Annotated in this window: 53 protein-coding genes, 4 tRNA genes and 1 pseudogene; 26 read left to right on the forward strand and 32 right to left on the reverse strand. The window is 68.0% G+C overall.

Annotation, left to right across the window (positions count from 1 at the left end; all coding sequences use genetic code 11):
* The 5 genes from Aph01nite_RS15660 to Aph01nite_RS15680 all read right to left on the reverse strand — a co-directional run.
* Nucleotides 1-1750: RICIN domain-containing protein (locus Aph01nite_RS15660; protein ID WP_204041614.1), on the reverse strand; the 1750-nt coding region annotated here is incomplete at its 3' end.
* 10 nt (nt 1751-1760) lie between these two features.
* Nucleotides 1761-3740, reverse strand: coding sequence for a beta-galactosidase (locus Aph01nite_RS15665; protein ID WP_204041615.1), 1980 nt, complete (start codon nt 3738-3740; stop codon nt 1761-1763).
* A 27-nt stretch (nt 3741-3767) separates the two neighbouring features.
* Nucleotides 3768-4631 (reverse strand): carbohydrate ABC transporter permease, encoded by an 864-nt coding sequence (locus Aph01nite_RS15670; protein WP_204041616.1) that lies wholly within the window; start codon nt 4629-4631, stop codon nt 3768-3770.
* Complete coding sequence (locus tag Aph01nite_RS15675; protein WP_204041617.1) at nt 4628-5539, reverse strand: carbohydrate ABC transporter permease; 912 nt, start codon at nt 5537-5539, stop codon at nt 4628-4630. The genes Aph01nite_RS15670 and Aph01nite_RS15675 overlap by 4 nt, the downstream gene beginning before the upstream one ends.
* Entirely contained in the window at nt 5536-6744 is a 1209-nt protein-coding gene (locus Aph01nite_RS15680) for an ABC transporter substrate-binding protein (protein WP_204041618.1), read from the reverse strand. Before Aph01nite_RS15680 ends, Aph01nite_RS15675 begins: the two co-directional genes overlap by 4 nt.
* A 249-nt stretch (nt 6745-6993) precedes the next feature.
* Between Aph01nite_RS15680 and Aph01nite_RS15685 the strand changes: the two genes are divergently transcribed.
* A complete protein-coding gene (locus tag Aph01nite_RS15685) occupies nt 6994-8013 on the forward strand; it encodes a LacI family DNA-binding transcriptional regulator (protein WP_204041619.1) in 1020 nt (339 codons plus the stop codon).
* Here the strand turns inward: Aph01nite_RS15685 and Aph01nite_RS15690 are convergent.
* The gene (locus tag Aph01nite_RS15690; protein WP_204041703.1) at nt 8010-8468 is read right to left on the reverse strand and encodes a MarR family winged helix-turn-helix transcriptional regulator; all 459 of its coding nucleotides are present in this window, start codon (nt 8466-8468) and stop codon (nt 8010-8012) included. The genes Aph01nite_RS15685 and Aph01nite_RS15690 overlap by 4 nt on opposite strands.
* Before the next feature lie 104 nt (nt 8469-8572).
* Here Aph01nite_RS15690 and Aph01nite_RS15695 point away from each other — a divergent pair, with 104 nt between their 5' ends.
* Together Aph01nite_RS15695 and Aph01nite_RS15700 are read left to right on the forward strand one after the other, a co-directional pair.
* The gene (locus Aph01nite_RS15695; RefSeq protein ID WP_204041620.1) at nt 8573-8761 is read left to right on the forward strand and encodes a hypothetical protein; all 189 of its coding nucleotides are present in this window, start codon (nt 8573-8575) and stop codon (nt 8759-8761) included.
* A 109-nt stretch (nt 8762-8870) separates the two neighbouring features.
* On the forward strand, nt 8871-10319 hold the full coding sequence (locus Aph01nite_RS15700; RefSeq protein WP_204041621.1) for an alkaline phosphatase PhoX: 1449 nt from the start codon (nt 8871-8873) through the stop codon (nt 10317-10319).
* 50 nt (nt 10320-10369) lie between these two features.
* Here the strand turns inward: Aph01nite_RS15700 and Aph01nite_RS15705 are convergent, their stop codons facing one another.
* Together Aph01nite_RS15705 and Aph01nite_RS15710 are read right to left on the reverse strand one after the other, a co-directional pair.
* Complete coding sequence (locus Aph01nite_RS15705) at nt 10370-11134, reverse strand: GNAT family N-acetyltransferase (RefSeq protein WP_204041622.1); 765 nt, start codon at nt 11132-11134, stop codon at nt 10370-10372.
* A 107-nt stretch (nt 11135-11241) separates the two neighbouring features.
* On the reverse strand, nt 11242-12147 hold the full coding sequence (locus Aph01nite_RS15710; protein ID WP_204041623.1) for an NmrA family NAD(P)-binding protein: 906 nt from the start codon (nt 12145-12147) through the stop codon (nt 11242-11244).
* A gap of 83 nt (nt 12148-12230) precedes the next feature.
* Here Aph01nite_RS15710 and Aph01nite_RS15715 point away from each other — a divergent pair, with 83 nt between their 5' ends.
* Entirely contained in the window at nt 12231-12845 is a 615-nt protein-coding gene (locus tag Aph01nite_RS15715) for a TetR/AcrR family transcriptional regulator (protein WP_204041624.1), read from the forward strand.
* Between the two features lie 127 nt (nt 12846-12972).
* Here the strand turns inward: Aph01nite_RS15715 and Aph01nite_RS15720 are convergent, their stop codons facing one another.
* Nucleotides 12973-13545, reverse strand: coding sequence for a TetR/AcrR family transcriptional regulator (locus tag Aph01nite_RS15720; RefSeq protein ID WP_239161724.1), 573 nt, complete (start codon nt 13543-13545; stop codon nt 12973-12975).
* Nucleotides 13546-13666: 121 nt separating this feature from the next.
* On the opposite strand from Aph01nite_RS15720, the gene Aph01nite_RS15725 reads away from it, so the two are divergent.
* Entirely contained in the window at nt 13667-14233 is a 567-nt protein-coding gene (locus Aph01nite_RS15725; RefSeq protein ID WP_204041626.1) for a hypothetical protein, read from the forward strand.
* A 59-nt stretch (nt 14234-14292) separates the two neighbouring features.
* Complete coding sequence (locus Aph01nite_RS15730) at nt 14293-15222, forward strand: class I SAM-dependent methyltransferase (protein ID WP_204041627.1); 930 nt, start codon at nt 14293-14295, stop codon at nt 15220-15222.
* A gap of 20 nt (nt 15223-15242) precedes the next feature.
* On the opposite strand, the gene pdxR is transcribed toward Aph01nite_RS15730, so the two are convergent.
* Entirely contained in the window at nt 15243-16649 is a 1407-nt protein-coding gene (gene pdxR / locus Aph01nite_RS15735; protein ID WP_204041628.1) for a MocR-like pyridoxine biosynthesis transcription factor PdxR, read from the reverse strand.
* Nucleotides 16650-16787: 138 nt separating this feature from the next.
* Here pdxR and Aph01nite_RS15740 point away from each other — a divergent pair, with 138 nt between their 5' ends.
* Together Aph01nite_RS15740 and Aph01nite_RS15745 are read left to right on the forward strand one after the other, a co-directional pair.
* Nucleotides 16788-17948: an MFS transporter gene (locus Aph01nite_RS15740; RefSeq protein WP_204041629.1), complete on the forward strand. Its 1161-nt coding sequence runs from the start codon at nt 16788-16790 to the stop codon at nt 17946-17948.
* 54 nt (nt 17949-18002) lie between these two features.
* Entirely contained in the window at nt 18003-18614 is a 612-nt protein-coding gene (locus tag Aph01nite_RS15745; protein ID WP_204041630.1) for a dihydrofolate reductase family protein, read from the forward strand.
* 47 nt (nt 18615-18661) lie between these two features.
* Here Aph01nite_RS15745 and Aph01nite_RS41430 read toward each other — a convergent pair whose 3' ends face one another.
* From Aph01nite_RS41430 to Aph01nite_RS15785, 9 genes are all read right to left on the reverse strand, one after another.
* Entirely contained in the window at nt 18662-18790 is a 129-nt protein-coding gene (locus Aph01nite_RS41430; protein WP_239161725.1) for a Rid family hydrolase, read from the reverse strand.
* 38 nt (nt 18791-18828) lie between these two features.
* On the reverse strand, nt 18829-20604 hold the full coding sequence (locus Aph01nite_RS15755) for an ATP-binding cassette domain-containing protein (RefSeq protein WP_204041631.1): 1776 nt from the start codon (nt 20602-20604) through the stop codon (nt 18829-18831).
* Nucleotides 20597-22306 (reverse strand): ABC transporter ATP-binding protein, encoded by a 1710-nt coding sequence (locus Aph01nite_RS15760; protein WP_204041632.1) that lies wholly within the window; start codon nt 22304-22306, stop codon nt 20597-20599. Before Aph01nite_RS15760 ends, Aph01nite_RS15755 begins: the two co-directional genes overlap by 8 nt.
* A gap of 74 nt (nt 22307-22380) precedes the next feature.
* On the reverse strand, nt 22381-22518 hold the full coding sequence (locus tag Aph01nite_RS15765; protein WP_204041633.1) for a hypothetical protein: 138 nt from the start codon (nt 22516-22518) through the stop codon (nt 22381-22383).
* 48 nt (nt 22519-22566) lie between these two features.
* Nucleotides 22567-22692 carry a hypothetical protein gene (locus Aph01nite_RS42135; protein ID WP_275419237.1) on the reverse strand — a complete coding sequence of 42 codons (126 nt, stop codon included), beginning with the start codon at nt 22690-22692 and terminating at the stop codon, nt 22567-22569.
* A 58-nt stretch (nt 22693-22750) separates the two neighbouring features.
* Nucleotides 22751-22891 carry a hypothetical protein gene (locus tag Aph01nite_RS15770; protein ID WP_204041634.1) on the reverse strand — a complete coding sequence of 47 codons (141 nt, stop codon included), beginning with the start codon at nt 22889-22891 and terminating at the stop codon, nt 22751-22753.
* A gap of 56 nt (nt 22892-22947) precedes the next feature.
* Nucleotides 22948-24687, reverse strand: coding sequence for an alpha/beta hydrolase family protein (locus Aph01nite_RS15775; protein ID WP_204041635.1), 1740 nt, complete (start codon nt 24685-24687; stop codon nt 22948-22950).
* Entirely contained in the window at nt 24684-27362 is a 2679-nt protein-coding gene (gene lanL / locus Aph01nite_RS15780) for a class IV lanthionine synthetase LanL (RefSeq protein ID WP_204041636.1), read from the reverse strand. Before lanL ends, Aph01nite_RS15775 begins: the two co-directional genes overlap by 4 nt.
* A gap of 110 nt (nt 27363-27472) precedes the next feature.
* A complete protein-coding gene (locus Aph01nite_RS15785) occupies nt 27473-30346 on the reverse strand; it encodes an AfsR/SARP family transcriptional regulator (protein ID WP_204041637.1) in 2874 nt (957 codons plus the stop codon).
* A 562-nt stretch (nt 30347-30908) separates the two neighbouring features.
* On the opposite strand from Aph01nite_RS15785, the pseudogene Aph01nite_RS15790 reads away from it, so the two are divergent.
* Nucleotides 30909-31016: pseudogene (locus Aph01nite_RS15790) on the forward strand (transposase); the annotation flags it as partial.
* Between the two features lie 193 nt (nt 31017-31209).
* On the opposite strand, the gene Aph01nite_RS15795 reads toward Aph01nite_RS15790, so the two are convergent.
* Nucleotides 31210-31282 (reverse strand) — tRNA-Arg (locus Aph01nite_RS15795).
* Nucleotides 31283-31829: 547 nt separating this feature from the next.
* Between Aph01nite_RS15795 and Aph01nite_RS15800 the strand changes: the two genes are divergently transcribed.
* Nucleotides 31830-32357, forward strand: coding sequence for a sensor histidine kinase (locus Aph01nite_RS15800; RefSeq protein WP_204041638.1), 528 nt, complete (start codon nt 31830-31832; stop codon nt 32355-32357).
* Here Aph01nite_RS15800 and Aph01nite_RS15805 read toward each other — a convergent pair.
* The gene (locus Aph01nite_RS15805; protein WP_239161726.1) at nt 32344-32883 is read right to left on the reverse strand and encodes a hypothetical protein; all 540 of its coding nucleotides are present in this window, start codon (nt 32881-32883) and stop codon (nt 32344-32346) included. The genes Aph01nite_RS15800 and Aph01nite_RS15805 overlap by 14 nt on opposite strands.
* Before the next feature lie 110 nt (nt 32884-32993).
* Here Aph01nite_RS15805 and Aph01nite_RS15810 point away from each other — a divergent pair, with 110 nt between their 5' ends.
* The gene (locus Aph01nite_RS15810) at nt 32994-34127 is read left to right on the forward strand and encodes a sensor histidine kinase (RefSeq protein WP_204041639.1); all 1134 of its coding nucleotides are present in this window, start codon (nt 32994-32996) and stop codon (nt 34125-34127) included.
* The gene (locus tag Aph01nite_RS15815; protein ID WP_204041640.1) at nt 34124-34741 is read left to right on the forward strand and encodes a response regulator; all 618 of its coding nucleotides are present in this window, start codon (nt 34124-34126) and stop codon (nt 34739-34741) included. The genes Aph01nite_RS15810 and Aph01nite_RS15815 overlap by 4 nt, the downstream gene beginning before the upstream one ends.
* A 386-nt stretch (nt 34742-35127) precedes the next feature.
* Here the strand turns inward: Aph01nite_RS15815 and Aph01nite_RS15820 are convergent, their stop codons facing one another.
* From Aph01nite_RS15820 to Aph01nite_RS15830, 3 genes are all read right to left on the reverse strand, one after another.
* Nucleotides 35128-35859 (reverse strand): DUF7873 family protein, encoded by a 732-nt coding sequence (locus Aph01nite_RS15820; protein ID WP_204041641.1) that lies wholly within the window; start codon nt 35857-35859, stop codon nt 35128-35130.
* Nucleotides 35860-36026: 167 nt separating this feature from the next.
* A tRNA-Tyr gene (locus tag Aph01nite_RS15825) sits at nt 36027-36105 on the reverse strand.
* Between the two features lie 13 nt (nt 36106-36118).
* A tRNA-Pro gene (locus Aph01nite_RS15830) sits at nt 36119-36194 on the reverse strand.
* Nucleotides 36195-36301: 107 nt separating this feature from the next.
* Between Aph01nite_RS15830 and Aph01nite_RS15835 the strand changes: the two genes are divergently transcribed.
* Both Aph01nite_RS15835 and Aph01nite_RS15840 read left to right on the forward strand, forming a co-directional pair.
* Nucleotides 36302-36757, forward strand: a complete 456-nt coding sequence (locus Aph01nite_RS15835; RefSeq protein ID WP_204041642.1) for a GNAT family N-acetyltransferase — start codon at nt 36302-36304, stop codon at nt 36755-36757.
* A 121-nt stretch (nt 36758-36878) separates the two neighbouring features.
* A complete protein-coding gene (locus tag Aph01nite_RS15840; RefSeq protein ID WP_204041706.1) occupies nt 36879-37886 on the forward strand; it encodes a zinc-dependent alcohol dehydrogenase family protein in 1008 nt (335 codons plus the stop codon).
* A gap of 405 nt (nt 37887-38291) precedes the next feature.
* On the opposite strand, the gene Aph01nite_RS15845 is transcribed toward Aph01nite_RS15840, so the two are convergent.
* The 3 genes from Aph01nite_RS15845 to Aph01nite_RS15855 form a co-directional block, all read right to left on the reverse strand.
* Nucleotides 38292-39392, reverse strand: coding sequence for a serine hydrolase domain-containing protein (locus Aph01nite_RS15845; RefSeq protein WP_204041643.1), 1101 nt, complete (start codon nt 39390-39392; stop codon nt 38292-38294).
* A gap of 851 nt (nt 39393-40243) precedes the next feature.
* Nucleotides 40244-40333: transfer RNA gene (locus Aph01nite_RS15850), tRNA-Ser, on the reverse strand.
* 311 nt (nt 40334-40644) lie between these two features.
* Complete coding sequence (locus Aph01nite_RS15855; RefSeq protein ID WP_204041644.1) at nt 40645-41208, reverse strand: YceI family protein; 564 nt, start codon at nt 41206-41208, stop codon at nt 40645-40647.
* Between the two features lie 99 nt (nt 41209-41307).
* Here Aph01nite_RS15855 and Aph01nite_RS15860 point away from each other — a divergent pair, with 99 nt between their 5' ends.
* Nucleotides 41308-41796, forward strand: coding sequence for a MarR family winged helix-turn-helix transcriptional regulator (locus Aph01nite_RS15860; protein WP_204041645.1), 489 nt, complete (start codon nt 41308-41310; stop codon nt 41794-41796).
* Here Aph01nite_RS15860 and Aph01nite_RS15865 read toward each other — a convergent pair.
* A complete protein-coding gene (locus Aph01nite_RS15865; RefSeq protein WP_204041646.1) occupies nt 41765-42265 on the reverse strand; it encodes a SigE family RNA polymerase sigma factor in 501 nt (166 codons plus the stop codon). The genes Aph01nite_RS15860 and Aph01nite_RS15865 overlap by 32 nt on opposite strands.
* 263 nt (nt 42266-42528) lie before the next feature.
* On the opposite strand from Aph01nite_RS15865, the gene Aph01nite_RS15870 reads away from it, so the two are divergent.
* Both Aph01nite_RS15870 and Aph01nite_RS15875 read left to right on the forward strand, forming a co-directional pair.
* Complete coding sequence (locus Aph01nite_RS15870) at nt 42529-43458, forward strand: hypothetical protein (RefSeq protein WP_204041707.1); 930 nt, start codon at nt 42529-42531, stop codon at nt 43456-43458.
* A gap of 34 nt (nt 43459-43492) precedes the next feature.
* Nucleotides 43493-44305 (forward strand): MauE/DoxX family redox-associated membrane protein, encoded by an 813-nt coding sequence (locus Aph01nite_RS15875; protein ID WP_239161727.1) that lies wholly within the window; start codon nt 43493-43495, stop codon nt 44303-44305.
* Nucleotides 44306-44404: 99 nt separating this feature from the next.
* Here the strand turns inward: Aph01nite_RS15875 and Aph01nite_RS15880 are convergent, their stop codons facing one another.
* Nucleotides 44405-45586 carry an ATP-binding protein gene (locus tag Aph01nite_RS15880; RefSeq protein ID WP_204041647.1) on the reverse strand — a complete coding sequence of 394 codons (1182 nt, stop codon included), beginning with the start codon at nt 45584-45586 and terminating at the stop codon, nt 44405-44407.
* A gap of 516 nt (nt 45587-46102) precedes the next feature.
* On the opposite strand from Aph01nite_RS15880, the gene Aph01nite_RS15885 reads away from it, so the two are divergent.
* The gene (locus Aph01nite_RS15885) at nt 46103-46834 is read left to right on the forward strand and encodes a M15 family metallopeptidase (RefSeq protein ID WP_204041648.1); all 732 of its coding nucleotides are present in this window, start codon (nt 46103-46105) and stop codon (nt 46832-46834) included.
* Nucleotides 46835-46959: 125 nt separating this feature from the next.
* Complete coding sequence (locus tag Aph01nite_RS15890) at nt 46960-47136, forward strand: hypothetical protein (RefSeq protein ID WP_204041649.1); 177 nt, start codon at nt 46960-46962, stop codon at nt 47134-47136.
* A 70-nt stretch (nt 47137-47206) separates the two neighbouring features.
* Here Aph01nite_RS15890 and Aph01nite_RS15895 read toward each other — a convergent pair whose 3' ends face one another.
* Nucleotides 47207-47569 (reverse strand): DUF732 domain-containing protein, encoded by a 363-nt coding sequence (locus Aph01nite_RS15895; protein WP_204041650.1) that lies wholly within the window; start codon nt 47567-47569, stop codon nt 47207-47209.
* Nucleotides 47570-47863: 294 nt separating this feature from the next.
* Here Aph01nite_RS15895 and Aph01nite_RS15900 point away from each other — a divergent pair, with 294 nt between their 5' ends.
* The 4 genes from Aph01nite_RS15900 to Aph01nite_RS15915 are packed head-to-tail and all read left to right on the forward strand — an operon-like array spanning nt 47864 to nt 50779.
* A complete protein-coding gene (locus Aph01nite_RS15900; protein WP_204041651.1) occupies nt 47864-48109 on the forward strand; it encodes a hypothetical protein in 246 nt (81 codons plus the stop codon).
* A gap of 14 nt (nt 48110-48123) precedes the next feature.
* Nucleotides 48124-48993, forward strand: a complete 870-nt coding sequence (locus tag Aph01nite_RS15905) for an NUDIX hydrolase (RefSeq protein ID WP_204041652.1) — start codon at nt 48124-48126, stop codon at nt 48991-48993.
* Nucleotides 48994-49037: 44 nt separating this feature from the next.
* A complete protein-coding gene (locus Aph01nite_RS15910) occupies nt 49038-50060 on the forward strand; it encodes a permease (protein ID WP_204041653.1) in 1023 nt (340 codons plus the stop codon).
* A complete protein-coding gene (locus tag Aph01nite_RS15915; RefSeq protein ID WP_204041654.1) occupies nt 50057-50779 on the forward strand; it encodes a TIGR03943 family putative permease subunit in 723 nt (240 codons plus the stop codon). Before Aph01nite_RS15910 ends, Aph01nite_RS15915 begins: the two co-directional genes overlap by 4 nt.
* A 64-nt stretch (nt 50780-50843) precedes the next feature.
* On the opposite strand, the gene Aph01nite_RS15920 is transcribed toward Aph01nite_RS15915, so the two are convergent.
* Entirely contained in the window at nt 50844-51500 is a 657-nt protein-coding gene (locus Aph01nite_RS15920; RefSeq protein ID WP_204041655.1) for a CHAP domain-containing protein, read from the reverse strand.
* Between the two features lie 522 nt (nt 51501-52022).
* On the opposite strand from Aph01nite_RS15920, the gene Aph01nite_RS15925 reads away from it, so the two are divergent.
* Nucleotides 52023-52349: a hypothetical protein gene (locus Aph01nite_RS15925; RefSeq protein WP_204041656.1), complete on the forward strand. Its 327-nt coding sequence runs from the start codon at nt 52023-52025 to the stop codon at nt 52347-52349.
* A 7-nt stretch (nt 52350-52356) separates the two neighbouring features.
* Here Aph01nite_RS15925 and Aph01nite_RS15930 read toward each other — a convergent pair whose 3' ends face one another.
* Nucleotides 52357-52611, reverse strand: a complete 255-nt coding sequence (locus Aph01nite_RS15930; protein ID WP_204041657.1) for a hypothetical protein — start codon at nt 52609-52611, stop codon at nt 52357-52359.
* Nucleotides 52612-52667: 56 nt separating this feature from the next.
* Between Aph01nite_RS15930 and Aph01nite_RS15935 the strand changes: the two genes are divergently transcribed.
* Entirely contained in the window at nt 52668-53399 is a 732-nt protein-coding gene (locus Aph01nite_RS15935; RefSeq protein WP_204041658.1) for a MerR family transcriptional regulator, read from the forward strand.
* A gap of 263 nt (nt 53400-53662) precedes the next feature.
* The gene (locus tag Aph01nite_RS15940; RefSeq protein ID WP_204041659.1) at nt 53663-55060 is read left to right on the forward strand and encodes a sensor histidine kinase; all 1398 of its coding nucleotides are present in this window, start codon (nt 53663-53665) and stop codon (nt 55058-55060) included.
* Nucleotides 55061-55134 lie beyond the last annotated feature (74 nt).

A 55134-nucleotide genomic window follows, 5' to 3' on the forward strand; every position in this document is an offset into this window, starting at 1 on the left:
TGTACACCCAGGTCTGGATCTTGACACCGTCACCTGTCGCGCCGGCACCGCCGCTGACATCCCACACCTGAGCAGGCGCGTTACGCCCGACCACCTGGTAGAAACCGTCGCTCGTCGGCCGGAACTGCCACTGCTGGTTGTTCTGCGCCGAACCGCACGTCCACTGCTGCACCGCAGTCCCATTGCCGGTCCCCCAGCCCGCAGCGTCCACACACTTGCCGCTGTTGACATTGACCACCTGATACCAGGCACCCGTGTCGATCGGCCCACCCGGCGAAGGCGAAGGCGAAGGCGATGGGTCGGTGCCGCCCGCGCCCCACGTGAAGGTGGCCGCCGCTCCGGCGGGCAGTGTGTACGTGATCGACTGACCCTTCCAGCGCACCTTGAACGCCTTGCTGCCGGACCCGGCGTTCAGGGTCACCAGGGCGACCGATCCGTCGGGATTCTTGAACGCGACCGATTCCAGGTCGTTCGCGTACGAACTGGAGTCGATGCGCCTGGCCCCGGAGCGTACGAACTTGCTGGCGTGGCCCAGGACGTAGTACTCGACGTTGTACGTCACGTTGCCGTTGTTCTGGTCGACGGTGACGACGCCACGGCAGTTGGTGCAGCCGCCGTTGGTGGGACCGCTGTTCTGGTCCAGCGCCATGTTCCACAGGGTGACGCCCTTGGCCCAGTTGCGGGTCGCGCCGATGATCAGGTTCTGCAGGTTCCACTTGAGGTTGCCGCCGAATTCGGTCGCCCAGCCGCCGCCGGAGCACTCGGTGAACCAGATGTCCTTGTCGGGGTGGGCGTTGTGGATGGTGTTCTGCGCGCTGACGTCACCGGCGTAGCAGTGCAGGCCCGAGCCGGCGATGTACCGCTTGGCGTCCGCGTCGTTCAGCACGCTGATCGGGTAGCCGGGCTCGTCCCAGTTGTGGTCCCAGACGATGATCTTGCTGCCGGTTCCGGCGGCGGCGAGCTTGGGACCCAGCTGGTTCTTGACGACCGCCGCCTGCTCGGCCGGTTCCATGCGCATGGAGGCGTAGCCGGACGTCTCGTGGTGCGGCTCGTTCTGCAGGGTCAGGGCGTAGATCGGCAGGCCCTCGGCGGCGTACGCCTGGGTGTACCGGACCATGTAGTCGGCCCACACGGCGTGCCGGTCGGCGCGCAGGGAGCCGCCGAACAGCGAGTTGTTGGTCTTCATCCAGGCCGGAGGGCTCCACGGCGTACCCATGATCTTGAGTTCCGGGTTGATGCCCTTGGCCTGCCTGAGGACCGGGATGATGTAGCCGCGATCGTGGTCGATGCTGAATCCGCCCAGGTCGCAGCAGGTGTCGTCGTAGGTGTAGTCGGCGCCGTTGACCGCGAAGTCGCTGGTGCCCATGGGCTGGCGGAGCATGCTCAGGCCGATCCCGGACGTACGGCTGAAGAGATTGTTCATGAGCTGGTCGCGCTGGCCGGCGCTGAGCCGGTTCCACACCAGCCAGGCGGAGGAGTCGGTGAAGGAGGCGCCGAATCCGTCCATGGTCTGGTACGTATTGGCGTCGGAGACGTCGATCGTGGTGGCGTTCCCGCTGTCGGCGCCGAAGGTCAGCCCCGGCTGCTGCTGCAGGAGCTTGCCGGCGTCGGCGGTGGTGACCCACACGTTGACCGCGGTCGCCGCCTGCGCCGGAACTCCGGTGACGGCGATCGTCGTGCTCGTCGCCGCGACGACGGTGGCCAGCCATAAGGCGTGCCACCGCCTGCCGCGTTGGGCGGGTTTTCTCATCGTGATCCTTTCATGGGGTGGTCTCCTCTTGGGTGGTACGACCGCCGACGCGGAGCAGGTCGGCGGGCTGGGAGGCGGCGGCGCCCGTGCCGTCCACCCGGCAGGCGGCGGCGACGGCTGAGCCCAGGTGCCCGTTGATCCCGGTGACCAGGAAGTCGCCGAGTTCACCGGCTGCGAGGCGGAGGATCGCCGCGCCCCCGGCGGCGATGGTCAGCTCCACGCGCTGGGTACGCCCGCGATGCTCGATCTCGACGACGACGTGCGGGCCGGAGTCGGACTGGGCCAGGACGGTCAGGTAATGGACGTCGGCCGAGGGGTGTGAGCGCAGGTAGGCGTCGGCGATGCCCTCGACGACGCGGACCGCCCGCGGGACCTCGCGGTCCGGCTGCCCGGTGTCGCGCAGCGCCTCGGCGAGCATCGTGCAGGGCTGGTGATGTTCGTCCAGAAGGGGGACCAGGCCCTCAAGGTCGACACGCCCGCCCGCGCGCAGGTGGGCGGCGAGTTTGTGCTGCACGTGCCGGTGCATGAACGCGCCGCCGTGCAGCGCGACCTGGTCGTGGCCGCTCAGGTCGGCGTGCTCCAGGTCCACGATCCGGTAGTCCCAGCCCTCGGCGCGCGACCGTTCGTGGAAGGCCAGCAGGGGCCGTCCGCACTGTTCGGCGGCCTGCGGGTCCCAGGCCGCGACGGCCGCGTACGGGGTGTACAACCCCCAGGTCGCGGCGGTGACAGGCACGCATTCCTGGAACTCCCGCCCGTGCAGGGTGAAAAACTCGGCGAGCATCCGTACGGTGGCGGCCTTGGCGGTGACGCGGCCGTCCTCGTCGATGGGGGCGCAGTCGGGGTACGGGCTGGAGTGCACGACGTCCAGTGCGGGGGTCCAGTCGCCGGTGCCGACGGCGGTGTAGACGTTGAATCCGGTGGCGCCCGCGGCCAGGGCGAGCAGGGTCTGGTGGAAGCTGGTCGCGGCCGAGGCGTACGCCTCGTCGTACAGCTTGGAGAAGCCCCAGTTCTCCTCCATGTTGGGGCCGGGCGCCCGCTTGGCGGCCACGACGTAACGGGCGTGCGCGCCCCGGTCGGCGGAGACGACGCCCATCCAGTTGGTGAAGCCGTACTCCATGCCGGTCCACTGCTCCGGGCGGACGCGGGCCAGCCAGGCGTCCATCGCGCCGTCCTCCCCGGCGGGCGGGTTGAGGTTCAGCAGCACCGGCACGGGCGAGCCGAACGCGTCGGCCCAGTCCCGCAGCACGTGGTGCAGGTAGTCGGCGTGGAAACGCCCCCAGTCGGCGCAGGCCGCGGGCGTGCCCGGACTGCCCGCCCGTGGCGGATCGATCTCCGTCCAGAACCTGACGGAAGTGCCGTGATGGCGGTTGTACGCGTCCAGGTCGCCGTAGTGCCGGGCCAGGCCGTTCCGGAAGAACGCCAGTCCCGACGGACTGTAGTCGTAGTCGTCCAGGGGCCGGGACCCGTTGGTGAACAGCCCTTCGTTCCCGATCTGCACGGCCACGACGGGCCCGTTGGGCGCCAGCAACTCGGCGGTCAGCAGTTCGCGTCCGGCCGCCCGCAACCACTCCCGGGCGAGTACGGAGAATCGGGGACACAGCGGGGCGGGCAGCGGCCACGGTTCGGCACGTCCGTCCCGGTCCAGCCGCGACCCCGACCACCGGACGGTACGGCCGGCCGAGTCGAGCTGGGGCTCGATCGACGCGTCCTCCAGCGGACTGACCCAGTCGGGCAGGCCACCGTAGTTGGTCTCCGCGTGGATGAAAGGGCCCGGCTTCACGATGACGTCCAACCCCAGACGTCCACAGAGCCGTACGAAATCTGTGGCCGCTGACAAGTCGGGTTCACGGTCGGCGGCGGGCTGGTGGAACCGCCACGGCACATAGGTGGTGATCACCCTGATCCCGGTCGCGGCGACCAGTGTCCGCAGCCGGTCGGCCCACACCTCGGGGGTGTCGCGAAAGTAGGGGTATTCGGCGGTGATAAGCACGAGAACTCTCCCGGAGTCAGTCGAAGATCACTTCAGGCCGGTGAACTGGATGCCGTCGAGAATGCGCCGCTGGAAGATCAGGAAGACCGCGACGACCGGCATGACGGCGACCACGGCGCCGGCCATGACCAGGTGCGGCTGGGCCACGCGTCCCGAGGCCAAAGCCTGGAGCGCCAGCGGCAGTGTGTACTTCTCCTGGTCGGTCAGGATGACCAGCGGCCACAGGAAGTCGTTCCAGTGGAAGATGAACGCGGTGATCGTCACCACGGCCAGCGCCGGTTTGGCCAGGGGCAGGGCGAGCTTGCGGAAGATGAGCCACCAGCCGGCGCCGTCGATCTTCGCCGCCTCCTCCAGCTCCTGGGGCAGGGTGAGGAAGAACTGCCGGAACAGGAAGATGTCGAACGCCGACACCAGGCTCGGCACGATGAGGCCGCTGAGGCTGTCGCCCATGCCCAGCTCCTGGGTGAGGAAGACCTTGGGCACCAGCAGCGCGACACCGGGCAGCATGATCGTCGCCAGGATCATCGCGAAGACGCGGTCTCGGCCGGGAAAGCGGATCCGCGCGAAGGCGTACCCCGCCATCGCCGCCAGCAGCACCTTGGCCGGAACGAGCACCACGACGACCAGGACGCTGTTGACGAACGCGCGGGTGAATCCGTCAATGTCGAACACGGCCAGGTAGTTGTCGAACGTGCCGGCCCAGGCCCCCGTCTCGCTCGACAGCGGCAGGAGCTGCGGCGTCGGGGTGAACACGTCCTGCGGCTGTTTGAAGGACGTGGCGATCATCCACACGAAGGGAGCCATCGCCACCAGGGCTCCGGCGACCAGGACGAGGGTGGCGAAGGCGCGCATGACGGCCGGCGGCCGGGCGGCGGCACGGTGCCTGGTCACGCGGGCTCCCTGCGGAGGAGCCGGAACTGCAGGGCGGTGACCATGATCGTCACGGCGAAGAGCAGGAAGGACATGGCGCTGGCGGCTCCCATCTCGCCGTCGCGGAAGCCCGTCACGTACAGCTGGAGGACGTAGGTCAGCCCGGCCGACTCCGGCCCGCCGATGTCACGCCCGAACAGCACGTACACCAGGCCGAAGACCTGCAACGCGCCGATCACCCCGGTGATCACCAGGTAGAAGGTGGTGGGCCGCAGCAGCGGAATGGTGATGCGGAGCAGCTGGTCCCTGCGGCGTGCTCCGTCGACCTCGGCGGCTTCGTACAGATTGCGGGGAATGCCTTTCAGTCCCGCCAGAAAGATGATCATCGCGGTGCCGGACTGCCAGGCGGCGATCAGGGCCAGGGCGGGCACGACCATGGCCGGCTCTCCCAGCCAGTCGGGGCCCTCGGCGCCGAAAACGCCGAGCAGCCCGTTGATGAGACCGAACTGCGGGTCGTACAGCCACTTCCAGATGGCCGCCACCGCCGCCTCGGCAGTGATCATCGGCAGGTAGAACGCGAGCCGGAACACCCCCTGCCCCCGCCGTACGGCGTCGATGAGGTACGCCTGCACGAAGCCCGTCAGCAGCGAGGCCGGCACCGCCAGCAGCGCGTAGTACGCGGTGACCCGGACCGCCACCAGGAAGTCCGGATACAGGTCGCGGTCGAACAGTACGGCACGGTAGTTGTCCAGCCCCGCCCACGTCGGCGCCGAGGTCATGTCCCACTGGGAGAAGCTGAGCAGCAGCGCGCCCACCGCGGGCGCGGCCATGAACACCAGGGTGTGCGCGACGGCGGGGGTGATGAACAGCCAGCCCGCGACCGCCTCGGAGCGGGCGCCCGACCGGACGCCCGCTCGCCGAGTCTTCACCATCCGAGGGCCTTGGCCGCCCGGACGGCCGCGGTGTCCAGGGCCTCGGCCGGGCTCCTGCCGCCGTCGACGCCTTCCTCGATGGCCTTGGCGATGAACTCGTCGTTCACCTTGATCCATTCGGGCAGCGCGGGGCGCGAGCGGGCCGACTGGAGCTGGTCGATGACGATCTTCATGTCCTGATCGCCGGCCAGCGTCGACTTGGCCGCCGCCGCCCTGTTGACCGGGAAGTTGCCGGTGATGTCGGCGAACTCGGCGTTGTGGTCGGCGCTGGACAGGAACTTCAGCCATTTCCACGCGCCGTCGGGGTTGTCGGCCGTGCTGAAGACGACGCCGTTCTCGCCGCCGATGGTGCTGGCGTCCTCCAGCTTCTTGGGCAGTAACGCGGTGCCGAACTTCAGCTGCGGGAACTGCTCGCGAATGCCCAGCACGTCCCACGGCCCGGAGAACGTCATCGCCGCCAGGCCCTTCTGGAACGCCTGGTCGGTGTTGGTGATCTTGCGGGGCGAGCTGGCCAGCAGCGTACGCCACAGCCCGAGCGCCTCCTGCCCCTGCGGGCTGTTGAACGTGACCTTCCTGGCGTTCTCGTCGACCATGGTGCCGCCCGCCGACGCGACGAACGCCGGGAAGATCCACGCGCCGAAGCCGTCGCCCTTGGGCAGCGCGACACCGGCCACCTTCGGGTTCTCCCGGTGGACCCGCTCGGACTCGGCGACGAGCTGGTCCCACGTCGCCGGTGGGGTCTGCACGTAGTCCTTGTTGTAGAACAGCACGACGGTGGTCTGCTGGAGCGGGACGCCGTACAGCGTGCCGGAGACCCTGTTGGTCTCCAGCGCGCCCTCGTAGTAGGCGCTCTCGTCGATCGTCCGGGCCGGGACCGCGGCGATCTGGCGACCGCCGGCGAAGCGCGCCATCTGCGGCTGGTCGAGATAGCCGGCGTCGGGTCCGTTGCCCCCGTTCAGCGCGGTCGCGATCTTCGTGTTGTAGTCGTCCTTCGGGATCTCGGTGAGCTTGATCTTGAGGCCGGGGTTGGCGGTCTCGAAGTCCTTGGCGAGTCGCTTGACCTTGTCGGCCTGCTGCGGGGTCGGCTGGTAGTACCAGAAGTCCACCGTGGCGGCCTGGCTCGTGGCGGAACCTCCGGTGTCGCCGCAGGAGACGGCGACCAGGGCGAGAACGGACAGGGCGAGGGCGGGCGTCACTTTCATGTTCGATCCTTGTTCGCAGCTTAGTTTTTGACACGTACTAACTGCCGAGAAAGATCCCTGAGGGGGAACGGGCAAGCGACCTCGTCACCCCTGGCGTGATCTGTAAATCTATGAAACAATTATGTAAAACTATGACGAGATCAGAACTACGCCGTCTCGTGGGGTGTGTCAAGGCTTCCGGAAACATTGCTGTAATGGCTGGAATACAGGAAGCTGACGGGAGATTTCTGAAACAAATGGATGTAACAAATGTCTAGGCGACGGTCCACAGGGGTCACCATCAGGGCGATCGCCGCCGAGGCGGGCGTCTCCATCGCCACCGTGTCGCGAGTCCTGAACGGCCACGTCTACGTCGCCGACGAGACACGGCGAATCGTCCAGCGTGCCGTGGAACGGCTGGGAGCGAAGCCCTCCGCGCCCTCCCGGAGCGTGCAGGGCGCGGTGTACGTCCGCTGCCCGTACGTGCTGACCGACTACTTCGGCACCATCGTCTCGTCGGTGGCCGAGACCCTGGACCTGCACGGACGGCGCCTGATCCTCAGCGCTGGCGACGCCGCCCTGCGGGTGGACGCGCTGCCCGGATTGCCCGACGACCCCGAGATCGCCGGGGCCGTCCTCATCCTGCCCCCGGAGTCCGGAGAGCAGTTGCGCGCACTCCAGGCGCGCAACTTCCCCTTCGTCGTCGTCGACCCCCGGGTCTCGTCGGAGGACATCGCCTCCGTGTCGGCCTCGCACTTCGCCGGCGCCCGGAGCCTGACCGCCCATCTGATCGAACTGGGACACCGCCGCATCGGCGTCATCGGCGGCCCCCAGGAGTGGCTGGCCAGCGACTCACGCATCGTCGGCCACGCGGCGGCCCTGGCCACCGCGGGCCTGCTGCCCTCCCCGGAACTCCTGGTACGCAACGTCGAACCCGTCACCGACTGGGGGTACGACTCCGCCCTCCGCCTGCTCGATCTTCCGGACCCTCCCACGGCGATCGTCGCGTTCAACGACAAATCGGCGGTGGGCGCACTCCGGGCCGCGCACGAACGCGGACTGCGCGTCCCCGAGGATCTGTCGATCACCGGGTTCGACGACGTCTACCTCAGCCTCAGCACCCTGCCCATGCTGACGACCGTCCGCCAGCCGCTGGAGGAAATGGGCCGCATGGCGGTGACGCTCCTCATGCGCCTGCTGGACGGCCACACGATCGAATCGCTGCACGTGGAACTGGCCACCCACCTGATCGTCCGCGACTCCACCGGCCCGGCCCCCAACCGGACCTAGCTGTTCGTGACGAGGTGGGCCGCGTTGGCGGCGGCGATCACGCGGGTCAGCGCCTTGTGCAGGTCCTGGAGTTCCCCCAGGTCCATGCCCAGGCGTTCGACGATCGCCGCCGGGATCTTCTCCGCCTCCGCGCGGAGTTCGCGGCCGTGCTCGGTCAGGGTCACCGCCAGGGAGCGCTCATCCGTGGTGACCCTCCGGCGCTCGACGAGGCCAGCGGCCTCCAGGCGCTTGAGCAGCGGCGACAGCGTGGCGGGCTCCAGTTGCAGCAGGCCGCTGAGGTCCTTGACCGACAGCGGCGCGTGCTGCCACAGCGCCAGCATGACCAGGTACTGCGGATGGGTGAGCCCCATCGGCTCCAGCACCGGCCGGTAGAGCCCGATCACCGACCGGGAGGCGACGGCCAGGGCGAAGCAGACCTGGTTCTCCAGGGACAGCGGATCGGCGATGTCGCCCATGTCACTCACGTAAACCTCCTCCGGACTTACCTCTCCGAGTACACTAACAGTTAGTGTACTAATTATTAGTGTACGCGCGCTGAACACCACATTGAGGAAGGGTCATGGCCCGACAGAAGCGGAAGAGCCTGGAAGAGCGCATCGCTGACCGCCAGGCGCGACGCCCGCCCATGAAGGAGGACAAGTACTTCGAACACGGCCCCGCCAAGTGGCTCTTCATCGTGTTCATGGTGTTCGTCGTGGTGATCCACCTCGTCGGCCTCGTCATCGTCATGATGATGGAGCAAACCTGATTCTTCGCTCCGATATCGCCCTCCCATCACGTAAAAGACGCGTCGGCGTCGGTCCGTAGGGGTTGGTTGGCAAGGTCCCCGTAACCCTCATGGACAGGAGCCGACCTCCGTGTCTCCTTCTCGCCGTACCCTCCTCGCCGGCGGCGCCGCCGGCGTAGGCCTCGCCGTCGCCGGTGCCATCCCGTCGCTTGCCCAGTCCCACCCAGACCGACCCAAGCCGGTCGGCTCCGGCCACGTGCCCTTCCCGCCGCTCGTGGACGACCCCGACGGAATCCTGGCCCTGCCCGAGGGCTTCAGCTACACCGTGGTCACCCGGGCCGGCGTCACCAAGCTCGACGGCAACCAGGGGCTGACCCCGGCCGACCACGACGGCATGGCCGTCTACGACGCCGGTCGTGACCGTTACATCCTGATCCAGAACCACGAGATCGACCCGGGCGCCGAGTTCGGCGTACCGCACATCAAGGGCACGGTCTACGACCCCGGCGCCGTCAACGCCGGCGGCTGCACCGTGATCAAGACTGACCGCGCGGGCCGCAACCGCGGTGAGTTCGTCGCCCTCTCCGGCACCATCTCCAACTGCGCCGGCGGGCCCACCCCCTGGGGCACCTGGCTGACCTGCGAAGAGTCCGAGGACCGGGCCGGGGACGACTGGGAGGAGGACGGCCGGAAGGGCGTCTACCAGAAGGATCACGGCTACGTCTTCGAGGTCTGGGCCGACGGCAGCGCCGACCCGACCCCGATCAAGTGCCTCGGCCGGTACGCCCACGAGGCCCTGGCGGTCGACAAGGACCGCACCAAGATCTACCTCTCCGAGGACGCCGACGAGCCCAACGGCCTCTTCTACCGCTGGACCGCCCCCCGCGGCGTCAAGCTCGGCCCCGGCGTGCTCACCCGCCTCGCCCCGAACGCCGGCGTCCTCGCCGCGATGCAGATCATCATGGACGACGGCTCCGTGCTGCCGGACGTCGCCTACCTGACCTCCGCCCAGCTGGGCCGCCCCTTCCCCGTACGGTGGATCGAGGTGCCCGAGCGCGACGCGCAGACCAAGCCCGTCCGCGAGCAGTTCGCCGACGGCCAGGTCACCCGCGGACGCAAGTTCGAGGGCGTGTGGGGCACCGACGAGGGCGTGTACGTGGTCAACTCCTACGCGTGGGAGGAAGGCGAACTCCCCGCTGACGCGGCACCGCACGACGGCATGGTCTGGTTCTACAACTACCGCGCCCAGACCATCCAGCTGGTGACGTACTTCCCGCACCAGAAGGCGTCGGAGGAGGGTGAGCCGGTCAAGTACAACGACCTCACCTTCGACGGCCCCGACAACGTGACCGTCACCCCGTGGGGCAGCCTCGTCCTCGCCGAGGACGGCGCGGGCGCCTCCCACGTGCTCAGCTCGTTCCCGGGCGGCCCGACGTACGCGATCGCCCGCAACCAGCTCAACGACTCGGAGTTCTGCGGCCCGACCTTCACCGCCGACGGCAAGGTCCTCTTCGTCAACATGCAGGACCCCGGCCTGACGCTGGCCATCACAGGCCCGTGGGAGAAGTACCTCGGCTGACGATCCTGTGTGGGGTCAGGCGATCCGCCTGACCCCACCCCTTTTGCGGCTCACCCGATGTCGGGATTGGGAATGTAACGGTCTGGGTGAACCAGCCCACGACTCGCGTCGTCACCCATCAGCGTGTCCATATCCGCGATACGCCATCCCGCGGCCAGCAGAATGCCTACCAGCGGGTGCGTACCGGGGACCGCGATCCGGGCGTTGCGCGCCGGGGAGACGGCGAGCGCGCCGAGCACCGCGTTGGCACATTCCTGAGGGGTGTTTCCCCCGGCCGGGCCAACGGTGACCTCGTCATCGGTCCGACGGAGGGCGGCATAGCCACCGTCTGTCGCGTAGATCGCGACGCCTGGGAGGCCGGCGTACCAGGCGAGAGTGGCGTGCCGCGCCCCACCCGAGGCCTCCGCGTCCAGGGCCGTGATGTCGTCTGCTCCAGCGGGCCGCACCTCGCGCTTGGGCAGTCCCGCCGTGGGCCCTTTCAGATAGAGCAACGGAGTCCAGGGAAACAGACCGTGCCGCACGTAGAGGGCGACCGCGCGTGGATCGGACGAGGCGAACGTCATTCTCGGTTCGTCGTGGCCGAGCAGATCCGTGAGCAGGGCCCGGCCGACTCCGGAAGACTGACGCTCGGGCAAGACGAACAGATCGCCGAGGTGGGTGAGGGAACCGCGTCGCAGTGTGCCGCCGAAACCGAGCTCAGCTCCCGCGTCATCCGATGCGAGCAGAAGGCGGCCGAAGAATCGCTCAGCGTCGAGGAAGTCCGGCGTGCCGCACCACGTGGACAGCAGGCCGAACCTCGTCGCGATCTTCCTCACGGCGGGCATGTCATCGATCCTGGCGGCCCGTATCATCCGTCCTCCATCCGACGAACGTACCGTCCGCGGGCCGCGACAGTTCCCTCCGCGAGTGTGTTACGGTCCGCTCAGCTCCCCGCCGCCGAAAAGCTGAGCCTCTCCTCCACCACGAACTCGGCGAACGTGTACGGCCTGCGCCCACCCACCCGCTCGATGGTGTCCGGCCCGTTGAACTCCGCGTAGTCCGCCGTCCCGGTGCGGAAGGTGGCCCACAACTTGGACAGGTGCGCGACCGCGTGGTCGTTGACGCGTTCCCTGGCCGCCTCCGCCCAGAGCTCGTCGGACACGTCCTGGAACCTGACCTTCCGGCCGAGCCCGTCCGCCAGCGTCGCGACGATCTCGTTCACCGTCAGGACCTGCCCGATCACCGAGTACGAACTGCCCGCGGGCACGTGCTCGGCCGTGAGCACCCCGGCGGCCACCCGCGCCACGTCGGCCCCGGCGACCAGCGGGATCACGGTGTCGTCGTCGAAGGGCGCCATGAACACGCCCGAGGCGATCGTCGCGTTCGCCATGGCGCGGATGTTCTCGAAGAACACCGTGGCCCGCACGTGCGCGGCGCCGATCCCGGCCCACTCGAAGACCTGCTCGGACAGGTAGTTCTCGCGCAATCGCGGCGTCGGCGCGTCCGGCGTCGAGACCAGCATCACCATGTCGACGAGACGCGTGACCCCGGCGTCGCGAGCCGCCACGGCCATGTTGACGGTCGCGTCGAGCAGACCTTCCTGGACGGGATAGGCGAAATAGACGGTAGAAACACCGTCCACGGCCTTCCGGATGGACGGGAAGTCGTGGAAATCACCGACCACCACCTCCGCGCCGATGCTCCGCAGGTATTCCGCGCGCTCGTCGAGCGTACGGACCATGGCGCGGACCGGCACACCGCGCCCCCGCAGCAGCTCGGTCACCCGCCGCCCGGTCCTCCCCTGCGCGCCGCCCGCCGCGCCGGTCACGAGCACTGTTCCCTCTGCCATGATCTTCCTCCTTTGCCGTGGTACCGACCGGTACCACGCGATTGACGGTATGGTACTGCTTGGTACCAAGTCAAGGGGAAGCAGTGGCAGCGACACCGACACCCGCCGGGGAGAAGCCGGCTCGTCAGCGCATCCTCGAAGCGGCCTTCTCGGCCTTCATGGAAGGCGGCTACAGCGAGACCAGCACGCTCGAGATCGCCAAGCGCGCCCGGGTCTCGAAACGAGAGCTCTACGCCCTGGTCGGCAACAAGCAGGAAATGCTCGCGGCCTGCATCCGCGAACGGACCGAACGGGTACGCCCGCCCGCCGGCCTGCTCGAACCCCGCGACCGCGAGGCACTGGAAGACGCACTCGTCGCCTTCGGCACACAACTCCTGTCCGGGATGACGGACGCCGCGGTCATCGCCGTCCACCGGCTGGCGATCGCCGAAGCGGTACGCGCACCCGAGGTCGCCCGCGCGCTGGACTCCTCCGGACGCCAGACCAGCCGAGCCGTCCTGATCGCGATCATGGCCCAGGCCGTGGAACACGGGGTGCTCGACGGCTCCCCGCCGGAACTGGCCGAGCGGTTCGCCGGGCTGCTCTGGGGCGACCTGATGATCGGTCTACTACTCCGCGTCATCGGCCCTCCGGACCCTGACGAGATCACCCGGCGTGCCCGCAGCGCGGCGTCGGCCTTCCTGCGGGCCTCGCTCTGAGAACCCCGAACAGAATGAAGCCGAGCACGCTTGGCGCCGGTGCGGCGAGCAGCGTCACCTGCGTTGACGGTGCCGGATAACGGTGCGAGGCCGGCACCGCGGCTGGCTGTGCTACCGGGCAGCGAACTTATCTCCGGGTCGAGTGGCCGGCGCCGATGACGGCCTGGCTACTGCGGAGGAACGAGGCGGCGACGGTCGCCGGCCGGTCGAGGTATCCGGCGACCATGGCGCCGTCGCGGACCAGCATCAGGTCGTCGGCGACCTCTCCGGCATTCGTGACACCGAGCGGGGCGATGAGCTGTTCGAACGCCGCCCTGTTCCAGCGGCGATGCGCGTCGACGGTCCTGCGGATCGGGCTGTCCGGGTCAGGGTATTCGGCGGCGGCGTTGATGAAGGGACAGCCGCGGAAGCCGGGCGCGCACGCGATGATCCCGATCGCCTCGGAGATCACCCGCAGGGTGGCATCGACATCGCCGTCGCCCTGCTTGATCGCCGCACCGATGCCGTCCCGCTCGAGTACGGCACGGCGTTCGAGGTAAGCGACGACGAGGTCGTCCTTGCTCTTGAAGTGCCGGTAGAACGTCACCTTGGTCGTGCTGGCGAGGTCGATGACCTTGTCGACGCTCACCGCGCGGAGCCCGTGCGCGTAGAACAGCTCGGTCGCCGCCTCAAGGAGGCGCTCACGCATGGGGCTGTTCATGCCCGAGATCATACGCGTCCCTCCTCTTCGCCCCTTGCGCCGAACCTCAGCGCCGGTCTACTGTCAGCTCAGTAGAGTTACTAGTCATTCTACCTAATCCCCTACCGAAAGAAACAAGACAATGACCACCGTCGTTGACACGAACGCCAGCCGTACTGTCCTGGCGTTGCGGAACCTCTACCTGGTGCGATTCGGATTCGCCCTCGTCTGGGCGGCCCTCCTGTCCCTGACCGGGCCGGATTCCGGCCCCGCGGGCGTGGCCCTCCTCGTGATCTACCCGCTGTTCGATGTCGCCGCGGCCATCATCGATCTGCGCTCCTCGAAAACCGCGCGCCCCGCCGCAGCCCTGTACGTCAACCTGGCCCTCAGCCTGCTCACCGCCATCGGCCTCGCCGCCACAGCCACCTCGGGCGTACCCGCGGTGCTGCGCGTCTGGGGCGTTTGGGCGATCACCGCCGGAATCGTGCAGCTCATCGTGGCCGTCAGCCGCCGCAGTCTCGGCGGCCAATGGGCGATGATCCTCAGCGGGGCGCTCTCCACGATCGCCGGGACAGTGTTCATCCTCCAGGCCGGCACGCCGACCGCATCGCTCACGACCCTCGCCGGGTACGCGACCGTCGGCGGCGTCTTCTTCCTCATCTCCGCGCTACGCCTACACCGCACCGCGAAGAACACGCACTCGAGGTAGAGCTGGTCTGACAATTGCTCCGGGAAATCCCGTGCCGAAGTCCTGGGTAGGGGCTCGTCATGCGAGTGATTGTCTTCCGGCTGATCCAGGTTCTCCTCTCACCCCTGGCGGTGATCGGTTCGTCGGTCTGGGGTCTGTCGCTGATCCGGCAGGCGCGCCGGACCGGGTCCTCGGCCACAGTGCTGGCGTCGTGCTATCCGAGATGGATCATGCACCACGTGCGCCAGCGGTGGGATGAGCCATGCGTACGGATGATGAAGGTGCAGCCCACCCCGATCCGGCTCGGCCTGCGGTACGGGACGATGCCGACGATCGTCGCCCACGCCGTGACCGGCTACGTGCCCAAGCCCTACCGGTACCCGTATCAGGGCCGGCCACCCATGATCCATCAACCGGTGGCGCGCACGACCTTCCACGACCAGGCCCTGGCCCGGCACCTGCCCGAGGTGGAGCAGCTGGTGGTGCTCGGCGCCGGATTCGACACGCGGTCGTACCGGCTGCCTCCGGGCGCCGTCGTACGGTGCTTCGAAATCGATACTCCGGGAACCCAGCGGGTGAAGCGCGAGGCGCTGGCCAAGGCCGGGGTGGAGGCGGGACATGTCACGTTCGTGCCGGCGGACTTCGAGGAGGAGGACTGGTTCGGCAACCTGGTGAAGGCGGGCTTCGACCCGGGCAGGCCGGCCTACTTCCTGTGGGAGTCCGTGACGATGTACCTGGATCGCCAGGCCGTCGAACAGACGCTACGCAGGATCTCCGCCCCTGGCAGCGTGGTGGCCTTCGACTACTTCACGACCGTGATCCTGCGCAGCGACGACCCCTACTCCGCTTATGTGCGCTGGGCAGCCGACCGGATCAAGGAGCCGTTCAAGTTCGGCATCGACCAGGAGGAGGTGCCGGAGTTCCTGGAGTCGTGCGGATTGCGCGTCGAGGAGCAGCGTTCCTTCAACCAGGATCCGGTGATGGCGGGGTTCGTCACCGCGACGGTCTAGGACGGCAACCAAGGGCGCGCTCAGTGTGGCTGTAGCAGGTCGGCGATGGTCTCGATGCCGTCGGAGATGGCGGCTGTGGTCAGGTTGCCGAATCCGAGTACGAGCTGCGGGGGACCCGGGCGCGGGTCCATGCGGTAGGCGCTCATTCCGTACAGGCCGACGGACCGGCGGCGCGCGGCCGCGATGACGGCACGCTCGTCGGCATCGGGTGGGAGTTGGGCGACGGTGTGGAACCCGGCGGCCAGCCCGCGCAGTTCGATGCCGGGCGCGTGTCGCTGGATCGCTTCGAGGAGGGCGGCGCGACGGGCGGCGTAACGCTGCCGCATGTGGCGCAGGTGGCGGTCGTACCGGCCGGACTTCAGCAGGTCGGCGAGCGCGAGTTGGTCGAGGACCGGTGAGCCGCGGTCGGCGAGCCGCTTGTGGCGGGCGACGTCGGGAGTCAGGTGAGGTGGGCTGAGAATCCAGCCGAGTCGCAGGGCCGGCGCCAGTGACTTGCTGACGGAGCCGAGGAGCGCGACCCGGTCCGGGGCGAGGCCCTGGAGCGCGCCGACGGGTTCGCGGTCGTAGCGGAACTCGGCGTCGTAGTCGTCCTCGATGATCGTCGCGTTCCGGGTGGTGGCCCAGTTGATCAGGGCTTGTCGCCGGTCAGGGGCGAGCACGACGCCGGTGGGCGACTGGTGGGCGGGTGTGAGCACGACGGCGCGCGCGTCGGTGGCGGCGAGTGCGTCGGTGTCGATGCCGCGCTCGTCGACCGGGACGGCGATGACGTCGAGTCCCAGTATCGCGGCGATGGTGCGGTGCTCGGGGTCACCGGGGTCCTCGAAAGCCACGACGCGTACGCCCTGGCCCGCCAGGGACCGCAGGACGAGCTGGAGCCCTTGTGCGTAGCCCGCGCAGATGACGGTGTGACCGGGGTCGGCGCCGGCGCCGCGGACTCGCCGTAGGTACGCGGCGAGCACGTCGCGCAGGGTCGGATCGCCGTGCGGGTCGGCGTAGCCGAGCAGGTCATTGGGCGCGTCGCGGCAGGCACGGCGAAGGGCGCCGCTCCAGTACTCGCGCGGGAAACTCGACAGGTCGGGTACGCCGGGCCGGAAGTCGATTCTGGCGGGCTCGATGGCTGTGGGTGGTGGCGGATCCACCGCCGCGTACGGACGCGCCGTGGCGGCAACCCGGGTGGCCGAGCCGCCGCGGCTGACCAGATAGCCCTCTGCCTGCAGTTGCGCGTAGCACTCGGTCACCAGGCCGCGAGAGATGCCGAGGTCGCGCGACAGGGCGCGGGACGAGGGAAGTCTCTCTCCGGCGGCGAGCCGACCGGCGCGGATGGCCTCCCGCAATGCGCGTTCGAGCTGGTCGCGCAGGGGTTCAGGTCGGTTTCGGTCAACCTGCACCAGGAGCTGTGGTCCGGAACCGGTCCAGTCAATCGGCATGAAACTGGACCTTACTGCTGAACCAGATCCCGTCCTACGGTCGGCTTCATGGATCACCAGGAGGTCGCCGCCGATAGGGAAACTTCGGTGAGCAGGGTCGGGGATGTCGTGAACCGGCAACCGATCCTGACCCGTCCGATGGTTCTGTTGCTGATCACGTCGGTGTGTTCCCCCGGGAGCTTCTATCTGCTCATGCCGGTCGTCCCCCTGTACGTGGCCACGGCCGGGGTGGGCGGCTTGGGCGCGGGCATGTCCACCGGCGCGCTGATGCTGGGGACCGTGCTGATGGAGTTCGCCGTGCCGGCCCTCCTGCACAGGTACGGATACCGCCTCGTGATGGCCGCGGGCCTGCTTCTCCTCGGAGCGCCCGCGTTGGTACTGCTGGCATCCTCCTCCCTGCCGCTGGTGCTGGGCGTCTGCTTGGTGCGAGGCGCGGGGCTCGGCATCATCGTTGTGGCCGGCGCGGCCCTCGTCGCCGAACTCGTGCCGCCCGATCGCCGCGGCGAAGGGCTCGGCTTGTACGGCGCAGCCGCCGGGGTCCCGTCCATCGCGTGCCTGCCGTTGGGTCTGTGGCTGGTCGGGAACGTCGGGTACGGGCCGGTGTTCATCACCGGGGCGGCGATGTCGTTGCTCACGCTGGCCGTCGTACCCGGCCTGCCGGCCCGGTCGGCTCGCATCGAGCGCGGCAGCGTCCTCGGCCTGCCCTCCCGGTCGGCTCGCATCGAGCGCGGCAGCGTCCTCGGCGCCCTTCGTATCCGTGGGCTCGCCAGGCCGACGCTCATCTTCGCCACCGTGACACTGGCGGCCGGCGCCCTGCTGACCTTCCTCCCCATGGCCGTACCGGCCGAATCGCATCACGTGGCCGCGGGGGCTCTGCTCGTGCAGTCCTGCGCTGCACCGCTCGCACGCTGGGCCGCGGGCTGGTACGGCGACCGCCATGGCACCGCCCACTTACTCGTCGCCGCGGTGCTCGCGGCCACCGTGGGCACGGCCGTGCTCGTCTGGGTGGGCAGCCCGGTCGCGGTGATAGCCGGCATGGGGCTGTTCGGGCTCGGGTTCGGCCTGGCCCAGAACGTGACGCTGGCACTCATGTTCGCGCGCGCCCCCGAGTCCGACTTTGCTCGGGTAAGCGCGCTGTGGAACCTCGCCTACGACGGCGGGATGGGTGTCGGGGCAATCGTGTTCGGCCTCCTGACCGTGCCGATGGGCTACCCCGTGGCATTCGCCGTCACCGCCATCGTGCTGTTCACCGCGCTGGCCCCCGCGTGGCTGGACCATGGGGCCGCGTCGAAAGGTTGACGGTCGATTCAGCCCCTGTTGATACCGCAAGGAACAAGCGAAAAGGAGAACCTCATGAAAAGCGTCGTGCTGAACATGAGTGTGTCAGTGGACGGCTTCAGCGCCGGACCCGATGTGACCGTCGAACACCCCATGGGCGAAGGCGGCGAGCGGCTCCACGAGTGGCTGTTCACCAGCAGTTCCGATCGGAATGTAGCCGCTGGCGGCACATCACCGAATGGAGTGGACGCCCAGGTCGCGCAGGAGCTTTCCGCCTCGACCGGAGCCGTTGTGGTGGGCAGACGCACGTTTGACGTGGGAGTAGAACTGTGGGGGGACACTCCGTTCCCCGTGCCCTGCTTCGTGCTCACCCATCAGGCCCGCGACCAGTTGGTCATGAAAAGCGCCGCGTTCACCTTCGTCACTGACGGCATCGAGAGTGCGCTCCGGCAGGCCCGAGCGGCGGCGCGCGACAAGAACGTCCTCATCATGGGTGGGGCGAACGCCGCACAGCAGTTCGTGCGGGCCGGGCTCGTGGACGAGATCCAGATCCAACTGGTGCCCGTACTGCTCGGTTCGGGCACGCGACTGTTCGACCACCTAGGCGCCGATCACATCGAGCTGAAACGAAACAGGCTGATCGAGTCACCGCACGTGACGCATCTGCGATTCCAGGTCCCGAAGTAGCTGTGGGCTACAAGTTTTGGTACTTGCGCATGCATTTGGCACCAGCACTAACCGTCGTCCAGATCGGTCAGGTAGACCGTCAGTTTGACTACGTGCTCCAAGCCGGAGCCCGCTGCCTCCAGCGCGGCGGCCAGATTGGCGTAGACCTGCCGGACCTGGGCCTCAGGACCAACCACCCTGTTGATCTGAAGAAATGAGTCCCTCAAAGGCCTCCCTATACGCCTCGATGTCGGCTGGCTTTCACATGAGACGCGGTGACGAATGGCGGCGGTCGCCAGCGGCCGACGAGTTCGGCATAACGTGCATTGCGGGACAGCAGGTCGGCGTGACTGCCGGCATCGACCTGGCCATTGTCGAGCAGCAGGACGTTGCGGGCCCGGGTGGCGGAGGTGATGCGGTGGGCGATGACGATGAGACTGCCGGGTCGGGCGGCGAAGGCCAGTTCGGTCCGTGCCTCGGTGACCGGATCGAGGTGACAGGTCGCCTCGTCCAGGACGATCACTCGGGCCCGCGAAACGTACACGCGGGCGAGGACCAGCAGTTGGCGCTCTCCGCTCGAGAGTTCCACGGCGGGCTCGGTGAGGTGGGCGCGGAGGCCGCCGAGCCTGTCAAGGAGGGGGCATATCCCCAGCAGGTCCGCCGCTCGCAGGAGTTCCGCCTCGGTCGCCTCGCGGTTGAGGTAGCGCAGGTTGTCCAGCACGCTCCCGGCGAAGACGTACGCCTCCTGAGGGACCAGTGCCACCGGCCCGCCGCGAACGGGGGGGCTGAGCTCGCCGGCGGGCACGCCGCCCACCCGTACGGTGCCCGACGTGGGCTGTTCAACCCCGGCGAGCAGGTTGGCGAGGGTGGACTTGCCGATGCCGCTCGCGCCGACGATCGCCAGGTGGTCGCCTGGTGGCATGGTCAGCGACAGGTTCGAGAGGACAGGCTCGGCTTCCGGGCCGTAGCTGAAGGTGAGTCCGTCGATGGCGACGTCGTGGCCCTGGGGCGACGTGGGAGGGGTGGCGGTCGCGCTCGATGTCGTGCCGGCCGTTTCGGCGAGCCTGGTGAGCGTTATGGCGAGCTGAGTCCAGTACACGCCGAGCGTGCCGGCGAGCGCGCGGACCGTGGGCAGCAGCTGACCCGTCACGTAGGTGACCGCGCCCACCAGGGATCCCGTGGTGAGGAGCCCCTGAGCGGTCAGGACGGGAGCGGCGAGCAGGATGGCCAGCACCGGGAGGTAGCCGCCGACCACGACGGTCAGCATCTGTGCGGATCCGGCGAACGCCACGCCCTGGTTGGCCTTCACGTAGCGGGCCGCCGCCTCCGCGATCTCCGCGACGGCGCGGTCGTCGGCGCCCAGCGCGTTGATGTCACGTCCGGCTGTCAGCACGGCACCGGTACGCGCCGCCACCAGTTCCTCGGCCAGGATCAGGGCATGCCGCCGACGGGCCATGCGGCGAAGCCCGTACGGGAAGGCGGCCAGCGCGAAGGCCAGCGGGGGCAGGGCGAGCGCGGCCGCCGCCGGGCTGAGCGCGGTCAGGCCCACCACGGTGGCGAGGAGTGTCCCCGTGAGCGGGCGCGCCGTACGCAGCAGGGCCGCGGTCAGCAAGCGGACCACCTCCACCTGCCGGGTGAGCCGGGACACCGTGGCGGCGTCCGGTGCACGGCCGCTGCCGGCGGCGCTGTGCAGGGTGTCCGTCACCACGTGCCGGACGAGGTGGTCGCGCAGCGGTTCGACCACGCGGGCCAGGTGGGGGAAGGTCGCCCGCTCGGCGATCGCGCGCACCACGAACAGCATGCCCGCCAAGCTCAGCCAGCCGAGTCCCACCAGCGGGTGCCCGGCCAGGAACCCCTGGTCGAGCGCGGCCGCGACGGCCAGCCCGGAGGCCAGCGACGGTGTGGCCTCCACCACCGACCAGGCGGTGATCCGCAGCATCGGGTGGCGACTGCCGCGCAGACCGGAGCGGAGCAAGCACCACCCGTCGCGGCTGAGCATTCCGTCAGGCATCGCATATCTCCAGCTGATCGTCGTGGGCGTGGCCGAACACGTCGCGGTAGCGCGCGTCGGTCCACAGGGTCGCGTGCGGCGCGATCGCGCGGATGCGGCCTTCGTCCAGCCAGGCGACCAGGTCACAGCGCGCCGCTGTGGCGGCCCGGTGCGCGACCACGATCCGGGTACGGCCGGCGAGCATGGTGGTGATGGAGTCGGCGACCTCGGTTTCGGTCACGGTGTCCAGTCCGGAGGTGGCGTCGTCGAGCACGTACACGCGCGCGGGGCGCAGGAGGGCACGGGCCAGCCCCAGCCGCTGCCGTTCGCCGCCGGACATCGGGGTCTCGGCGAGCGGCGTGTCGTAGTCGTCGGGCAGCCGGCGGATGAACGCGTCCGCGTGGCCTGCCCGAGCCGCGGCCGCGACGTCGGCGCGGGACGCCTCCGCGAGCCCATAGGCGATCGCCTCGTGCACCGTGCCGCCTACCAGCCCTGGCCGGTCGAAGGCGTAGGTGACGGCCTGGCGCAGGTCGCCCAGCCTCAGCTCGCGCACGGGCACGCCGTCCACGGTCACCTCGCCGCTGTCCGGGTCGGTCAGGCGCCCGATCAGACCGGTCAGGGTGCTCTTTCCGGCGCCGGTCGCCCCGACGAGCGCGACCGCGGTTCCCGGCGGGATGTCCAGGTCCAGGCCGTCCAGCAGCGACTGACCCGCGTGCGTGACAGTGATGTCGCGCAGGCGAACGGCACCCGGACCGGCGGGCAGCGCCCGGCGGCCCTCGTCCGGCGCGGGCTGATCCAGAATGTCGGCGAGCCGACCGGCGCCGGCGCGGGATTCGGCGATCTCGAACATGCTGTCCACGTATTCGAGGCCGCCCATCGCCAAGGCCAGGTACCCGGTGATGGCCAGAATCTGCGCCGGGGCGAGCCGCCCGGCTGCCACCTCCAGCCCGGCGACTGCCAGCACCACCAGCTCGGTGAGCGGAATGAGCAGCCGGAACTGCCACACCACGACCCGCTGGAGGCGCCACAACGCGAACCCGGACGCGGCCAGCCGGGGCAGCGGGCCGAGCACCCGGGCGATCTCCTCGTCCGTGGTGCCGGCCGCGCGGATCGTACGGATCCCGGCCAGCGCGCCCATCAGCAGGCCGCCGACTTCCGCCTGGGCCTGGAAGTAGCCTTCCTGCGCCGCGGTCGCCCCGGATACGAACCGCTTGGTGATCAGGACCGCGCACGGCAGGGCCAGGACAAAGGTCAGCCCCACGCGCCAGTCGATCCACCACAGCCCGCCCAGCGCGGCGAGCGAGGTGAGTGCCGAGATCGTCGTCGCGGCGACTGTGGGCGCCAGATCAGCGGCGGCGGGGACGGCCTGCGCGACCCGAGCCGTGGCCTCGCCCGGCGGGATCCGGTGCCGCAGGCCCAGCGCGAGCAGATGGCGGACCGTGGTCGTGTAGAGCCAGCTGGCGCTCGCGCCCGTCGCGGCTGCGCCGACCAGGGCGATCGCGCCCTCGGCCGCGGCCGCCGCCAGGACGGCGCCGCCGAGCAGCAGGACGGGCCAGACGGCGGGGAGTCCCGCCAGAGCCGCGGCGAGCGCCGCCGCGAGCAGCCCTGGAACGGCGAGGCCAGCCACGGCGCGGGTGATCAGCAAGGCGACCAGAGTCACGAGCCGTCCGCGCGCTTTCGCCGCGGCGCTGCGGACCAGCCGGTCACCCGAACCCATTCCCATGATCATGCCTCCGTTGGATGCGCGTTCCGTTCGGGGTACGGAGGCCGACGGCCTCCGTACCCCGAACGTCGAGGTCAGCCCGTGATGGTGCAGGTGGTCTGGCACGTCACGGTGCAGGTCGCGATGCACTTCGCGAGGCCCAGGTGCGCCTCCTCGCCGTCGAGCATCTGGAGCGCGTCAACGCGCAGCTCGAAAGCCATGGTGGATCCCATGTCGTCACCTCCTCCCAGGTGTGCGAGCGGGTCAGGTGTGCGAGCCGCTCACCCGGTGCAGACGCACGTGGTGGTGCAGGTATTGATGCAGATGGCGGCACACTGCGCGGTGCCCAGGTGCGCCTCCTCGCCATCGAGCAGCTGGAGCGCGTCAACGCGCAGCTCGAAAACCATGTCGGATCCCATACCGTCACCTCCTCCCAGGTGTGCGAGCAGATCAGGTGTGCGGGCGTCAGGGCGTGGTGATGGTGCACGTGACCGTGCAGGTCGAGGAGCAGGTGGAGATGCACTTCGCGAGGCCCAGGTGCGCCTCGTCGCCGTCGAGCATCTGGAGCGCGTCAACGCGCAGTTCGAAAGCCCTGGTGGATTCCATGTCCAATCACCTTTCTTCTGGTTGTCGGGGGGCGGGAGCGTCGTTCGCTACGTGTGTCATCTCCTTCCGGCCGGCTCGATGACGCGGGCAAGGAATTCGGCGATCTCCGTGACGATCGGGCCCGCGTGCGCCCCGATCGCGTCGTGACCGCGATCGGGAAGCTCTCGATAGGTGACCCTCGGATGACCCGATGCGGTCAGGCGTTCGACCAGGATCCGTGACTGGCCGACTGGGATGATCTCGTCCAGTGCGCCGTGGACGATCATCACGTCCGCGGCGATGCGGGGCGCCAGCACATCGAGGTCCGGCCCCGTCGCGCGGCCACCCAAGCGGTCGATCATGTTCCGTACGGGCTGAGTGGCCACGTCATACAGCGAGGCCGCCGACCGGAACGGCGCCACCGCCACGCACGCGGACCATGACCCGGGGTCGGCCGCCGCGGCGAGCAGCGCCAGGAAGGCCCCGTAGCTGGTGCCGTAGACGGCTGGGCACGGCGCACCCGCCGGTCGTCCCGCGCGCAGGTCCGCGCAGAGGTACCGAATGTCGGCGAGGTCCGGCCCACCCCACTGCCCGGCGATGGCGGCCGCGTGCTGCGGCCCGTAGCCCGTGCTGCCCCGCTGATTCAGCGCGATCACGGTGACGCCGGCCTCGGCCAGCACCTGGAAAAGCCGGTCGAATCCGACGGTCCAGTGCTGCTCCGGACCTCCGTGCAGCGCCACGACGAGCGGACGCTCGTTGCGCCATCCGTCGCCGTAGACCACTGCGTCGATCGGTCCTGCCGGTCCCGCGAATTCCTCTACGCGCCCGGGACGCCATTCCCGGCTGGGCTCCGCGCCGACCCCCGTCACCAGGTCCATCCCGGTCAGCCAGCCGAATTCCGCCGGCCGGGTGGGCGTGGAACACGGCAGCCAGAGCCCTTCGCCGGGCCAGGCGGCGACTGGGATCAGCTCGGTCGGCGGAAGCGAGACGCTGCGTAACCTGTCCTCGGCGCCGTGCCGGCTGCCGGTGTCGTACAGCACGAGGTCCGATCGTGCGCCGCGGCCGACGAGCAGAGCAAGCGTGTGACCAGCCGGATCGAGCGCGGCCGGCGTCACAGGACCCGCCAGCCCCGCCGGACTGTCGAGGAGATCCACCCGGTCCGCCCCCTGCGCCGGCACGACGGCGAGGTGGTGACCCTGGCCCGTGCCGACGGTGAGCAGAACCCGGCCACCACCGGCGAGCAGCACGTGACATGGGTACGGCGGGACGAACCCGAGCAACGGGCGGGACCCTTCGGACGCCGGGTCCACCACGATCGGTGTGGGCCTGCCGTCCTCGACGACGGTGAGGTAGGCCCGGTGGACATCGACAGCGACCGCGCCGACGGGGCCGGGGAAGCGGGCCGCCGGCCGGAGCCAGTGCCCCTCTTCACGCAGCTCGTACAGGGTGGAGCCGGAGTGAGGGTCCACGGCCACGCCCAGGCCCAGCACCCCTGGGCTGGTGTATCCGGGCAGCAGCCGCAGTGGCGTGCTCGTCCGGCCCAGGACGCGACGCTCTCCGCCGGGCTCGATCAGTTCGACCGTCTGCCATCCGGGTGAGTGCCACGAGCGCAGCACCCGCCCTCCCGTGAGGGCTAGCATCTGCGCCGCCATCGAACTGCCCGGCGCCTCGGCGCGTGCGGTCATACGCGGGCCGGTACGCGTGAGCTCCCACGCCTCGGCGAACCGCCGGCCGTCGTCGTCGGTGGCCAGGCAGGCCGCACGCCGGCCGTCGGCTGAGAAGCGGAAGGCGCCGCGCGCGACGACCGGGGCGGTCACCGCCCGCTCCCGACGCGGGCCGCGGACGCGACCAGCCAAGGGCGGGGGCCGCCGTGCCGCAGTCGCAGCAGGAAGCTGAGCGCGCCCGACATACCGACCTGGTAGTCCACACAGATCTGGGTGCCGGACTCGTCGGGGAGCAGCATCAGCCCGTCGAGGCGGGCGTGCCGGGCGTACAGGCAGGCGCCGAGCTGGTCGGCCCAGTCGCGGTACGGCTCGTCCCCGACCGCATCGGCCATGTCGAGCAGGAACTGGCCGTTGCCGGCCAGCCCGTGGCAGGCCGCCGGCCCCGCCGACCACCGGGTCCGGTACACGGCGGCGGCGGCCTCGCGAGCGAGGTCGAGCGCGTCCGGATGGCCGGTCGCCTGCCACAACCGCAGCAGGAACGTGCCGACGCCCGACGAGCCGCTGCACAGCGCGTAGAGCAGTCCCTGGCCGGGCGGATCGGCACGGTCGGTGCGCCATCGCGCTCCCCACGGACCGTGCTCCGCGGCACGGATCAGGGTCTCGCCGGCGGCCGAAGCCGCCTCCAGACAGTCCTCCCGATCACCGGCGAGAGCCATGTCGAGCAGGAACGTGCCGACTCCGGCCACGCCGTGCGCGAAGCCGAAGTGGCTTATTCCCGCCAATGCCGAGTCGAAGGCATCGGGAACTGGCCAGAAGACGCCGTCCTCGGTGTGCGCCGCCGCGGCGAGCAGGCCGCCCGCGCAGTCGTCCGCCCGATCGAGGAAGACGTCGCGACCCGTGGCGTACCACAGGTGGAGCTGCGTCATCCCGGCACCGGCCGCGCCGTGGAAAACGTCCGGATTCGGCCAGCGGACGGGCAGCGACAGCGCCACCTCGGCGGCCAGGTCGGTGAGTTCCTCGTCGCCCAGCAGACGGCCCGCCTCCCCCAGCGCCCACGCCATACCCGATTGCCCGAAGTAGAGCCCGGGAAGCACATGCGGGATCATGCGGCGGCGGCGCTGGAGCCAGCGCGCGACCCGATCGGCGGCCGACGCCAGTTCGGTCCGGCTGAGGGCGTCGCAGGCCTGGACGAGCAGGCCGAGCACACCGGCCGCTCCGTGTTGGACGTTGGTCGGCTCGGTGCTGGCTCCGAACGGGCCGCTCGGCCAGAGCCGGTCGGCGCCGTCCTCGCCCATCGCGGCGAGAATGTGCGCCAGCCCGTCATCGATCAGCCGGTCGTACGGCACCTGCGGCGCCGCGATCTGGCCGCGTGGCGGAGAGGCTTCGGCGAGAAAGTCCGTCAGCCGGCCGAGGGTCCACCGATCACCGGATCGCGCCGCGCACAGACCGCGGATCGCCGGTGCGAACCACCGGGCGGCCGGGCGTCGCGCCTCGGCGATCTCCAGAGTCAGCGCGAGCCGTTCCGCGTCCGGCCTGGGTGGCGCGGAATCCGCGGCGAACGCGGGAATGGCACCGGTCACCAGATAGAACAGGGTCGCGCCCAGTGAGAAGCAGTCAGCTTCAGGCCCGGGCGCGGGGTCGGCGGGGCCGGCCGAGACGCACTCGGGCGGAGCGAAGCCCGGGGTGTACCCCCGTGACGCCGGCCGGCCCGTCGGGGCAGCCAGCTCCGGATCGATGAGCAGCAACCGGTCGTCCGGAGTGACCATGATGTTGTTGGGGTTGAAGTCGCGGTAGACCAGCCCGCGCCGGTGAACCTCGGCGAGCAGGCCGGTGAGCCGGGCGGCCAGTTCCTTCGTGCGCTCGAACGTCAGGCCGCTCCCGTCGGGCACCTCGTTGACCTGCTGCCGCACCCATTCCGCCAGCGTGATGCCGGGCAGCAGGGATTCCACCAGGAAGGTGTGCTCCTCCTGGTCGAAGACCTCGATCAGTTCGGGGGTCAGGCCGGACAGCGTGCGGAGGGCGTCCGCTTCGCGGCGCAGGACGGCGCGGGCGTCGCTGCCGGTCAGCCCGGACGCGACGTGGGCACGGGCTTGCTTGATCACGACCATCTCGTCGCGGTCCCGGTCGAACGCCCGGTACACGCCTCCCCGGGAGGAGTGCCTGATGACCTCGCGCACGACGTACCGGTCGTTGAGCAGCACGGGCCGGCCAGGTCCGGCCACCGCGGGCGGCTCCGGCAGCGGCGTCACCGCCCACTCCGGGGGGCAGAACCAGGGCTTGCGCACGTCGGGCACCGGCGCGCCGGACGGGTCCGCCAGCCGTGCCTCCCAGACCCCGTCGTTCGTCAGCGTCGGCACGCCGGTGAAAGCGCCGTACCGGTAGTGAACCAGCCCACCCCGCCGGTACGGACGGTCGGAGAGGATCGCCGGACCTGGCAGTCCCGCGGTGATCTGGTCCAGCGCCTCGACGACCTGCCGGAAGTGCTCGTCGTCGCGGGGATAGGCGGTGATCACCTTGCCGCACTGCGCCCGGTCGTACCGGCCGCCCGTCAGCTCCTCCACGGACACGGCCCGGGCCGGGAACTTGAAGGAGCAACCCAGCTCGGCGAGCGCCATGGCGGCCCGGTGCAGGACCTCCGGCGCGGACAGCGGTGTGGCGGAGACGTGCGCCTTCCAGCCCTGGATCCGCTTGGTGTGCCCAGGCGGTTCGACTCGGCACCAGAATTCGTCCTCGACCATGACCCAGCCCGGTCCACCGTGCTCGTCAAGGGCTGACCGGACCAGTGCCTGGAACGGGAACTGCAATGCACGCTCAGTCAGGGCGGCCATCCACCTCTCCCTTACGCTCACGTAGGCGTTTGGGAGTAAAGGTGGCCGGTGGCACTGGCGGACCGATGTGTGCGGACTGGTCGCCTGCTGGTTCGCCCTGCTGGTTTCGCCTACTGGTCGAGCAGGCGCAGGCTGGCCCGGATCTTCTCGGTGTCGCAGTCGACGAACGCGGGCTCGCCGAGCTCGTCGAGCAGGTTCAGGGCACGCCGCCACGACGACCGCGTCGCGTCCACCTCGCCCGCCGCCAACTGGGTCTCACCGAGCTTGGCCAGTGTGTCGGCCTCGTAATGGCGGATGCCGAGATCCTGGTACAGGCCGAGTGCGCGCCGATAGCAGGCGGTGGCCTCGGCGTATCCGCCGAGGGCGTGGTGGATGAATCCGAGGCTGTCCCACGTGTCGGCCTCGCCCTGACCGTCGCCGATCTCCTGGTGGAGGGCGAGCGCCTGCTCGCATCGGGCGAGCGCCCGCTCGTGGTCGCCCAGGGTGGTGTGGTAGAAGCAGATCATGTTGAGGGTGTTGGCCTGCCCCGCGCGATGTCCCGCGGTCTGGTAGTCGGCGTAGGCCCGCTGGGCCTGGTCCAAGGCCTCACCATAGCGGCCCTCTCGCGCCGACGCGTAGCTCGTGCCGAGCATGGCGTGGGCCTGGCCCACGCGGTCGCCGGCCTCTTCGAACAGGTCGAACGCCCTGGCGAAGTGGACCCGGGCGTCGTCGTACCGCCCCTGGCGGGTGCGGGCGCGGCCGATACCACGATGAGCCCTCGCCTGCGCGGCCGAGTCAGCGAGCCGCCTCGCGGCATCGAGGGCGAGATGCTGGGTAGCGGCCCAGTCGGCCCAGTGGCCGCGCCGGTTGAAGAACTCCTCCATCGCCCAGGCCAGCTGCCACGCGTGGGCGTCCCAGCCCTGGGTGGCCGCCATGCCGACGGCGGTCAGCAGCGCCGCGTGTTCCGTGGTGAACCAGACCAGCGCCGCATTGTGATCGGACAAGTGCTCGGGCGTCACTCCCTGAGCGGGGGCGTTGAGGACGGGACGGTCTTGATGGAGGTTGAGCAGCAGCGCCGCCGAGGACGCCGTGTGCAGGTAGTAGTCCAGCAACCGGCAGATCGCCGCACGCTGCAAGACCGCCGCTTCGAACCTGCCCACGAGTTCGGCGGCGTATGCGCGGAGCAGGTCATGCGTCCTGAATCGGCCGAGACTGGGCTCGTCGACCAGGTGCGCGTGTGCCAGGTCGGCGAGCAGGGACCGCGCCGTGGCCATGGGAACACCGGCGAGGCTGGCGGCCGCGGCGACGGTGATGTCCGGCCCCGGATACAGCCCCAGCAACCGGAACAACGTCGCCGCCGGCTCCGCCAAAGCGCGGTAGGACATCGAGAACACGGCCCGCACATCGCTGGCCGGATCCTCGCCTGCCAGCGCGTCCAGGGTGTTCCGCGCGGCGCGCAGTTGCGCTGCCAGCTCGGCCAGGGGAACCCTCGGATCGACGGCGGCCCTGGCGGTGGCCACCGCCAGGGCGAGCGGAAGCCGTCCGCACGCATCGATGATCTCGTGCACCGCGGCCAGCTCCGCCGCGATCCGATCCGCACCCAGGCGGCGGGCCATGAGCTCGCGGGAGTCGGCGCTGGGCAGCAGGTCCAGCGCCAGCGGCCGGGCGCCCTCGATGGCGATCATGCTCGTGAGCCGGTTCCTGCTGGTCACGATCACGAAGCAGCCACGCGCCCCGGGCAGCAAGGGACGAACCTGGTCGGCGTCGCGGGCGTTGTCCAGCACGAGCAGCACACACTTGTCGGCCAGTACGCTGCGGTAGAGCCCTGTCAGCGCGCTCGGGGAGGTCGGCATCTGCTGGGGTGACACCCCCAGAGCATCCAGGAATCCCTCCATCACCTCGGTCGGCTTCAGCGGCGCACCGACCGGATCAAACCCGCGCAGATTCACGTAGAGCTGGCCATCGGCGAACTCGTCGCGGACACGATGGCCCCAGTGCACCGCGAGCGCCGTCTTCCCCACTCCCACCATCCCCGAGATCGCGGCGATGACGACGGATGACGTACCAGTGTTCGGCTCTTTCGCCAGGAGGGCGTCGAGCCAGCCCAGTTGTTCGGCCCGGCCGGTGAAAACCGGGACGTCGGCGGGCAACTGCGCGGGCTTGGGGCGACGGTGCGCGAGGCCGACAGGTACGCCGACCTGCGGGGCCGGGATCTCGGTGGCCCAAGCGTTGACGGTCACCCCGCCGGCGGTCACCACATCGTCGCGTAACAGGGCGGCGTGTGCGGCGGCCAGCTCCGGGCCGGGATCGACGCCGAGCTCATCGACCAGGCGCTGCCTCATGGCCTGGTAGACGGCGAAGGCCCGGGAACGTTGTCCGGCCGCGCCGTACGCGCGGATGAGCCGAGCCCACGCCGCCTCGTCCAATGGCTGGTCGACGGCGGCTTCCTCAAGCACGAGCACGGCCTCATCGGCGGCGCCCATGGCCAGCATCGCCTCGCCGTACTGTGCCAGAGCCGTGCGCCGCTGCTCGACCAGGGCGGTCACCTTGGGGTGCCCCGCCAGCACCGGGATATCGGCCAGCGGTGCGCCCCGCCACAGCCTCAGGGCTTCCGCGAGCAGCGCCGTGACCTGCCGGAAGTCGCCGTGACGCCGACTCGCCGTCGCGGTGGCGACGAGGTCGCGGAACCGGGACAGGTCAAGATCTACATCGGACAGCTCCAACGCGTAACCATCGCCCACCATCGGCAGGATCGCGCTCCGGGCGTGGGACGCCCGGTCTGGCTCCAGCGCCCGGCGCAGGTGCTTGACCCTGGTTTGGATCATGTTCGTAGCGCTGGGCGGCGGCCGTTCGCCCCAGAGAGTCCGGATCAACTCTTCTCTCGACAAGGGATGGCCGCCTGCCAGCGCCAGCAGGCCGAGCACCGCACGCTGTCCCGCCGAGCCGATGTCGATCGGGTCCTCACCGCGCCATATTCTGACCGGGCCGAGTATCTGCATGCGCATGACTGCCTCCCGTCACACACGACTGACGGTGCGGCGACCAGTCGGCGACCAGTCGCCAGTCAATCAAGCAGGCTAACGTCAAACCGACCAGAAACAACTAGCGCCATTTAGGACGTTCCATGACTCGGCTTCGTCGCATTCTCTTGGCCGTGCTGCTCGTGGCCGTGACCTCGGGCTCCTTCGTCACTGTGGTCGCCACAGGGCCGGCATCGGCCGGCATCGGCCATTGCAGCGGCTGCAATCCCTGACGAACGCTTCAAAAGTCAGTGGCCTCCAGTTGATCAACGGCCTGAGCGAGGCTCGCACACGGACGTGATCTGACTCACGAAGTCCTGGCAGGTCCCCATCTGATGCGCCGGTGTCCTGAACCGGATCTCAGGCTTATCCGCTTCCCCCAAAAGCCCAGGCCACTAGCATTGTGACCTGGGCCTTTCTGGCGCGGCCGGGAGAACTAGAACCTCAACCTCTGATCTGTAGGGAAGATTTCACCGCGATCCACCGGGTGGATCTTCACCTCACATCTTGGGAACGCGCGGCCGAGAGCACTCGAGCCCACAACCGGAAGAAGACTTGGTCTACCAGTCCCTTGGAGCGGCTCAACCGGGAGATCACACACCGCTCCGACGTCGTCGGACTCTTCCCCAACCCTGCCGCCCTGGCCCGCCTGGCCGACCCGTCCTGGTGATGACGATGGATGTCTACACCCAGATCTCCAGCCCAGAGACCTGCCAGGCGCTCGGTTGGCTCAACTCCAGCCTCGATGGTGACCACGACAGCTGAGCGCCGAAGCGGTTGCTGTTTGAGCTGCTGTACGGAGATCAAAAAGGCCCATCGCGATGATCGCAATGGGCCTTTGAGCTGGGCGCGGCCGAGAGGACTCGAACCCCTAACCTTCTGATCCGTAGTCAGATGCTCTATCCATTGAGCTACGGCCGCTTGGCTGCTGCCTCTGACCTGCTGGTCGCTGGCAACGGATCCAACTGTACCAGTCGTACACGGCTGATCGAGCCAATTATCCCGTGGGCACGCCGCCGCCACAGCACTGTGGTTGATCTTCATGGAGATAGGTCACCAGGAGCCCGTGATCAGGGCAAGGAACATGATCACGCTGGTCAGGCAGAGGCTGCCCGACCCTGGCCGGCGACCTTACTTCGAGAGGGCCGCGATCTCGGACATGGACAGAAGTGCCGGCACCCGCTAGGGCCCTCCGATCCGATACCCGATCAGCGGCCCCCGCACGAGACGCCTCATGACCACGATGATGTACGTCCGTCCAGTCCCGTTTCCGGCAGATCCCCACAACCCCAGACAAGACGCACCCCCAGTTCATCGACGATGCCGCGTCGCACGTCCGGACACGATTCAGGGTGCCCCGACCAGGGGAGGGTTAGATGCCCCCGCCAAGAAGGCCCAAAGTTCTTGAGGCGCGGGCGTGGAGTGCAACGGCCCGGGCTATGAAAAGGGATAAATCGACCTCAACCCGATGGGGCTGATGCTGATGAACCTAGGCATCGTCGTGACGGCCGCGAGCCTTCTCGTCGTGCTGTTCGTCGTACAGGCCGTACGGCGACGCCGGGAGGATCTTGAGACCGAGCGGGTGCTGGCCGAGAAAGTCGAGGGGACACTGGGCGCCGACGGGCGTGGTCTCGCGGATGCGATGGTGCTGGTGAATAGGTCGCGGCAGGCGGGGCTGATGGCGCGGCTTCATGTGTCGGGGGCGCCGCGGCAGTTGCCGCCGAGCGTGGATCTGGCGGGGTATCGCATCGTTCAGGAAGCGTTGACCAATGCGCTGGAGCACCGGACGGACGCGGCCACCGTGACGATCAGATACCAAACAGGGGAGATCGTTCTCACGGTGGACAGCCCGGTCGGGGGGCGACCGACACGGCATTCCGGGGTGAAGCGAATGCGCGAGCGGGCGGATCCGGTCGGCGGGACGGTGCGGGCGGGGCCGTATCGGGGAGGCTGGCGGGTTCAGGCGCACCTGCCCACGGAGCTCAACCCGTCGTGACTTCCTTCTTCGGCCAGAGGGTGTAGGTGATCGGCCAGAGGGCGGCGATCACCGGGATGCGCAGCGCGGCGAGCATGAAGTCGGCCAAAGCCTCCGTACGCGATGAGTCCCCAACCATCACAATCGCGCCCAAAAGCAGAACACAGGAGATTCCGTACGCGAGGACGATCTTTAGCCAGAACCCCCACTCGTAGCGGGTACGCGCGGACCCACCCGAAGGGGGCTTCCAAGGCGCCGGGCCACCCGCGAACCGATGGGCGACATGTTCGTCCACCCACCGAACTGTCCGATGACCGAACACGACGGAGTATCCCAAGTACGCGGCCGCGAGCCCGTGCTGCCACGTCGCCACCGCACCGGACCGCATGTCGATCACCGCCGCCACCAGCAGCACCACGTCGATCAACGGCACACACAGCAGCAGAACGGCACTTACCCGCTTCAACCGCAGGCCGTACCGGGCGAGCAGGCCGAGCCCGAGGAACACCCAGAAGCCGACCTCGCACGCGATGATCAGTCCCAGCACGCCGAACACCTCCTTGATTCAATCGTCGATGTCCGGTGCCCCGCCTTCCTCGTCAACTTGAACGAACCGGGATACATCCTTCGATGTACGCCGGATGGTGAGATAGAGGCATGGCTTCCGCCAAGCAGGACATCTGGATAGCCGGCGGCCTCTTCGTCGGCGGCCTGGTGCTGCTCGCCGCAGGCGTCTACATCCCGCGCGCGACCTCACCGAACCTGCTCATCGTGCCGCTCGCGATCAGCTGCGCCGGCATCGTGTTCCGCCGGCGTGCGCCGATCCTGACCCTCATCCTGGGATTGATCGCCTTAACGGGCGACCTTCTCCTCGGCCCCACCCTGGGCACAGTCCTGATATTCACCGACAACATCTATGCCGCCGCCCTGTACGGCCCCGCCCGCCTCTCCCGCGCCCTCCTCCGGATCACTCCCGTGGTCACCCTCTTCGTCGGCGCTATAGCCGGATATGTCGCCGGGGACTGGCGGGCAAGCGCGATCATCGGCGTCCAGGCCGCCCTCATCGGCCCCACCCCCGTGATCACGGCCGTCATCGTGCGGCAGCACCGCGACCAGGCGGAAGCCGAGCGCACGAGGGCCGAACAGATCGCCCGGCTGGCCGAACTCGATCGTCGTACGGCGATCACCGTCGAACGTACGCGGATGGCCCGAGAACTCCACGACCTGGTCGCCAACCATTTCAGCGCGATCGCCATCCAGTCCGCAGGGGTGCTCGCCCGCCCGGATCTGGAACCCCGGACCGTACGGGCGATCTTGGAATCGATCCGGGAGAACAGCGTCCAAGGCATGGCCGAGATGCGCACCATGATCGGCCTACTGCGGGCAGAAGCCCAGGACGAGGACGTACCCACCCGCCGCCGGCTCGCCGACGCCGGCGAACTGGTCGAACGATCCGGACTTCCTGCCACCCTCACGGTCAACGGCTCCCCGCGCGAACTGCCCGCCGCAGTGGATCTCGCCGCTTATCGGATCCTCCAGGAGTCCCTGACAAACGCCCTCAAGCACGGTACGGCACCCGCCGACGTCACCATCGACTACGGCACGAACGCGATCAAACTGACCATCGACAATCCCCTGGGAGATCAACGGCAGTCCCTCCCGGGCGCGGGAGCCGGCCTGGTCGGAATGCGGGAACGCGCCACGCTCGTCGGCGGGACGTTCGAGGCGGGCGCACACCAGAATGGCTGGCGGGTTCACGCCGAACTCCCCATCCAGGAGGAAACACCATGATCAGGGTGCTGGTCGCGGATGACCACGCGGCCGTACGCGCCGGCCTTCTTCTCATCTTGGGTGGTACCTCCGACATCGAGGTGATCGGCGAGGCGGCGGATGGGCGTACCGCTGTGGACATGGCCACCGAAATGCGGCCGGACGTCGTACTCATGGACATCCGGATGCCGCGCCTAGACGGAATCGCGGCCACGGCCGAACTGAACGGCATCGCGGACGTGATTGTTCTGACCACGTTCGACCAGGACGAGTACGTTTTCGGTGCCCTGCGAGCCGGAGCCGCCGGCTTCCTGCTGAAGAACACCGACGCGGACACCCTCGTCCAGGCTGTCCGCCTGGTCGCGCGAGGCGACGGCCTCATCGCGCCGTCGATCACGCGGCGGCTGATCGCCGCATTCGCCCAGGCGCGTACGGCAGGGCGGCCGGAACCCGAAGGCCTCACCGCACGCGAACGCGAAGTGCTCGAATGCCTTGGCCAGGGCCTGTCGAACGCGGAGATAGCCCGCGAACTGGACATCGCCGAGCCGACGGCGAAAACACACGTCAGCCGCGTGCTGGCGAAACTCGGCCTGCAAAGCCGGGCACAGGCAGCCGCGTACTATGCGGGACTTTAGGAAGTGGTAACCCCCGGGACCTTCCCTGGCCCCGGGGGTCTGGGTTCCGCCATAAGGGAATCCGGCCCGTTTAAGAATGCTGGTCAGTCATTATTAGGTCGTGCTCTTCCTATTAAGCTAGGGGCGCATGTGGAGCACCCCGCGGGAATCGAACCCGCACCCCGACTTCTTCTGTCAGCAATCGTTTGTTCCGGATCCGGCGAACAATGCTGAATCTGGAGCGGTAGTCTGAGTTTCAGCGGCTGCCTCTACCAATTGGGCTACTCCGGCGTGTGGTGCCGGAGCCGGGAATCGAACCCGGACTGTTCACCGCGATTCAGGTTGGAGCTTCATTTTCAGCTTGCGCTCCTCGCGCACCCGCTCTCGCGAACGGGGGTCTATGGGTGTTACCCGAGCAGGTAGGCGAACACCGCCTCGCCGACACGCTGGTCGACGATCTCGGCGCCGTTGGCCTCCTCACGGGCGTATTTGACGGCTTCCTGAAGTTTGACGATTCGGGCCAGTAACTCGTTCACGCGACGCTGCGGAACTGCGCCGGAGAAACCGACCTTGGTCCAGTAACCGACGATGACGTCCTCGTTGTAGACCTGCACCTGCGCCGGGTGCTTGTCGGTCGCCGCCACCAGCACGTGGTTGCGGGGCACCTTCTTGGTCCGCGTGGTCTTCACCGGCTCGGTACGCCAAGAATCGGTGTTCTCGTCGCGCGCCCAACTCTCGGACGGGTCCAGCGTGGGCAGCCGCGAAATGAAATTGTGCAGGTCGACGAGCTGCTTCTCCAGAAACAGCAGGTACGTCACCGGCACGTCGGGCACCAGCACGACCCCGTCGATCTTCACATCGGCCTTCGCCGAGCAGTTCGCGACGTCCTTGGTCGCGGTGACGTCGAGAAGCCGGGTCAGCGCCACGGTCACGTCCTTGAGCACCTGCTCGGCCTGCACCTGCACCCGCGTCGACTCCGGCGGAAGCTGCTCACCCTCGTCGTCGATCGGCTGGTACGTCCGGGAGATACCGGACAGCAGCGGAGCCTTGTTGATCAGGTTCTGGGCATCCGCGACCTTACGCTGGACGTCGGACTTGACGCCCTTCTCTACGGCGAGGATCTGATTGAGCTTGGTCACGGCACGACCGTAGCGGTAAAAGACGACATGTCACACCTCAATATTTGAAGGGGGATACCGGGAGGACCGGGCTCCGCGCTGGGCTGCAGGGTATTTCCTATCAGCCGCCACCGACAGAACCACTCCGCCTCCCGTTGGGGGAGCGAAGTGGTCCATTCGCTGGAGAGTGCAGGAGGATGGATTCGAACCATCACAGCTATGCGTCCGGGTTACAACCGAATGAGCTCGCCAATGCTCAGCTCCTGCGGGAGATACCGCGTCCAGGTGACAGGATTCGAACCTGCGATGCTCCTGCTCCCAAAGCAGGCGGGCTGACCAAACTGCCCCACACCTGGTTTATCACTAAGAACATAACAAGACGCTTATCGGCGATTCATCTGATTTTCGCGAGCGCGCCTTCAGCCCCCGGATTCTGTCGGTGGCGTGTGGCAGAGTCCTCGCCATGAGTGACGACGTGCGGTTGAGGGATGTCGAGGACGCCGATCTGGAGCTGTTCTACGTCCAAGAGCAGGACCCGGAGGCGACCCGGCGATCAAGATTCGCGCCCCGGCAGCGGGAGCGTTTCATGACCCACTGGCGCATGAAGATCCTCGCCGATCCGACGGTCTTCGTGCAGACGGTCCTGGTCGGGGGCGTGGCCGCCGGCAACATCGTGGCCTGGTGGGAGGAGGACAGGCGCTTCATCGGGTACTGGTTCGGCCGCGAATACTGGGGCCGCGGCATCGGCGCCAGGTCCTTAACCCTCTTCCTGCAGCGCGAGACGGTCCGCCCGCTCTACGCCGACCCCTTCACCGGTAACACCGGTTCCGTACGCCTATTGGAGAAGTGCGGCTTCCGCGCCACTGGGACGGTCATGCACGGCCAGGACGAGCACATCATGCTCGTGCTGTCGGATTGACTCGTGCTGTCGGATTGAAAGGACTCGCTGATGGAACGTTGGCGGAACAGGGATGACGGCCTCGCCCTCGATTCGACCCGATGCCCATATCGTCGGATGCATGCTGCGGATTCCGGACGAGATGAACGCTTGGGTCGTCGACCGCCCGGGGCCGATGTCCACGGGACCGCTGAAGCTCGTTCGCCTTCCCGTTCCCCAGCCCGGGCCGGGCGAGTTGCTGATCAAGGTGGAGGTTTGTGCGGTATGCCGTACCGATCTGCATCTCGCTGAGGGTGACCTGGAGCCGCGCCGTCCGCGTACCGTCCCCGGTCATGAAGCGGTCGGGCGCATTGTGGGAGGTGTGGACGAGGCTGACAACGGGCTGGCGGTTGGAACCCGGGTAGGGGTGGCGTGGCTTCGATCGACCTGCGGTGAATGCCGGTATTGCCTTCGTGGCTCCGAGAACCTCTGTCCGCACTCGACCTACACGGGGTGGGATGCGAACGGCGGGTACGCGGAATATGTGGTCGCCCCCGAGGCGTACGTCTACCAGTTGCCGGAGGATCAGCCCGCGGAGAAGCTGGCACCGCTGCTGTGTGCCGGGATCATCGGATATCGCGCGCTGCTCCAAGCCGATCTTCCGCCTGGGGGCCGGCTCGGCATCTACGGGTTCGGGGCGTCGGCTCATCTCACGGCGCAGGTGGCGATCGCTCAGGGCGCTGCCGTACACGTGCTGACAAGGTCTGAGAAGGCTCGCGAGCTCTCCCTCGAACTGGGAGCGGTCTCCGCACGAGGGGCCTACGACGCGCCGCCGGAGCCGCTCGACTCAGCCATCCTCTTCGCTCCTGTCGGCGACATCGTGCCGGTCGCCCTTGAGGCACTAGATCGGGGCGGCACCCTCGCCGTCGCGGGCATCCATCTCACCGACGTCCCCCGCCTCAACTACGAACGGCACCTCTTCCAGGAGCGCGTCCTGCGCAGCGTCACCGCCAACACCCGCCAGGACGGCCACGCCTTCCTCACCTTCGCCGCCCGCAACCCCCTCCAGGTCACCACCACCCCGTACGACTTCGCCAAAGCCGCCGACGCGCTCACCGACCTGGCCGAAGACCGCATGAACGGCGCAGCCGTCCTGCACATCGGAACGTAGTGCCGCTAGCCGGTCTCCTCGCACAAGCCGACGTCACCCTGACGGCAACTGCAACCTATACAGGCCCGAAGATGAAATGGCCCCTTTCCCGGGTTGGGAAGGGGACCATTGGAATGCACAAGTTCGGAATCGGCTTAAGAGTGCCTAACAGAATGACCCAAGGTTGCCGCTTCTCGCCATGATCCGGCACCGTCAACGCAGGTGACAATTCTCCCCGTACCGGGCCAAGAGCGGCAGGGTTCATTCTGTTAGATCCTCTGAGAACCAAACCGCACTAGCAATTACAGGCTTTCATGCGGCATGGATCAGCGAGCACCCCCGGTCTTCCTGGAAGGATCCGGTGTCGCGAAGAACCGCAACCCGATCTGCAGCCCATCAATGAGTACCAACCCACGATGGCCGTCCTCACTCGCTGGCCTCGAGAACCATTGTGGCGAGGTGGCGGGCGATGCCGTTGGTGTCGGTGTCCTGCACGTTGCTGAGGACGACTACCACGATGTCATCGTCAACCAGGTACATGTTGCTCGCCGCGTACCCCTGGAGAAGACCGGGGTGGTACCGGAGCCGGTGCCCCTCGAGTTCGTCGACGAGCCAGCCGAAGGCGTACGCGCTCGACGGGAGGTTGAGGCAGCCGGTGGCGGGGCACTTTGCCTGGGGCGTGAATGCCTGTTTGACGGTGGCGGGTGGTGCGACCAGGTGTGCGCCGAATGCCCGGTCCCAGCGGGCGATGTCGTCCACGGTGGAGTAGATGCCGGTCGCGGAGAACGCCTGGGAGCCGTTGATGGGCGGGGCCGGGGATCCGACCGTGAAATAGCCCTTCGCGTACCCGGCGGGCGGGTTTCTCCTGCTGTAGCCGGTGTGCCGGAGGCGGAGCGGGTCGGTGATCTCGTCCTCCAAGACGGTGCCGTACGAGTCGCGGGTCACCACCTGGATGATCGCGCCGGCCAGGATGTAGCCGCTGTTGCTGTACTTCCAGCTGGTGCCGGGCTTGAAGTCCAGCGGCTCGTGTACGAACCGCTGGATGAGCTTCCGGGTCGTGGTCGGTTGCGAGAGCTTGGCATAGAAGTCGGGCAGCCCCTGGATGTCGGGAATGCCAGACGTGTGCGTCACGATCTCGCGGATCGTGATGGGCTTCCAGGCTCGCGGGCAGGACTTGAGGTATGCCGGGATGAGATACGGGCAGACCTTGTCCTCCAGGCCGAGCAGCCCACGGTCGCGCAGCTTCAGCACGATCATCGAGGTGAACTGCTTGGTGACCGAGGCGATGCGGTAGACCGTGTCCGGCCGGTTGGGGATGTGCTTCTCTTCGTCGGCCGCGCCGGCAGCGGTGCGCAGCAGTACCTTGCCGTGCCGTACAACCAGCGCCGTGCCAGTGAACTTCTTCTCCTCAGCCAGTTCCCGCAGGTATTCCCGCATCTCCTCGGAAACCTCACGCAGCGGGTCCGATTTCTGGGTGGGCTGGCTGGTGACGGCGGATACGGCGACGGCGGGAGTGCCCATGGGCATGGCCCCACCAGTCAGTGCGGCACCGAGCGCAAGAAACCAGACAATATTATGACGTTTGGGCATTCTCTTCCCCTGAACGTGCCGCCGTCCCGAATTACGACATTTCCCGAATCGGGTGAGTGCCGTTCTAGAACGTCGGCGGGCAATTCTTCTGGGGGCTTGCTTACCGTTCGCCAGGGCCAGAAACAGCGATCGACGCCTTTTTCCTTCTGCATACCCCTTTGTTGGTACGGATCGATGACCGCTAGCCACTTATCAACTGGAGGGATATAGCCCAGGGCTGAACTGACGCGCCTCGAGGAGGCTCCCTCAACCCAGGTGATACGGCAATGAACTGCGACCATTCATGATCTTCACCTGAGCCGGGGCTCCCCGCCGGAGACACAAGGACCTTGACGGGCTTCGGCCGGACAGACACGCTGACTTGGCGATCAGGACCTAAGGGAGCGCACTCATGTTCGGTCTAGGCTGGATTGAGTTGTTGTTCATCGCCATCCCACTATTGGCCGTCTTTGCCATCGTGTGGCTGGTACGAAACAGGCGACGATAGTCGGACAGCGGTGCGGCGTCCGACCAGCGGGCGATCGGGTACGGCGAGCTGGTAGGCGGCCTTGATCGAGCAAGGCGTACACACCCGCATGGTGAATCCGCATGGTTCAAGAGATCCGGACCATACGCGCGTGACCACGACAGACCGCCACACCCATGGGGCGAGTCTCAGATGAAGGACGCCAACGAGCGCGTGGACTCCGCACTCTGGAGCGAAGCCTGACGGGCAACTGCAACCCTTGGGCGGCTTCGGAGATCAAAAAGGCCCTCTGCCCCGAGTTGGGGAGAGGGCCTTCGACCTGCGGAGGTTCGGGGATTTGAACCCCGGATGGGCTTAAGACCCAAACCGCATTAGCAGTGCGGCGCCATAGACCGGACTAGGCGAAACCTCCCGGTAGCCATGTGGCTCAGGACAGAGTACCGGCGATCGCGCGAGGCGGCAAAGTGAATTGGGGTGTGGCGGGACACACCCCTGAGCTCCACGTGCCGGGAAAGCGCACAGCCCTTATCCACAGGCTGTGGATAAGGGCTGTGCGCAAGGGGTGGACGGCGTCGTCGCCGTTCCACCGGAGGTCAGAGCAGCTGCCGGCCTTCGATCGGACGGGACCGTTGTGGGCGAGCTCGCCTCGATGTCAGGCTGCGGTCAGGTTGAGCGGGTTCGAGAGATTGAGGCCCGGCTGCACGCGCCTGTCGATGCGGAGGGTCAGGCCTGGCGGACCGCTTCGCCCTCGATCTCGATCTTGATCTTCTTGCTGACGAGGACGCCACCGGTCTCCAGCGCCTGGTTCCAGGTCAGGCCGAAGACCTCGCGGTCGATCTCGGTCTCGGCGGAGAAGCCGAAGATCTCCTGGCCCCACGGGTTGGTGGCGGCGCCGCCGAACTCGGCCTTCAGGGCCACCTGCTTGGTGACGTCGCGTACGGTGAGGTCGCCGACGAGGGTGAACTCGTCACCGCTGAAGTTCTGGACCGCCGTGCTGCGGAAGGTGATGTCGGGGAACTTGTCGGCCGACAGGAAGTCGTCGCTGCGGAGGTGGTTGTCGCGGTCGTTGACGCCGGTGTGAATGCTCGCGGCCTTGAGGGTGACCTCGACAGCGGAGTCGAGGGGGTTCTCGGCGATGGTGACCTTGCCTTCGAACTCGGCGAAGTTGCCGCGCACCTTGGTCACCATCATGTGCTTGGCGACGAAGCCGACCCGCGTGTGGGTCACGTCCAGCGCGAACTCACCGGAAGCCGGAATGGTGAGACCCTGCCACTCACGAACGCTCATGTTGCTCTCCAAAGATCGTTGCCTTGCGGATGTTTGCAGCAACAAATGTCTACAGGAGGAATATTCCCCTCGTCAACTACCGTCGCGTAGACTGCTGGCATGGACGCTTTGGAAGACCCTCGGCTGACAGCGATGGGGCTGTTCGCCGAGGTTTACACCGGCATAGCGGACAAGGCCAACGCCAAGTTCGCCCAGGCCGGGCTGTCGGACGTCGACTTCGAGACGTTGATCCGGCTGGCCCGGTCGCCCCAGCGGAGCCTGCGCATGAGCGACCTCGCGGCTCAGACCTCGCTGTCCACGAGCGGGATCACGCGGGTTGTGGATCGTTTAGAGCGTGACGGCCTGGTCGTGCGCGAGGCGTGCGCGACCGATCGGCGCGCGTCGTACGCGGTGATCACCGACGCGGGCCTGGCACGGCTGCAGCAGGTCCTGCCCGGGCATCTGGACGACATCGAACTCTGGTTCACCGGCCTGCTCTCCCCCGAGCAGCTCAGCCAGTTCCTCGAAACCCTGCGAACCATTCGCGATGTCGTACGCCCCTGCGCCACCGCCGGGGTCACCCAGAGGGTTGACGCTGCCCAGGGATGAGCAGATCACCACGGAGCTTGGCCATGGCCCGGGACACCGTACTCTTCACGGTTCCGACGCTGATCCCGAGGGCTTTGGCGATCTCTGGCTCTGTCATGTCCTCGTAGTACCGCAAAACGATCGCCGTACGCTGCCGGGCCGGTAGCCGGTTCAGCGCGTGCTCCAACTCGTCGTACCGATGACCAGGATCCTGATAGGTGGGAATGTCGGGAATCTCATCGGACGGGTATTCCTCAAGCTTGCGCCGGCGCCACCACGAGATGTTGATATTGACCATCGCCCGCCGCACGTACCCGTCGAGTGCGGCTCGATCCTGAATCCGGTCCCACGCCACATATGTCTTGGTCAATGCCGCCTGGAGAAGATCCTCGGCGTCGGCCGGATTTCCCGTCAGCTGGTTGGCCGCGCGCAGCAGGGCCGCCCCGCGAGTCACCACGTACTCGCGGAACTCCTCGTGGCTTGCGATCATGCGATCAGAATCCCAGCCGGAGCCGTTCGCCCGGCTGAACCGGGATCCAGGGTTCGCACTACTGACCGCAAAGATCACGCAAGCTCGCTGACACCGACGACTTCGCTTCTTTTCGCGGTATGGCACCGGGCCGGGGTCGGGTTTGCCCCGACTCGGGGTCAACGGATTCCACCAGGAGAGGGAATTCTGCTACCACTCAGGATCCCGCGCCAGAATTATGCCCCTATCAGGCCAGACATCGTGTGAGGCTGGTGGGCGTGGCGATGCATGTTGAGCGCAGGCGCGCGATGGCGGCGGCCGTACTCGGCCGGGATCCTGATCCGCCGCGGCTGACGGCGGACGACGGAGTGCTGCTGGACGCGATCAGTGGGGTGATCCTGGACGTCAGTCCGCACCTGATCATCGTGGAGACCGATGACGGTGACGAGGAGCGGCTGGTGATCGCGCCGTGGGCGACGGCGTGGCGGGGTGGGACGGCCACGCCCGCGGACCTCCCGGTCGGTTCGCGGGTGATCATCAGGGCTCTGCGGTCCGGCAAGGTGGTGGATCGCATCTGGGCGGACATCACCCGGATGACGGGGATCATCCGCTCGGTCAGCGGCCGGACCGACCTCGCCGTCGAACTCGACTGCGGCCCGCATCGGGGCGTCCGGTCCATCGTGATCCCCTACCGGTCCTCGGGCCGGGTGCGGGTCCGGTATCCGAAGCTGGAGCCCGGCTACCTGTTCGACGCCATCGGCGTGATCCGCGACGACGTGCCTCTCGCCCAGGTGCCGGCCACCTCTCAGCCCGCCTATCGGGCCGGAGCCGTCCCGCCGCCACCCGCCGCGTACGGCGGAGTCCAGTCGAAGATCTCCGGGACGGCCGTCTGGTCTGATTTCACCGACCGCGGGGCGGCTTATGCGATGTTGGAGCGCTCCGACTCCGGATGTGAGGATGCGGGCGTCTCCTGCGCTGGACTCCCCTATCTGGCACTCGGATCGATGTTGTACGTACGCAACGTCTGCGCCGGCCGGGCGACCGCGTTGCCGGTCGTGGCCTGTGGCTGCATGGCGGGTCGGTTCTGCGACCGATGTGTGGAATGCGGGACTTCGCCGCGCGGCCGGATCGTGGAACTCTCCGCCACCTCGTACGTCGAGCTGGGCGGGGATCTGACCAAGGGGTGCTTCAACGCGCGGGTGGGGTTGACGTGACGCGCGACGGCTCGGGGCTGAAGGAGGATGTTCGGTGAGCGAGACGATCGCGGCGGCGGCGCAGCCGATCCTGGTGTTCATGTTCGTGCTGGGCGGGGTGGCCAAGCTGGCCAGCGTCGGTAGCGAAGCGGAGCCGGGCGCGCTGGGGCGGCTGGGCCCGGCGGTGCTGGTTCCGGAGCGGTTCCGGAGCCCAGCGATGATCTTCTGCGGCCTGGCCGAGTTCGGGCTCGCGGCCGGCCTGGTCCTGTTCGACCATCCCATCCCGCGCTGGATGACCGTCGCGTTCTTCGCCGTCTCCACGTACGTGCTGTGGGATCTGCGCAGGCGCAGGCCCGATGTGGGTTGCGGCTGCTTCGGTGAGGTCAGCGCCAGACCGGTCGGCCTGCGATCCATCGGCCGCACGGTCGTGCTCACGGCGATGGCGGTCATGATCGCTCTCCACGACACCAGTGGTCTGCCGGAACTGTCGTGGACGTTCGCGGCCTGGTGCGGCGGTGGCGTGCTGCTGCTCATGATCCTCTCCCCCGAGATCGAAGAATCCTTCGCCCGGCTGCGTTACCGGGCCCCGTGCGAGCAACGCTCTTTCCCTGCCGAACGCGCCTTCTCCCGCTTGCGATCGAGCGCGGCCTGGCGCACCCACTATCCGTCGCTGCGGTCGGAGGAGCCCTCCGACACCTGGCGTGAACTCTGCTGGCGCTTCTACGCGTTCGATGGTGCCGACGGATCGGATGTCGTCTTCGCGGTCTACCTGAGCGGCCGTCGCCCGCCCGTCCGCGTGGCCATCGTGGGCGCGGACGGGCGGCAAGCACCTCTTCAGGAATCTATCCATGTATCGGCCTCACACTAGACAGCCCTAGATTCCCGAATGCAGGCGCGGCGATCTGGCTCTCTACGGCTCTCTAGCTTCCCCGCTAGAAAGCCGTAGAGAGGTCAATGAGCCCAGCGATCAGATCGGCTGGGCACGTAAGAACCTCCCGAAGTGGGGCACGGTGAAGGCGATCTGTCCCCGTTCGGCGCTGTAGATCAGGCCCTTCTTGATGAGGCTGTCGCGCGCCGGGGAAAGGCTGGAGGGCTTGCGGCCGAGCGCGTCGGCCACGTCGGCGGTGGGCACGGGGTCGTCCCCGAGTTGCGCCATCGCGTGCATGTAGTCGCGTTCGGCGGGAGTCGCTCGTTCGTAACGGCTGCCGAAGAAGCCGACCGCGAGTTCTTCCTCCGCCTCCGGAGCGGACACCTTGATGTCTTCGGCGGTGATCGGGCTGCGCGGCGCGAGGTCCCAGGCCACCTTGCCGTACGCCTGGACGAAGTAGGGGTAGCCGTCGGCCGCCTCGTAGAGGGCGTCGAGCGCCTCCGGGGTGAAGGCGACGCCCTCCTCCTCGGCGGGGGCGATCAGCGCCAGGTCGGCCGCCTCCCGGTCGAGACGGTCGATCCGCGCGTATCTGAACAGCCGCTCGGAGTAGCTCTTGCTGGCGGACAGGACCGAGGGCAGGTGCGGCAAGCCGGCTCCGACCACGATCAGCCGGCCGCCGGTCTGGGAGAGCTCGTGGCAGGCGGCGCAGAGGGCCGAGACGTCGGTGGCCTGCACGTCCTGCATCTCGTCGATGAACAGGGCGATGCCCACGCCGAGGTCGGTGGCCACGCTCGCCGCGTCCACGAACAGCTCGGTGAGGTCGATCTCCAGGTCGCCGGAGTCGGCCCGGCCCCGGCTGGCGGGGACGTCGATGGCGGGCGACCAGTGCGAGGTGCCCTTGGCGGCCGCGGGGTCGCGCATCGCGAAAGCCTTCAGCACGCCGAGGAACTCGTCGATACGCTCGGGTCCGCGATGGCGGGGGGCCAGCTCGCGGATCGCCATGTGCAGCGCCGCGGCGACCGGGCGGCGGATCGACTGATCCGGCCGGGCTTCGATCTTGCCGGTGCCCCAGAGCCGTTGGATGGCCATCGATTTGAAGGTGTTGAGCAGCACGGTCTTGCCGACGCCGCGTAGCCCGGTCACGACCATGCTCCGTTCGGGGCGCCCGCGGGCCACCCGTTCGAGGACGACCTCGAACTGCTGGAGTTCACGATCGCGGCCGGCGAGCTCGGGGGGACGCTGGCCGGCTCCGGGGGCGTAGGGGTTACGCACAGGGTCCACGCTGTCGGACTTTATGACCGGATATAGCGGCCGTCGTAGATTTCCGTAGAAAGCGCTACGGCGTGTCGCGGAACGGCGGGTGCCGGGGCATCGGGTGGACGGGATCGGAGCCGCGAGCAATGCCATGCGTTACTCCTCACCTGCGAGTACGGGCGACCGGCCCCAACCGGAGTCAGCGTACGAACCCATGTTCGATCCGATGTCGATGACTGTAGCGCGGGTCGAACATGTGCGCGAGCTTTTCCCGAGAAAAGCTCGCGCAAAGATCGTTTAGGCCCTGACATGTCGGGATATAGCGCGAGATGTCGCTCCGGAGGACGTACAGGCCGAGAGACACGCTCGTTGGGCCAGGGCGAACCCAAGGAGTGGTGATATTTCTACTAAGAGCTACCGAGGCCGGTAAGCCTCTCCTTCGCGACAAGTGCTGATATAGCGCAAATATCTCGTCTGACCAGGCATTACAGGCTTCTTGCCGTTCTTGGGACCTCGGCGCGCGGCCTGGGTACCCTCGGATCCATGTCCACCCGCAGGTCAGCCATCGTGATCGCCCTGGCGCTCCTCGGCACGTCCGCGTGCGGAGCCCAGACCGCCTCCGAGGGCGCCCTCGGCACCCCACCGCCCGCGGCTGAGGCGACCCCGGAGAGCCCTCCCCCGACGCCGAAGCCGACCCCCACCGGTCCGCCCAAGTTCACCGCCAAGATCAGCGACGTCACCCGCGACCAGGTCAAGTACTCCTGGCGGGAAGGCTGCCCCGTCACCCTGGACGATCTGCGGCTGGTCACCATGACCTACTGGGGTTTCGACAACAAGGCGCACACCGGTCACATGGTCCTCAACGCCACGGTCGCCAAGGACGTCGTCTCCGTCTTCAAGAAGCTGTACGACGATCGCTACCCGATCCGCCGCATGGAGCCCGTCGACGCGTACAAGGCCGACGACTACAAGTCGATCGACGCCGACAACACCTCCGCCTTCAACTGCCGTCCGGCGACCGGTTCGTCCCACTGGTCCCAGCACGCGTACGGCTATGCGGTCGACCTGAACCCGCTCGAGAACCCCTACCTGGAAGCCGACGGCTCCAACGCCCACCGGAACGCCGACGCGTACGTCAAGCGTCCGCTGGACAAGCCGGGCGTGATCAACCCTGGCGACAAGGTCGTCAAGGCGTTCGCGGAGATCGGCTGGGGCTGGGGCGGCGACTGGTCCGGCATCAAGGACTACCAGCACTTCTCAAAGAGCGGCCGATAAGCACGGACATCGTGGCATCGTGCCAGAGATCGGAGTCGGCGACGGCACTGAGCTACGAACGATCCGCCACACCTGAACATCCGGCGGCGCTCAGAACTGTCGGTGGCGGCTGACAGGATCGGGCCATGGCTTTCCCGCTCGACCTCCTCCCGTGCCCGGCCTCCGGCGACGTCATCCTCGTCCCCCGGGGTCTCGTCCACGCCCGGCTCACGCCCGCCGACCGGCGCGAGCTCATCGAGCAACTGCAAGCCCTCGACCTGCGGGAATCGCCGAGGGAATCGTTAGCCTGCTTAGCCGGGTGATCCACCGCAACCCGTCCATCCCGTACAAGATGGACGGGACCGGATTACGTCCTGCGGTGAGGCGGCGTGATTACTCGGGGGTGCACCAGCTGCTGACCGCGACCACGAAGCCCTCGGCCTTCAGGGGGTCCAGCGACAGCTGCTCGCCCGCGAACTGGGCGAAGGTCATGGGGTCGTCGGGCGAGGCGAGGATCTTCTCGCATACCTGAATGCCTACCGAAATGGCCTGGGCCTGGTTGGCGGCCACTCCGGCGTCGACATCCTTCAGCGCCCGGAGGAACTCCTGCTTCTGCTCCTCGGAGAGCTCGGGAGCGGCGGCGATCGTGATGGCCGACGGCGCGGGGCTCGCCGCCGCAGTGCCGCCCGCGGTACCGGGAGCCGCGGGATCCGCGGTCTCCGACCCGGAACATCCGGCCAGGGCAAAGACGGCCACAGCAAAAACTGGAACGAGTCGATTCATGAAAAATCACCCTAACGCCCACCCCACCACAAGGTGGGGCGGGCGAGGAATGTCGTGCTATCGGCTGCCCACTACTGCTTCAGGTGGCAGATCGCAGGTGAGGGACCATACGTTAACCCTCGGATGCGGACAGATCGGGAAGGATGGCTTACCACTCCATAACGATCAGTCATCGGCCGCGTCACAAGCTAGCGCTATCGGCGCTGGCACGGTCAACTGCTTGCGGCGACCGTGGTCTAGGGTGACGCGGCGCGACAGGAGACGACGATGCAACAGTGGCTCCGTTCGAGCCCCCTCCCGACGATCTGGCCCGCGGATCGGTACGAGGTGCGCTGCACCCGGCCGGCCCCCGACTTCACGACCGTGGACCGTTACCATTTCGCCGAGTTCGCCCACGACGCCGCGGAAGGCGTCCAGGCGGCCGGCCTGGCGACCCAGGTCGTGGTGGTCCGCCTTGAGGACGGCATCGTCCTGTTCGAGCAAGGGATGACGGTTCCGTTAGAGGCTTGGTGAGCGAAACTGGTCTCATGGCGGCTAAGGACGGTGACGGCTGGGCCCGATGTGATCGGGGTCATCAACACTGGGGTGTGCACGGCGCGAGCGGCCTGCTGGCCGTCCACCACACCCTTGAGGGTCCGTATGTGCTGATGCAGAAGCGGTCCTGGTGGAGTCATCACGGCGGGACGTGGGGGCTGCCCGGCGGCGCGCGCGACAGCCATGAGGACGCCATCGCCAGCGCTCTGCGGGAGGCCCGCGAGGAGGCGGCGCTCGCCGGTGACCTGCTGCGTGTGCTGGGTGTCTATGCGGACGACCACGGCGGCTGGTCGTTCCACACGGTGATCGCCGAGGCCGCCGAACTGCTCTCCGCCGTGCCCGCCAACGCGGAGAGCGCGGCGATGCGCTGGGTGCCCGCCGATCGCATCGACCGCAAGAAGCTCCACCCCGGCTTCGCCGAGACCTGGCCGCTGGTCCGGCCCACGCTCGACCCGCTGGTCCTCATCCTGGACATGGCCAACATCATCGGCGCCCGCGCCGAGCACGGCTGGTGGCGGGACCGGGCGGGCGCGACGACCCGCCTGCTCACCGAGTTGAGCGCCCTCGCCGACCGCGGCCTGGAACGCAAGATCGAGGGCGTGGCCGACCTCACCTGGCGCTTCCCCCGCATGATCGCCGTCGTCGAGGGCGCCGCCCGCGCCACGACCCCGCCGCCGCTCAACCCCGCCCTGTCCGTCCTGCCCGCGCCCGGCAGCGGCGACGACGCCATCGTCGAGGTGGTCGGCGCGGTACGCCCCTGGGAACGCGCCCTGGTCATCACCGCCGACCGCGGCCTGCGCGACCGGGTGACCGAACTGGGCGCCATGGTGATCGGCCCGAGTTGGTTGTTGTCACAACTCTGAGGCCACCCCGCTCCCGGTCATGACCGGGTAAACGATCTGCCACGATGGTTCGCATGGCTGATCGGGCGACGGTGGAGGCCTCGGCGGAGATCCCTCCCGCCGAATGGGGGCGTCGTGCTCCCATGGCTCCGGTCGCGCCCTGGTTGTTCGCGGTCATCGTGGGTTTGCTGGTCTTCGGGCGGTTCGTGCTCTCGCCGTACCTGACGGCGCCGGCGTTGCAGACGTGGGCGACCATCTTCGTGGCGATCTGTGTGCAGGCGCTGCCGTTCCTCGTCTTCGGGGTGCTGCTGTCCGCCGCGATCACGGCATTCGTCCCGCCGTCGTTCTGGACCAAGGCCCTGCCGAAACGCCCGATCATGGCGGTTCCGATTGCCGGTGCGGCCGGTGCGGTGCTGCCCGGCTGCGAGTGCGCTTCGGTGCCGGTGGCGTCCGGGCTGATGGCACGAGGAGTCACGCCGGCCGCGGCGCTGGCCTTCCTGCTGGCCTCGCCCGCGATCAACCCGGTGGTGGTGGTCGCCACCGTGGTCGCCTTTCCCGGGCAGCCGATGATGGCGGTGGCCAGGTTCGGCGCGTCCCTGCTGGTCGCCGTCCTGGCTGGATGGTTGTGGCTGAGGTTCGGCCGATCCGACTGGCTCAGAATCCCGTCGCGTCCGGCTGACGCCGGCTCGAAATGGGCGAACTTCCGGGACGCGATGCAGCACGACTTCCTGCACGCCGGGGGTTTCCTCGTCGTCGGCGGGATGACCGCGGCCACCATGAACGTGATCGTGCCGCGCTCCTGGCTGGACGCGGTGGCGGGGGTGCCCTGGCTGTCGGTGCTGGCTCTCGCGCTGCTCGCGGTGATCCTGTCGATCTGCTCGGAGGCGGATGCCTTCGTGGCGGCTTCGCTCACGTCGTTCTCTCCGACCGCGCGGCTGGCGTTCCTGGTCGTCGGCCCGATGGTCGATCTCAAGCTGATCGCTCTGCAGACGGGCACGTTCGGCCGCCGTTTCGCGGTGCGGTTCGTGCCGGTCACGTTTGCTCTGGCCGTTCTGGTGAGTGTGGCGGTGGGAGGGGTGCTGCTGTGAGCCGGTTGACGCAGAGCCTTCTGCTGGTCCTGCTCGGTGGGGCGGTGCTGCGGATCAGCCTGCTGTCCACGACGTATCTGAATTATGTGAAACCGGGTTTCCGGCCGTTTCTGGTCGCGGCTGGGCTTGTGGTGTTCGTGCTTGGTTTGGTCGGCGTCTATCAGGAATGGCGCAAGAACTCCCACGAGGACGAGCACGAGCATGGGCATGGGCATGGACATGGGCCCGGTGTGGCGTGGCTGCTCACGCTTCCCGTCTTCGCCATCTTCCTGATCGCTCCGCCTGCTCTCGGGGCCTTCGCGGCCCGTTCGGAGGAGGTGCCTGCGCGGCCACCGGTGGCGGCGCTCGACGCGTACGCGCCGCTGGCGTCGGGCCAGGTCACGGCCATGCCGCTGGGTGAGTTCATCGGCCGTGCGTGGGGCGATTCCGGGCGTTCGCTGGCCGGCAGGCAGGTACGGCTGACCGGTTTCGTGGTGCCGTCGAAGAAGAAGGACCGCTGGTATGTCGCGCGGATCCAGATCGCCTGCTGCGCCGCGGACGGAATCCCGTTGAAGGTCGCCGTGCTCGACGCGGACGCGCCGCCCGAGAACACGTGGGTCGAGGTGACCGGCACCTGGGTTGATCCGAAGCTTGAGGAGCTTCCCAAGGGCACGGTCGCTCCGGAGCTCTCAGCAGGCTCCGTGACGGTGATACCGGCGCCGGTGGAACCGTACGAATAGGAAAGTCCGGGGCAGACATCGAGCAGGGGGATCTCGGCGTCTGCCCCGGTTCCAGGGGCTTCGGTTAGCGCTTGAAGCGGGCGGCCAGCGGGGCGAGGACCTTGGTCAGGTGGCCGTGCTTCTTCGCGTACGCGACGATCAGCGCGATGGGCAGGAGCAGGGCGCCGGCGGCGATGGGGTCAGGGTTGGGCGCGCCGTCGACGGGCTGCTTCGCTTGTACGGTGATCGCGGTCGTGTCGTTCTTCTGGGTCTGCTGGAACTCGCGCACCTTGTCCGGGTAGCCGTAGCCGACGATCGTGCCGCTGTCGCGGATCTTGCTGACGACCGCGTTGTGGACGTTGCCCTCGATGGTCTTGATCTTGGTGTTGCTGATCACGGACTCCACGAGACCGACGTGGTCGATCGCGTTGATGTTGTGCGAACCGCCCCAGTCGAAGAAGACGACGGCGCCGGGCTTGGGCGTGGTGCCCCAGGCGTCGTGCTTCTCGAACCACTTCGCGTGATCCGGGGTCCAGGCGAACTGGCCGACGTGCGCGGCCTGGCCGGTCTGGTGGGCAACCCAGGAGACGAACATGTCGCACCAGGCGGCGTCCTTGTAGCCGGCCTTCTTTGCGACAGTCTTACCGAACCAGTCGCCGAACTTCGAGGCGCCGTTCACTTCGGCGTACCCCAGCTGGGAGTTGGCCATCTTGAGCAGGGCATCGTTGTTGTAGGTCGTCATTGGTTCCAAGAGCGAAACTCAGGCTTTACGCAACCGTGCCGCAGACGGTAAGCCGGGAGCCGCTGTTTGTAGGCTGTGGGGCTGGGTTCGCTTTGCCAAAGACGGTGGTCAGGAGAGCGAACCTTGCGGCTTCTTGGGTCGTGGATTAACCGCGACCCCTCCAACATATCCACGCTCAAGCCCAGGTCAACCCATGTCCACACTTCTTTGCCTTAGGGGACCTATTCCTCATGTCGGGCAAAAGCGGCTAATCACTCCGGGGCGGGGGTAGGCGCACGTCGGATTCCTCGTGGAATCAGGACTTTCGGAGACCTGGAGGCCGTCTCACGGACGCCATCTCGCGGGTATTCGGCAAGGGTTCGCGACTCCCTGATTTTGCAAAGAAGCCACGCCGCGCGCTAATTGAAATATCAACGTTCCGCGTACGCGCGCTTGCCGAACCCTGACTTGTCACACCGTTACTTGACGATTCAACCGGGGAGTACATGACTACTCACCGTCATAGTTCTACGGAGCGTGCCCGTGTTTCGTCGGTTGGTCATTGTCGCTTCGGCCGTCGCCCTGCTCGCCATCATGGGCTCGGCCTCCAACTCATCCGCCACCGACCGTCGCGACCGCAAACCCACCCTCAGCCTCCCCGGAGCGGGCCCCGCCGCCCGCGCCGTCGACGACGCCGCCGAATTCCTGTACGGCCTCAGCAACATCCCCGGCGCCTCCATCGGAGGCAACATCACCTGCGGCGCGGCCAACGTGCTCTGGGCACTCGCCGGACGCCCCCGCTCGACCTGCGGAAAGGAGTCGGCCGCCCGCAGGAACGGCACCGAGGGCCTCGACCTGGACATCGAATAGGGCCGCGTCAGCCCAGCAGTCGTCGCAGTTCGTAACCGGCCTCGTCGCACCCGGCGTCCCACAGCCGCTGCAACTCAAGCGCGTCGCCCGCCCCGACCGCGCGCCGCGTGAGCAGGTGACCGGCGCGTATGCAGCCTTCGTCCAGCAGTTCGCTCAGCTCGCCGAGGTCGCCACGGGCCTCGGCGAGATCGGCCAGCCGATCCAGGGCGGTCTCGTTGCCCTCGTCGGCCAGCGCGCGCAGGGTGTCTCGGTCAAGGTTCATGTCCCCATGGTGCGACCTTGCCCTTAGGGCAAGGTCAAGTGCGGCAGCATGGGCTGGTGATTACCATCGGCCAGCTCGCCCGGTACGCCGGTGTCTCGACCAAGACGATCCGGGTCTACCACGACAAAGGGTTGCTGCCTGAGCCTGACCGCGACTCCTCCGGCTACCGGCGCTATACCGCCCAGGACGCCATCGATCTGATCAAGATCCGTACCCTGGCCGGAGCCGGAGTGCCGCTGGCCCGCATCCGGGAACTCCGCGCGGCGTCCGACGAGGACTTCCAAGAGGCCATCCACCAAGTCGACGCCGGCCTCACCGCCCGGATCCAAGAGCTGCGGGAGACCCAGAAGCGGCTGCGACGGCTCGCCGCCGGCCGGCTCCAGATGCTCCTCCCCGAGGTCAACAGCCACCTCGACCGCCTACCGGCACTCGGGTTCAGCCCGCGCTGGGTCGCCCTGGAGACCGACCTGTGGATCCTGGTCTTCGCCACCCATCCCGACACCGCGCTCGAACTGTTCCGCGACCAGACCGAGGCCCTCGACGACCCCACGCTCCGTCAGATGTACCTCGACTACGACGAAGCCCACGACCTCGATCCGTACGATCCCCGCATCGACGACCTGGCCCGGCGTATCGTCCAGGCGAGCCGAGAGCGGTACGGATCAAACGATCTCCCCGGGCAGGACACCGACTCCGAGATTCCCGCGCTCATCCAGGGAGCGGTCACCGCCTCATCCCCCGCGTGGCAACGACTCGACGCCTTGATCCGCGAGCGGCTCCTTCGGTAGGACAAACGTTCTCTCTGGTCTGACCTGCGGGTATCGTGAAGAAGGCGAGCAGCCTTCGAGCCGACGGCTCGAGATCGGTTCTCCGGACGCCAGGCCCAGCCAGGGCCTCCCGGAGTCGGAGATGGGTGCTGCCAAAGCCGACGGCGACCTATCTTCGCGAGAACAATCAGGAGAACTAGCGGGGGCCATGGCCACAGTGGCCGATGTGCTCACGCGCCAGATCCTCAAGGGCCAGTGCGGTCCGCCGCCCCAGAGGTCGGAGGATGAACGCCAAGCACAGAACCTCGATCATCGCCCGCATCACGCTGTTCACCGGCGTGGTGGCCGCCTTGCTGTCCACTCTGCTGGCCGTCGTCCTGATGGTCGCCATCCACAATTACGCCACCGACGCGGTCTACACGGAACTCCGCGGGGCCAGCGGTCGGGTGGCACAGAAGGTGGAACAGTACAAAACGGTGGCGCTCGCACCCGCGCAGCATGACCCGCAGAACGTCCAGATCATCGACCAGAGCGGGCTGGTTGTCGCCTCCACCGCTGCATTGCGGGGTAAACCGCCTATGGCGGACTTCGCCCTTGGCGCCATGGGCAGCAAGAAGGCGGTCGTGTGCGACGGCGTCTTCGGGGCCGGCCGCTGCCACATCGTGATGGCGCAGACGGCCCACCGGCCCGGTGGAGACTGGACCGTCTACGCGTCCATGCCCGTGGTTCCCATGTATGTCAAGCCCTGGCTGGCCGTCCTGGTGATCGGGTCCACAACCCTGCTGGCCGTGGCCATCACCTGCCTCGGCTACCGGATCGCCACCGCGTCCCTCCGGCCGGTCAGCGCCATCCGCAGGGAACTCGACGAGATCAACGCGACATGTCCCGGGCGGCGGGTACCGGTTCCGCCCAGTAAGGACGAGATTCATGACCTGGCCGAGAGCGTCAACCACACGCTGACACGGTTGCAGGGGGCGATGGAGCAGCAGCGCCAATTCGCCTCCGACGCCTCCCACGATCTGCGCAGCCCGATCGCCGCGATGCGCGTGGAGGTCGAGGACGCGTTGATGTCGTCGCCGGAACCGACCATGACGCGGGTCGGGAACACTGTGCTCTGCAGCCTGGACCGGCTTGAGGCGATCGTGTCTGATCTGCTGTTCATCGCTCGGCTTGACGCGGGTACGCCGTGTGGGAACGACCCGATCGACCTGGCCGAGCTGGCGAGCCAGGAATGCCGGGCGCGCCGCCAGACGACCAAAAGGTTCGTGTGCAGCCTTCAACGGGGGGTGCTGATTCTGGGAGACCGGGTACGGCTGAGCCGCCTGCTCACCAACCTGCTCGACAACGCCGACCGGCACGCCGAAACCACAATCATGATCAAGGTAAGCCGCGCCGACGCGAAGCACAACGCGGACAGCGTCGCGGTCCTGGAGGTCATCGACGACGGTCCGGGCATCGATCCGGACAAACGCGATCTGGTGTTCCAGCGGTTCGCCCGGCTGGACTCGGCTCGCGCCAAGGATGCCGGCGGCACCGGGCTGGGGCTGTCGATCGCCCGCCAGATCGCCGAATCCTGCGGGGGCACCCTCCGCATCGAAGACAGCGATCGTGGTGCCCGCTTCGTCCTCCGCCTCCCATGCTACGAAAACGCCCACCTCGCCCACACCGCCCCAGACCTCTGACGTCCAACTTCGCCCCTCTGCCGAGAGCCGATCGGACAACCAACGCTCCGTTTCCGGCTGAACCGGGTGAGTCC

The organism is Acrocarpospora phusangensis, assembly GCF_016862995.1.
Taxonomy (GTDB): domain Bacteria; phylum Actinomycetota; class Actinomycetes; order Streptosporangiales; family Streptosporangiaceae; genus Acrocarpospora; species Acrocarpospora phusangensis.

What these genes read in the sequence shown, in the direction of transcription:
- Aph01nite_RS15680 (WP_204041618.1), bottom strand. Translation starts at nt 6,744, where the DNA reads ATGAAAGTGACGCCCGCCCTCGCCCTGTCCGTTCTCGCCCTGGTCGCC.
- Aph01nite_RS15685 (WP_204041619.1), top strand. Translation starts at nt 6,994, where the DNA reads ATGTCTAGGCGACGGTCCACAGGGGTCACCATCAGGGCGATCGCCGCC.
- Aph01nite_RS15690 (WP_204041703.1), bottom strand. Translation starts at nt 8,468, where the DNA reads ATGGGCGACATCGCCGATCCGCTGTCCCTGGAGAACCAGGTCTGCTTC.
- Aph01nite_RS15695 (WP_204041620.1), top strand. Translation starts at nt 8,573, where the DNA reads ATGGCCCGACAGAAGCGGAAGAGCCTGGAAGAGCGCATCGCTGACCGC.
- Aph01nite_RS15710 (WP_204041623.1), bottom strand. Translation starts at nt 12,147, where the DNA reads ATGGCAGAGGGAACAGTGCTCGTGACCGGCGCGGCGGGCGGCGCGCAG.
- Aph01nite_RS15720 (WP_239161724.1), bottom strand. Translation starts at nt 13,545, where the DNA reads ATGAACAGCCCCATGCGTGAGCGCCTCCTTGAGGCGGCGACCGAGCTG.
- Aph01nite_RS15725 (WP_204041626.1), top strand. Translation starts at nt 13,667, where the DNA reads ATGACCACCGTCGTTGACACGAACGCCAGCCGTACTGTCCTGGCGTTG.
- Aph01nite_RS15730 (WP_204041627.1), top strand. Translation starts at nt 14,293, where the DNA reads ATGCGAGTGATTGTCTTCCGGCTGATCCAGGTTCTCCTCTCACCCCTG.
- pdxR (WP_204041628.1), bottom strand. Translation starts at nt 16,649, where the DNA reads ATGCCGATTGACTGGACCGGTTCCGGACCACAGCTCCTGGTGCAGGTT.
- Aph01nite_RS15740 (WP_204041629.1), top strand. Translation starts at nt 16,788, where the DNA reads ATGGTTCTGTTGCTGATCACGTCGGTGTGTTCCCCCGGGAGCTTCTAT.
- Aph01nite_RS15745 (WP_204041630.1), top strand. Translation starts at nt 18,003, where the DNA reads ATGAAAAGCGTCGTGCTGAACATGAGTGTGTCAGTGGACGGCTTCAGC.
- Aph01nite_RS15755 (WP_204041631.1), bottom strand. Translation starts at nt 20,604, where the DNA reads ATGCCTGACGGAATGCTCAGCCGCGACGGGTGGTGCTTGCTCCGCTCC.
- Aph01nite_RS15760 (WP_204041632.1), bottom strand. Translation starts at nt 22,306, where the DNA reads ATGGGAATGGGTTCGGGTGACCGGCTGGTCCGCAGCGCCGCGGCGAAA.
- Aph01nite_RS15765 (WP_204041633.1), bottom strand. Translation starts at nt 22,518, where the DNA reads ATGGGATCCACCATGGCTTTCGAGCTGCGCGTTGACGCGCTCCAGATG.
- Aph01nite_RS42135 (WP_275419237.1), bottom strand. Translation starts at nt 22,692, where the DNA reads ATGGTTTTCGAGCTGCGCGTTGACGCGCTCCAGCTGCTCGATGGCGAG.
- Aph01nite_RS15770 (WP_204041634.1), bottom strand. Translation starts at nt 22,891, where the DNA reads ATGGAATCCACCAGGGCTTTCGAACTGCGCGTTGACGCGCTCCAGATG.
- lanL (WP_204041636.1), bottom strand. Translation starts at nt 27,362, where the DNA reads ATGGCCGCCCTGACTGAGCGTGCATTGCAGTTCCCGTTCCAGGCACTG.
- Aph01nite_RS15785 (WP_204041637.1), bottom strand. Translation starts at nt 30,346, where the DNA reads ATGCGCATGCAGATACTCGGCCCGGTCAGAATATGGCGCGGTGAGGAC.
- Aph01nite_RS15800 (WP_204041638.1), top strand. Translation starts at nt 31,830, where the DNA reads ATGGGGCTGATGCTGATGAACCTAGGCATCGTCGTGACGGCCGCGAGC.
- Aph01nite_RS15810 (WP_204041639.1), top strand. Translation starts at nt 32,994, where the DNA reads ATGGCTTCCGCCAAGCAGGACATCTGGATAGCCGGCGGCCTCTTCGTC.
- Aph01nite_RS15815 (WP_204041640.1), top strand. Translation starts at nt 34,124, where the DNA reads ATGATCAGGGTGCTGGTCGCGGATGACCACGCGGCCGTACGCGCCGGC.
- Aph01nite_RS15835 (WP_204041642.1), top strand. Translation starts at nt 36,302, where the DNA reads ATGAGTGACGACGTGCGGTTGAGGGATGTCGAGGACGCCGATCTGGAG.
- Aph01nite_RS15840 (WP_204041706.1), top strand. Translation starts at nt 36,879, where the DNA reads ATGAACGCTTGGGTCGTCGACCGCCCGGGGCCGATGTCCACGGGACCG.
- Aph01nite_RS15845 (WP_204041643.1), bottom strand. Translation starts at nt 39,392, where the DNA reads ATGCCCATGGGCACTCCCGCCGTCGCCGTATCCGCCGTCACCAGCCAG.
- Aph01nite_RS15855 (WP_204041644.1), bottom strand. Translation starts at nt 41,208, where the DNA reads ATGAGCGTTCGTGAGTGGCAGGGTCTCACCATTCCGGCTTCCGGTGAG.
- Aph01nite_RS15860 (WP_204041645.1), top strand. Translation starts at nt 41,308, where the DNA reads ATGGACGCTTTGGAAGACCCTCGGCTGACAGCGATGGGGCTGTTCGCC.
- Aph01nite_RS15865 (WP_204041646.1), bottom strand. Translation starts at nt 42,265, where the DNA reads ATGATCGCAAGCCACGAGGAGTTCCGCGAGTACGTGGTGACTCGCGGG.
- Aph01nite_RS15870 (WP_204041707.1), top strand. Translation starts at nt 42,529, where the DNA reads ATGCATGTTGAGCGCAGGCGCGCGATGGCGGCGGCCGTACTCGGCCGG.
- Aph01nite_RS15885 (WP_204041648.1), top strand. Translation starts at nt 46,103, where the DNA reads ATGTCCACCCGCAGGTCAGCCATCGTGATCGCCCTGGCGCTCCTCGGC.
- Aph01nite_RS15890 (WP_204041649.1), top strand. Translation starts at nt 46,960, where the DNA reads ATGGCTTTCCCGCTCGACCTCCTCCCGTGCCCGGCCTCCGGCGACGTC.
- Aph01nite_RS15900 (WP_204041651.1), top strand. Translation starts at nt 47,864, where the DNA reads ATGCAACAGTGGCTCCGTTCGAGCCCCCTCCCGACGATCTGGCCCGCG.
- Aph01nite_RS15905 (WP_204041652.1), top strand. Translation starts at nt 48,124, where the DNA reads ATGGCGGCTAAGGACGGTGACGGCTGGGCCCGATGTGATCGGGGTCAT.
- Aph01nite_RS15910 (WP_204041653.1), top strand. Translation starts at nt 49,038, where the DNA reads ATGGTTCGCATGGCTGATCGGGCGACGGTGGAGGCCTCGGCGGAGATC.
- Aph01nite_RS15920 (WP_204041655.1), bottom strand. Translation starts at nt 51,500, where the DNA reads ATGACGACCTACAACAACGATGCCCTGCTCAAGATGGCCAACTCCCAG.
- Aph01nite_RS15930 (WP_204041657.1), bottom strand. Translation starts at nt 52,611, where the DNA reads ATGAACCTTGACCGAGACACCCTGCGCGCGCTGGCCGACGAGGGCAAC.
- Aph01nite_RS15940 (WP_204041659.1), top strand. Translation starts at nt 53,663, where the DNA reads ATGAACGCCAAGCACAGAACCTCGATCATCGCCCGCATCACGCTGTTC.